Origin of the sequence: Cytophaga aurantiaca DSM 3654 (assembly GCF_000379725.1) — a bacterium.
Classification (GTDB): Bacteria; Bacteroidota; Bacteroidia; order Cytophagales; family Cytophagaceae; genus Cytophaga; species Cytophaga aurantiaca.
This window is the reverse complement of record NZ_KB903620.1, coordinates 173,015-230,685: the sequence shown is the minus strand read 5'-3', so window position 1 is coordinate 230,685 and position 57,671 is coordinate 173,015. Positions and strand designations below refer to the sequence as shown.

Genomic DNA, 57,671 nt, shown 5'->3' with positions numbered 1-57,671 from the left:
ACTTCAGCATCTGTAACAATGAATGTTAGTTCGTCTTTAACAGCATCTGTAAATATTGTTGTTTCTCCAACCAGCAATGCATATGCCGGACAAACGCTTACATTTACAGCAACACCAACGAATGGAGGCACTGCGCCCACCTATCAGTGGAGAAATGGTATTAATGAAATATCCGGAGCAACAAATGCAACCTTCTCATCAAGCACATTAACAAACGGCACTTCAATAAGTGTTATCATGACTTCAAATGCAGGCTGTGTAACAGCGCCTACAGTAAACTCATCAAGCATTACCATTACAGTAAGTCCATATCCAACGTTTGATACAAGTATTACAGGTCCAACAAACGTAACAGCTAATCAAACCAACGTAACATATTCTGTTACAGACCAACCGGGAATGACCTATGTTTGGACTGTTCCTGCGGGTGCAACAATTGTTAGCGGACAAAATACAAATTCTATTGTGGTGAATTTCGGATCATCAAGCGGATCCGTTACTGTGAAAGAAACTAATCCTGCGTCACAGACATCAACGATAACCACAACGGTGGTAGTTGGTCCGGCAACGCCTGTAACACTTCCTTCAACAGAAACAGTAGTTTCCGTTTATCCGATACCATGTAACGGTACAATAACAATTGACATGAATACGTCAGTCACTACAAATGTATCATATATGCTTATTGATGCTACAGGAAATGTTGTACGCAGAGGCATCATTGAATACTCAGGCGCTGCAGTGCAGATTGAAACAGATGTTGCAGCAGGTGTTTACCAATTGATGCTTCAGTGGGATGACAAATCCGCAATGAACAGAATTGTTAAATATTAAATTTAATGACAGATATAAAATCTGTTAGTTCGGTAAGATATAAGCCATATAAACAAAGAGCCTTCCGCTAATTAACGGAAGGCTCTTTGTTTATATGCTATGTAGAAGAAGGATTATTTTTGAATCAATTCTTTTCTGTTTAAAATAGATTCAACAAATTTTAAATCATTATCTGTTGTGAATATTTTATATGGAAGAAGTAAAAACTGACCTCTGCCCATGATAAATAAGAAATCATTCTTTCTCTTATAAACTTTTTTAAACATATCCCACTTCACAGGGCTTCCTTGTTTTTCATTTAGTTTAATAAGTAATTGACGACTATCAATTTCGTAGCTCATTTTCTCAAACATCATTTTGGCCTGCTCCATTTGAGTAGCACCTAAGAATTGGATGTACCAGAATAAGGTATACAATGCCACAGCTAAAATAGCAGGAATAATAAACCACCATTTTTCGTCCGGCAATAAAAAGGCAATACAACCAAATACAAATGGGAATACAACATACCACCATTGCTCTTTGGCAATAGACCATAAGCCTGCTTTAATAAATTCTTTTGGCGTCAGCTGGTATCTTTTTGTTTTAACGATCATGAATACTATATATTAAATGTACTGGATTTACGATTTTGAATTTCGATGCAAGTTAAGCAAAAAAATCATCTTGCTTAACTAAGTCTTATAGAAGGAATGTGCTTTTTAGTAAGCTTTCAGACTCATGTCTTTACTTTTATAACTATGGCTTAATGAACCCACAGAGATAAAATCTACACCGGATTCAGCTACGGCAACAATTGTGTCTTCATTGATCCCTCCGGAAGCCTCTGTTTCTGCCGTGTTATTAATTAGTGTAACCGCCTCCTTCATTAAGGCAGGGCTCATATTGTCAAGCATAATGCGAAATGCACCGCCTTCTTCAAGGGCTTCCTTAACCTCTCTCAGATTTCTTGTTTCAATTTCAATTTTTAAAGGCTTATTCGTTTTGCGGATATATTCTTTACTGTTTTTTAAAGCTTGTTTTATACCACCGGAATAATCCACGTGATTGTCTTTCAACAGGATCATATCAAATAAGCCATAACGGTGATTCACGCCGCCGCCTATTTTAACGGCCCATTTTTCCATCATTCTGAAATTGGGCGTTGTTTTTCGTGTATCCAATAACTTTGCTTTAGTATGTGCGATCAACGATTGCAAGTAGTTTGTATAGCTGGCAATTCCGCTCATACGTTGCATGGTATTTAGCACCAAACGCTCAGCAGCCAATATGGAATGCACAGAACCGTTAACAGTTAAGGCAATTTGGCCCGGAGTAAATCGATCGCCATCTTTCATATTTACAGTTACAGCAAGATTAGGATCTACACGATCAAAAATGCGTTTCGCTATTTCAATACCTGCTAAAATACCCTCGTCTTTCAATATCAACTGAGCTCTGCCCGTTTGCCCCGCAGGGATCGAAGCAAGCGAGGTATGATCTCCATCACCGATATCTTCAGCTAAGGCATTGTCAATGAAAGCATCAATAAGTTCCGGCATTAAATAAGTGTACTGCATCCGGCAAAATTAATGGATAATAACTAAAAAGAATACTGTCGGTAGTTATTCTTTGTGTAGCAACAAAAAGTCCCCCGTCCCATCCCGATAGTTATCGGGATCGGGATCGGGGGACTTTTGCGAAAATATACTATATAAACTAAACTACATGAAATTACTTATGCTCTATTATTATGGAATCGATCAGAAACTTACCATTCACCGGTTTTAACACCATGGTAACCCGCATTGTACCTGCCGCACATACATACTCACCAATGGTGAATTTAAAGTCATCTTTATCAAGTACTTTATGTATATAAGTGAAATTTGTAGGCGGATATTTTTTCATAAAATCACGCATCACAAATTCAGCCTGGGTTTTGCTGTAATTATTTCTGTCTTGATCCGGAAGTTGAATTTCTACCATATCGCTCATAAAAGCAGTTAACTCTTTCGAGTTAGCCATCTTAATGGATATACGAATATTTTCTATAACATCGGGCATAGATTGTGACGTCTGTGCCTGAACCTCATTTACTTGAACCAACAAAACGAACAGTATTGCTGATAATAGAAAACTTATTGTCCGGATTTTATTCATATACTGCTTGTTAGAGCCAAAATAGTGCCAAAAAGAGGTTTTATGAGAGATTATTCTCCTTAAAGGTATAACAGCCATGTTTATAGAGGAATAGATTTGGTAAGAGATTAAACATTTTATTAATGTGTATGAATGCATTCGTAGTATTAATGTGTTTAAATATGAATACGGGATTCAATTGGGATGTGTTATTGTTTAAAGTTTCTACGAATATCAAATTCTCACAGAATTTATTCATAATTTTGAGAGACATATATAAGAACATAAGAACCTGGTATAATGAATAAGAAAGTAATTTTAATGATTCTGGATGGATGGGGTTTAGGAACCAATCCAAAAGTTTCAGCGATAGCTGCAGCTAAAACACCATTTGTAGACTCACTGTTTTTGAAATATCCGCATAGCAAGCTGGAAGCATCGGGATTGGCTGTTGGTTTACCTGTCGGCCAGATGGGTAATTCAGAAGTTGGTCACATGAATATCGGTGCCGGCCGTATTGTATATCAGGATCTGGTTAAAATTAATTTAGCAGTAGAAAATAATACCTTGGCTGATGAACCTGCGATAAAAGATGCTTTCAATTATGCAAAAACGAATAACAAGAAAGTACACTTTATAGGTTTAGTTTCTGATGGCGGCGTGCACTCGCACGTGAATCACGTTAAAGGACTTTGCTCTATTGCACACCAATATGGTTTGAAAGATGTGTTTGTACACGCATTCACAGACGGAAGAGATTGCGATCCTAAGAGTGGTTTGGGTTTTGTAAAAGAACTGCAGGAATCTATGGCAAAATCAACTGGCAAGATCGCTTCGATCATAGGTCGTTATTTTGCAATGGATCGCGACAATCGTTGGGAACGCGTAAAGTTGGCGTATGATGTAATGGTACATGGTGAAGGCGAACATGCCACAGACGCAGTGAAAGCAATCGAAGCTTCTTATGCAGCAGGCGTTACAGATGAATTCATCAAGCCGGTAGTAATTGTAGATGGCAGCGACAAACCTCTTGCTAAGATTGAAAAAGGGGATGTGGTGATCTGCTTTAACTTCCGTACCGATCGTGGACGTGAAATCACAGTGGCGTTGACACAAAAAGATTTTCACGAACAAAACATGTTCAAGCAGGATCTGTATTATGTAACCATGACCAATTATGACGACACATTTAATAATGTTAAAGTCATTTTTGATAAAGATAATTTAAGCAACACACTTGGTGAAGTATTAGAAGCTGCAGGTAAAAAGCAGATTCGTATTGCTGAAACAGAAAAGTATCCGCACGTTACATTCTTCTTTTCAGGTGGAAGAGAAGAACCATTTAAAGGAGAGAAAAGATTGATGGCTGCGTCTCCAAAAGTAGCAACGTATGATCTGGCTCCGGAGATGAGTGCAAATGAAATCAAGGATAAGATCATTGCTGAATTAAAATCGAAGGATCCGGATTTTATTGTATTGAACTTTGCAAACCCGGATATGGTAGGTCATACAGGTGTGTTTGAAGCAGCAGTAAAAGCATGCGAAGTTGTTGATGGGTGTACAGAAGCGGTTGTAACTACTGCTCTTGCAAATGGCTATACAGCTATTGTTATTGCTGACCATGGCAATGCAGATTACATGATCAACGAAGATGGAAGTCCGAATACTGCCCATACAACAAACCTTGTTCCGTGTATTCTAATAGATAATGCCTATAATAAGCCTTTAAAGGATGGTAAATTAGGAGATCTTGCTCCTACTATATTAGAATTGATGGGTGTTACTAAACCTAAAGAAATGACAGGAGAGTCTGTTTTATAAGAATAAACCGAAATTCAGATTAAAATTTAAAGTCCCGCTCTTCAGGCGGGACTTTTTTTGTCTAATCCAGACTGTTTTTCATCGAAAATATATAAAATTCAATTTTTTGGTTTGAATTTTAGCCTAAAAATTAAAAAAAAATGTTTTTTTTAAAAAAAGTGGTTAAAATTTTAACTTATTTTTAAATAAAACATACAAATATGAATAATGTAAGGTCAATATTTAGGTGTCAATACCGGAAAACACGTAGAATCGACTGGAATTACATTTTTTGCCGCTTATTTAAAGGCTTTTTCATGCTCTAAAATTGTACTATTTTAATTTTGTAGCAATTCTGAATATTTTGTTTAATAATTATTCTATTGTATTATTTCAATAATAAAGGCATTTTAAAGCGAAATAGTACACAAATATTAGATTTTAGATAGAATTCAGATTTGCGTGGAATTGTATTTTGCCTTATGTTTACATCATGAACGATATGAATATTCTAACCCGGTATTCAGACAGGACATAAAAAAATTAACCAACCCTTTTATCAAATTATTACCAACTAAACGAATTATTACTATGAAGAAATTTGCACTCGTTACGCTGGCATCTTTACTGTTCTCAGCGTTCACATCTCAGGCAGGGGTAAATGAAGATTCTACAAAAAGTGGAAAATTGACGATCTCCGGTTACGTAGATGTTTACTATCAATATAACTTAAACAATCCAACACCTGATCCAGGTCTTACATTTACTGAAAACCCAGGTCGTATCTTTGATATTAAGAACAACCAGTTCTCTTTAGGTTTAGCACAAACAAAGTTTGCTTACACTACAGATAAATCTGAAGTAGTTGTGGACCTTACCTACGGTCCAAACTCAGTTTTAGGTAACTTCGGTAACGTTTTAGGTGCAAATGATATATCAATCAAGCAAGCATATTTCTCTTATATGTTTACAGATAAATTGAATGTTACAGTTGGTCAGTTTGGTACGCACGTTGGTTATGAATTGATCGATGCTCCTTTAAACTACAACTACTCTCTATCTTACCTATTTGGTAACGGTCCATTCTACCATACTGGTGCTAAAGCTTCGTATGAAATCTCTGAAAGCTTCGGTATTATGGCCGGTATTGTAAACGGTTGGGATGAGATGTATGATTTCAACGGAACAAAATCAGCGATTGCACAAATTTATGTTGCTCCAACAGACGGATTCAACATCTATGTAAACTACATCGGTGGTGATGAAAGAAACGGATGGTCTTTCCCAACAATCTCTAACAAATTCGGAACAACACCTCCAGGCGGAACAAAATGTGTATCTCACTTATTTGACTTAACAACTACTTACCAATTGACTGACGCCTTCAAATTAGGTTTGAACGCAGCATATGGTTTTGGTACTAACTTGAAAATTGATGCTACTCAAGCAGATGGTTATTCTAAAGGAACTTGGGGTGGTGCAGCGTTATATGCTGACTACAGATTCTCTGACTTCTTCGGTTTGGGATTACGTGCTGAACACTTCATCGATAAAGATGGTTTAAGATACATCTCTAGCACATTCGGTCAAGGTTGTACAGTAAGTGAATTCACATTAACTGGTGACTTGAAATTTATGGACGGTCACTTCAACTTAAAGCCTGAATTCAGAATTGATGTTGCAAAAGTAAACGATGAATTTGGTGGTGCATTCAAAGGATATGTTAAAAATCCGGGTTCTTCAGATGCTAAAGCAACAAACATCCAACCAACAATCGGTATGGCTGCGATCTACGCATTCTAATCATAGTCTTCGGACAAAAAATATCTAAAAATACGGTTAATTTTTTAATCTGGTTAGTTAAAAAGCCCAGTCGCCAACACCCTCGGCGCTGGGCTTTTTGTTTTTTTTAAGAGTTGCCAGGCTCTAGTTACTAGGTACCAGACTCCAAGCATATCATATCTCATTTGGAATTTGTTTTTTGTTATTTGGAATTTTCAACCTAATACAACTCAAAACAAACAGTTTTCCGTATCTTTGGAGTTATTCTTAAAGATAAAAATGGAACACTTTTATTCAGACTACAAGATTGGAATGCTGGGTGGCGGTCAGCTCGGAAGAATGTTATTGCAGGCGGCAGTTGATTACAATCTTGAAATCCATGTATTAGATCCGGATGCAGATGCTCCCTGCAAAAACTGGGGTAACAGCTTTACAACCGGTTCACTGACAGATTTTGATACGGTGTATCAGTTTGGCAAGGATATGGATCTGATCACAATAGAAATCGAAAATGTCAATGTTGAAGCATTAAAGAGGCTTCAAAAAGAAGGTACGAAAGTATTTCCGCAGCCTGAAATTATTGAAATGATTCAGGATAAAAGATTGCAAAAAGCGTTTTATCTGAATCACAATATTCCTACAGCTCCATTTGTTCTGACAGATAAAAAAGAAGATATACTAAATCATCTTGATCTTTTGCCTGCAGTACATAAGCTGGGCAAAGAGGGATATGATGGAAAAGGAGTACAGGTAATCGAAACAAAAGCGGATATTCCCAAAGGCTTTGATAAACCCGGCTTACTGGAAAAGAAAATCGATTTTGAAAAAGAATTGAGTGTTATTGTTGCCCGCAATTCAGACGGCGAAATCACCGCATTTCCAACGGTTGAGATGGTTTTCCATCCCGTGCATAATTTAGTTGAATTTTTGTTTGCGCCGGCAGAAATTTCTGAAGACCTTCATAAAAAAGCCGAGAAGATTGCCAAAGGAGTAATCAATGAGATTGGTCTGGTAGGCATACTTGCTGTTGAAATGTTCTTAACCAAAGACGGAGAAATTCTGGTGAATGAAATTGCACCAAGACCTCATAATAGCGGACATCAAACCATACAGGCAAATTACACATCACAATACGAGCAGCATTTGCGCGCAATTTTAAACATGCCGCTTGGCGCAACAAATCAGCACTGCCCTGCAGCCATGGTGAACTTATTGGGTGAACCGGGCTATGTGGGAAATGCCATTTTCGAAGGTCTGGAAGATGCATTAAATATTGAAGGCGTGTATCCGCATTTATATGGAAAAAAAATTACCAAACCTTTCCGGAAAATGGGACACGTTACCATACTGGATCAATCGATCGAGGGGTTAAAAAAGAAATCTGAACAGGTAAAACAACTTATAAAAATTAAAGCATGAGCAAGCCATTAGTAGGTATTATTATGGGCAGCCAATCGGATCTGAAGATCATGTCTGCAGCTGCTGATATCTTAGATAAATTTGGAATACCATTCGAACTGACCATTGTATCTGCCCACAGAACACCGGAGCGTATGGTTGAATATGGACAGTCTGCACTTGCAAAAGGATTGAAATGCATTATTGCCGGTGCCGGCGGTGCAGCTCACTTACCGGGCATGGTTGCGGCCTTGACAACATTGCCGGTAATAGGTGTTCCGGTTAAATCATCCAACTCAATCGATGGTTGGGATTCGGTATTGTCAATTTTACAAATGCCTTCCGGCGTTCCGGTTGCAACGGTTGCCCTGGATGGCGCTGCCAATGCGGGCATAATAGCGGCTCAGATCATAGGAGCGTTTGATGCAGATGTTCAGAAAAAACTGCAGGCATATAAAATTGAACTGAAAACAAAAGTAGAAGAGTCGGTTGCCACGATTGATAAGAACGGCTTCAGATCTTTGTTAAAATAAAACGATGTTTCATGAGATTTTTTTTACTATCATTTTTACTTCTCTCTCAATTTTGCATGGCACAACAAAATGTTCGTTGGGCATGCAAAATTCTTGAAACAAATGAAACGCATAGCGGAAAAGTAAATGCACCGGAAAAGGTACTGGGCGTTCCAGAAGTGTATCCGGCTTATGGAGCCCAGACAAACCCGAACTCCTGGATCGTCGGAGGAAACAATAAAGGATATAAGTCAGATCACATAACGCTTAAAGTCGGCTTCTGTGATCCGATCATTGCAGAGCAAATCGTAATTATAGAATCTTATAATCCGGGCTCTATTTCATCCGTAACTATTTTTGAAAAATCAGGAAAAGCAACAAAAGTCTATTCAGTAAAACCGCAAGGAATATCGGAAAAAGGCAGAGTATTATCCATTCCTATCAAAGCTACATCGTCGCCTGTTGTAGCACTTCTCATTACTGCCTCTAATACACATTCTACGGGGTGGAATTACATAGATGCGATTGGAGTTGCTTCGACAAAAGCACCCATAGATCTGAAAATAAATTTAAATCCGGATGCAACACTAATCGGAAATTCCGAGCCTTTAAGTGATGCCATCAACAGCTCGTCATTAGAGACTTATCCGATCATTTCATCCGATGGAAATATATTATATTTTGCCCGCGTCGGTGATAAAGACAATATTGATGACCCTACAACGACAGATATCTGGTATTCAACAAAACTTCCAAATGGGAATTGGGCAAAAGCTCAAAACATCGGAAAGCCTTTAAATAACAGTGCACACAACTTCGTAAGTTCCATTACTCCGGATGTAAACACCTTGCTGATCGCAAATACATACAAGGCGGATGGAAGTACTGCAGGCAATGGTGTATCCATTTCAGAATATACAATGAATGGATGGGAAGTTCCCAAACGCTTGATTATAGAGGGCTTCGTGAACCTGAATGAATTTTCATTTGTGTCTTATTTTTTGGCTGCTGATGGGAAGACCATGCTGATGTGCACGGAGATGCCGGATTCGTATGGAGATCTGGATATTTATGTAAGCTTCATCAAAGCCGATAAAACGTGGACAAGACCATTAAATATCGGGAAAACGATCAATACGTTTCAGGCAGATGCCACGCCTTATCTGGCCTCAGATGGCAAGACACTTTATTTTGCTTCACAGGGACATTTAGGTTATGGAAGTTATGATATTTTTATGACCAAACGGTTGGATGATACCTGGCTGAACTGGACAACGCCCGTAAATCTTGGTCCGAAAGTAAATACCATGTATGCCGATTTAAGTTTTTCAATTCCGGCTTCGGGAGATGTTGCGTACACGTATGCATTAAGAGACAAAACAAATCTGATGGATATCTATTCCATAGCACTGGCGCCTTCGATTAAGCCGGAGCCTGTAACCATGGTAATTGGACGTGTACTGGATGCGAAAACAGAAAAACCGATAGGTGCGAAGATCGAATATGATATTTTAGCATCGGGTATGAATATCGGTATCGCACATTCAAATGCAGTAACAGGCAGTTATCAGATCGTATTGCCTGGTGGTAATACCTATGCATACAGAGCGCAGGTGCCGGGTTATTTTTCTGTTAATAAAAATATTAAGATCGAAACAAATTCTTTATACAATGAAATACATGTAGATCTATTATTGGTTCCTATTGAAACGGGTCAGAAAATTGAATTGAATAATGTATTTTTTTATCAAAGTGCAGCAAAACTGATCGAAACGTCTTATCCGGAATTGGACCGAATAGTGGAAGAATTAAAAAACAATCCTGCAGTTACCATTGAACTGGATGGGCATACCGATAATCAAGGCGACCCTGCTCTCAATATTGCATTATCGCAGTCGAGGGTTGAAGCGGTAAAAGCATATTTTGTACAAAAAGGCATTGATGCAAAACGCATTACAACAAAAGCTTTTGGAGGCAGTAAGCCGATCGCACCAAACGATACAGAAGAAAACAGGAAAAAGAACAGAAGAGTAGAAATTGTGATTATTTCTGATCATTGATTTCATATTTTTAATCAATCTAGGGATCAATCATTTGAGCATTTCGTTTGTGAAAGAAAAATTCGTATCTTCAATTTCTTAATTAGCTAACCGTATGTTTGATGAGTTTTTGACATTTTATGGTTTGATGAGTTTGCTCACGCTTACGATCATGGAAATTGTCTTGGGTATTGATAATGTAATTTTTATTTCAATCATTTCTGACAAATTGGATGCTAATATTCAAGCTAAAGCCCGGTTCATTGGCTTGTCAGGAGCATTAATAATCAGAATTGTATTGTTATCCTTTGTTTCCTATTTAGTCAAAGCGGATAAGGTAGCGTTATTCCATTTATTCAGTATCGGCTTTAGCTGGAGTGACTTGATACACATAGCCGGCGGTTTATTCCTGGTATATAAAAGCACAAGTGAAATATATGAAAAGGTAGAAGGTTATGGCGAGCATGATGTTGACAACAAAAAGAAATTAAGCCTGGGCAATGCAATTTCTCAAATTGTATTGCTGGATGTTGTATTTTCTTTCGATTCTATTTTAGCAGCAGTAGGTTTGACTGTTCATTTTAAAATCATGGTTGTTGCTGTAGTTATTTCTTTAATAATTATGCTTGTTTTTTCTAAGACCATAAGTGATTTCATCAATAAGCATCCATCTGTTAAAGTCCTGGCATTATCATTCCTTTTAATGATTGGTATGATGTTGATATTAGAAGGGTTTGGCAATGAAATTCCTCATGGATATATTTATTTTGCTATGTTCTTTTCCTTATTGGTTGAAGGTATTAACATGTATTCAAACAAAAGAAATAAGACTCGAGAAAATATAGAAAAGGCAGTTGAGCAGGAAGAGAAAGAACAAGAGCAGGAAGAAGAATTATGATCCAGACATTGGAGAATGCCTTGATGAAAGTTGAAGTTTCAGATCAAGGAGCAGAACTACAAAGCATTTTTAATAAACAGAATCAGATCGAATATCTTTGGCAAGGCGAAGCATCTGTCTGGCCACGCAAAGCCCCGGTATTGTTTCCGATTGTCGGCAAAGTAAAAGATAATACCTACATATTTAATCAGCAGGCATATTCCTTACCGCAGCATGGTTTTGCTCGCGATCGTGCATTTAAGCTGATTGCATCCACCAGCACATCGTGTACATACAGACTGACTTCGTCAGACGAAACAATCTATATATATCCTTTTGCATTTGAATTAGACATCATCTATTCAATTGACGATGCCAGATTAAATGTTGCATACCGCATACATAATCCTTCCGACCAAAAAGAATTGTATTTTTCTATCGGCGCTCATCCGGGCTTCCGTTGCCCATTGGTAGAAGGCGAAAAATTTGAAGATTATTATTTAGAATTTGAAAAAGCTGAAAAGCTGAACCGAATATTATTGGATGGTGGCTTACGCGGAGATGAAACCGAAGCAGTTGCACTAACAAACAATAAATTACCATTAACAGTTGACCTATTTGGTCCGAAAGATGCGATTGTAGTTTCCGGATTAAATTCCGAACGCATCTCTTTAAAATCAACGAAGTCCGCTCACGGCTTACATTTTAATTATAAAAATTATCCGTGGTTTGGCATCTGGTCCAAGCCTGGACCGTTTGTTTGTCTGGAGCCATGGATGGGCGTTGCAGACGATATTCATTCAACGGGAGATTTCACTAAAAAAGAAAGCATCCAAAAATTAAAACCTGAAAGCGAAGTTCAATATTCGTATTCGATGGAGTTGTTTTAATAGATCACCCCATAAATGGGACGGCAATGAAAGCCGAGCATATCGTAATACAATCCTACACACATCTTTCATTGCCGTTTGGTTTTAGCCAACGGTTAAATTAATTATTACTGAATCCAAATCCATTCTCTTCTTCATCCTCATCATCTTCGTTTGTATCGTTGATATCAAACATAGAGCCCACCAGATCTTTAAACTGCATTTCGTTGTCGAGTTTGTTTTTACTCAATTGAGAAAATTCTGCAAGTCCGTTCAACACAAATTCCATTAATAACAATTGCTGTTCGGCGGAAGCTGAAGGAACATGTTTCTCTACCAACCCTTTTAAGCCTGATATTGACAACAATGTTTTCTCATACGCCTCATGTGTCATTTCATTTAAAATATCTACTTTATTTCCTTCGCCAAACCATGCAATAATTGGTGCATAGATATTTTCTTTTTTCTTATCCTTCTTTAGCTTTTCAGGATTCGGGAATAAATGTGTGAACTCTGAACGGATTGCTTTTCCAATTAAGAAATACGCAACGTTTGCAATACCTTCCAATTCTCCTTCGTACACCAATTCTACTTTGCCAGTAATAGATGGAATCACTGCATACAAATCAGATAAACGCGCAAAGGTATCCTTCTCTCCATTGATAAACATTCTGCGTTCGGCATAACTAAAGATGCTCTCCATTGCAGAGATCGTCATACGTGCAGATACACCACTCTTCTGATCTACAAATTCGCTCTGGCGTGCTTGGAAAGCAATCTCTTCAATTAAGACACTTAACAAATCATCGATGTGTACATGCTTGCGTTGATGTGCACTGATGTTTGCTTCCTGCGCAGTGATCTCTTTCGAGATATCAATTGTCTTCGGATAGTGTGTTAATATTTGTGAGTCTATACGATCTTTTAATGGAGTAACAATAGAACCACGGTTTGTATAATCTTCCGGGTTTGCTGTAAACACAAATTGTATATCCAGCGGCAGACGTAATTTAAAACCTCTGATCTGTATATCGCCTTCCTGAAGCATATTGAATAACGCTACCTGTATACGTGCCTGCAGATCGGGCAATTCATTGATCACAAAAATACCTCTGTGCGAACGTGGAATTAATCCGAAGTGAATCACACGCTCATCGGCGTAGGTTAATTTTAAGGAAGCAGCTTTGATCGGATCTACATCACCTATCAGATCTGACACAGAAACATCTGGTGTTGCAAGCTTCTCTGTATAACGTTCGTCCCGGTGAATCCATTGAATAGGGGTGCTGTCGCCATTCTCATCAATTGCATCGATAGCAAAACGCGACAAAGGTTTTAACGGATCATCATTCAATTCGGAGAAAGCGATCACGGGCATGTATTCATCCAACAAATGCGTCATCATACGTGCAATACGCGTTTTTGCCTGTCCGCGCAAACCCAATAAAATAATATTATGTTTTGCAAGAATTGCAGTCTGTAATTGAGGGATAACGGAATCCTCAAAACCTTTAATGCCCACAAACGGATTATGTTTCTTTTTTAATGCATCGATTAAATTATCACGCATCTCTTCTTTTACACTTTTTGATTTATAACCCGCAGCCTTTAACTGGCCTAGTGTGCGGATCTTTTTCATGTCGTACTTCATAGATAGTTGCTAGTCGCTAGTTTCGAGGTACTAGACTTTTTAGTTTAATAATATTGAATGCAATTCTTTTAGTAATTTTGTATTTCTAATTGTAATTCGTCAGACCACAAAAAAGTGGTCTGACGAAAGATGGTACCGGAACCACTTTCTAGTAACTAGTACCTAATAGCTGGAAACTATCTAACATTCTTCTTTCTGTTCTTTATATAATCTTCAAATACAAAATCACCCAAGCCATCAAGACCGCTATAGAATGCTTTGCCGTTATTTGTTTGGGTGAACTCGCGCACAAACTGCTGTAAGTATGGATCACGGGCTATCATAAATGTTGTGATCGGGATTTTTAAGCGGCGGCATTGTGCAGCCATGTTCATGGTTTTTGTGATTACTTTCCGATCGAGACCGAAACTGTTTTTATAATAACGTCCATGTTCTTTGATGCAGGTAGGCTTACCATCTGTGATCATGAAGATTTGCTTGTTCGCTGTTTTTCTTCTGCGTAAAATATCCATTGCCAGCTCTAAACCCGCATAGGTATTGGTGTGGTAAGGCCCTACTTGTAAGAAAGGAAGGTCCTTTAATTCAACCGGCCAGGCATCATCGCCAAAAACAATAATATCTAAAGTGTCTTTGGGATATTTTGTTTTGATCAATTCTGCTAAAGCCATTGCTACCTTTTTTGCAGGGGTGATGCGATCTTCTCCGTATAAAATCATTGAATGGGAGATATCGATCATCAACACCGTAGAGCTCGACGACTTATGTTCGCGCTCACGGATATTCAGATCTTCATCGTATAATTTGAATTCATCAATGCCGTGATTTACTTGAGCATTGTGAATAGAAGATGTCATGTCGATGGAATCCAGTGTATCGCCAAACTGAAAAGGCCTGGAGTCTGAATTAAATTCATCACCTACACCACTTTGCGTGATTTTGTGGTTGCCTACCGAGTTTTTCTTCAGCTTACCGAAAATTTCCTCCAATGCAGATTTGCGGATACTTTGTTCGGTCTTAGAGGTTGGCTGCGGAATATTTCCGCTTCCAGGTACATCTGTGATGAAACCGTTCTCTTTCAGATCGCTTATAAAATCACCCATGCCATAAGCCGGGTCTATAAATTTATACTGCTGATCCAGCTCATTCATCCAGGTCAATGTTTCAGACACATTGCCATTGGTGAGCTGCAGCAGATGCAGGAATATTTTATTGAGCCCGCTGAACCCCTTTTCCTGAGAAGGTGGCGGCACATAAGTTGAGAAACGATTTCCAATCATGGCACTATAACAACAAAAGGAGGAATTAAGTTGAAGGTAGTAAAATTTAAAAATGAAAGACTGAATTTGCCCAATAAATACCTCACCTTTTTCAAATCCTTTATACCAAAGGGACAGAGAAACAATCTTCGAAATATTATAAAACAGCGTAAAAACCTCGATTTCTTGTTAGAAACTATACTTTAAAATTCTTATTGAGATATTTTTTAATTATAATATATTGATTTTAAATAATATATGTATGTTATATATTTTTGGTCAATACCATATGATCTGTCAGAAACCGTAATAATTATGGAATTTAAGAATAAAATTCCTTCTTATTTCGCTATTTTTGTTCATACCGTATTCTTAGTATGACAAAAAGATTATAAATCAACGACGGTTGATTTTATCTGATTAGTTTGAAAGGACTTAATTATCAGATGTTTTTATAGCTTTTTCGTTTTCAGGAATCCGGTTGCTAGCATTAAATACAAATAAATAGTTCGAATTATTATTATGGGAAAGAGAATTTTCGTTTTCGACACAACACTTAGAGATGGTGAACAGGTCCCGGGTTGTCAATTGAACACTGAGGAAAAAATCATCGTTGCGAAAGCGTTGGACGAATTAGGTGTCGACGTGATCGAAGCAGGTTTCCCGGTATCAAGCCCAGGAGACTTTAATTCAGTTGTAGAAATTACTAAAGCAGTTACGCGTCCGACTATTTGCGCACTTACACGTGCCAAAGAAGCGGATATCAATATTGCTGGTGAAGCACTGCGTTTTGCAAAGCGCAGCCGTATTCATACAGGTATTGGCAGTTCTGATATTCATATTGAACATAAACTTCGTTCTACCCGCGAAAATATTCTTGAAATGGCTGTAGCTGCTGTAAAGCAGGCTAAGAAAGTTGTTCATGAAGTAGAATTTTTCTGTGAAGATGCTGGTCGTGCAGACGAAGCATTCCTTGCGCGCATGGTTGAAGCTGTGATTGCTGCTGGAGCAGATGTAGTAAACATTCCGGATACAACAGGATATATGTTGCCTTGGCAGTATGGTGAGCGTATCAAATATTTGATGAACAATGTATCAAATATTGATAAAGCAATCTTAGCAGCGCATTGTCACAACGATTTAGGATTAGCAACCGCAAATTCACTGGCTGCATTAACAAATGGTGCTCGTCAGGTTGAATGTACGATCAACGGTATCGGGGAGCGTGCAGGCAATACAGCTTTAGAAGAAGTAGTAATGGCAATGGAATGCCACAAAGGCACACTAGGTTTTGAAACAGGGATTAATCATAAAAAATTGGTCCCGATCAGTCACCTGGTATCTACGTTGATGCGTATGCAAGTTCAGCCAAACAAAGCAATTGTTGGTAGAAATGCATTTGCGCACTCTTCAGGGATTCACCAGGATGGTTTCTTAAAGCACCGCGAAACATACGAGATCATTGATCCGGCTGCTGTTGGCGCAGATTCTTCTTCGATTATTCTTACGGCACGTAGCGGCCGTGCAGCATTGAACCACCGTTTGGCAACAATCGGTTACATGTTGTCTAAAGAGCAATTGGATCAGGCATATTCTCAATTCTTAGATATGGCAGATCACTTGAGAAAAGTAGAAGACGAGAACTTACACGAATTAATGCGTGGCAAAGTTTACGCAAAGTAATTATTGAAAGAAATTAAGTAATAATAATATACACTAGTATCTGAATATAGAAATGGGAACGACCTTATTCGAAAAAGTTTGGAATGCACACGTAGTAACAGAGGTTAAAGATGGTCCAAGTATCTTGTACATCGACAAACAATTGATTCACGAAGTAACAAGCCCGCAAGCATTTGCAGGTATTGAAAAAAGAGGTATTGGTGTTTTCCGTCCGGAAAGAACATTAGCAACTCCTGATCACAACGTTCCTACAAAAGGACAAAATTTACCGATCGTTGAAGACTTATCTCGTTTTCAGGTTGATAAATTAACAGATAACTGCAACAAATTTGGCGTTACGCTTTATGGTTTAGGTCACGCATCTCAAGGTGTTGTACACGTAGTTGGTCCTGAAACAGGAACGACGCTTCCGGGTATGACAATTGTTTGTGGTGATTCACATACATCTACACACGGTGCATTTGGTTCAATCGCATTTGGTATCGGTACTTCTGAAGTTGAGCAAGTATTAGCTACACAATGTTTGATGCAGACAAAAGCAAAAACATTAAAAATTGAAATCAATGGGAAACTTGCTAAAGGCGTAACAGCGAAAGATGTTATTCTTTATGTAATTGCTCAGATCTCTGCAGCAGGTGGTACAGGTTATTTCGTTGAATACTGTGGTTCTGCAATTACAGCGCTTTCTATGGAAGCACGTATGACGATCTGCAACATGAGTATCGAAATGGGTGCTCGTGGTGGTATGATCGCTCCGGATGAAACAACATTCAACTACATCAAAGGACGTGAGTTCGCTCCTAAAGGTGCTAAATGGGATGAAGCAGTTGCATACTGGAAAACATTGTATACAGATGCAGATGCTGTATTCGATAAAACATTGAAATACGATGCTGCGGATATCGGACCGATGATCACATACGGAACGAATCCGGGTATGGGTATCAGTGTAAATAAAAATATCCCTACTATCGATTCAATCGAAGAAAGTAATAAAGTAACATTCAATAAAGCACTTGACTACATGGGCTTCCATGCAGGTGATTCGTTGATCGGCAAACAAGTAAACTGGGTATTCTTAGGCAGCTGTACAAACGGCCGTATCGAAGATTTAAGACAGTTTGCTGAATTTGTAAAAGGCAAACAAAAGGCTGCAAACATCAATGCATTGATCGTACCGGGTTCTAAGCAAGTTGAAAAACAAGCAATCGCAGAAGGTATTGATAAAGTATTGGCAGAAGCGGGTTTTGAATTAAGAGAACCAGGTTGTTCTGCTTGTCTTGCAATGAATGAAGACAAAGTTCCTAAAGGTGAATATTGTGTATCTACATCAAACCGTAATTTCGAAGGCCGTCAAGGACCTGGAGCACGTACGTTGCTTGTAAGTCCGTTGACTGCAGCAGCAATCGCGGTAAGCGGTAAGATTGTTGATGTACGTGAGATGTTGAACTAATCTTCAACGTTCATTTCATTCATTAAAAGAATTTAAGACTTTAAAATATTCCGAAACAATGGAAAAATTTACAACAATACAATCAACTGTGGTTCCCCTTCCTATTGAAGATGTGGATACAGATCAAATTATACCTGCGCGTTTCTTAAAAGCGACTACAAAATCAGGTTTTGGTAAAAGCCTTTTCTGTGATTGGAGATACAATGAAGATGGTACTCCAAAAGCAGATTTCGTAATGAACAATCCGTTATACAGCGGAAAAATTCTTGTAGCTGGCAGAAACTTCGGTTGCGGTTCTTCCAGAGAGCACGCTGCGTGGGCTATTGATGATGCAGGTTTCAAAGTGGTAGTATCTTCTTTCTTTGCAGATATTTTCCGTGGCAATGCATTAAACAACGGTATTCTTCCTGTACAGGTATCAGACGCTTTCTTAAAAAGCATTTTCGATGCAGTAGCTGCAAATGCAAAACAGGAATTAAATGTTGATTTAGTAAATCAGGTAATTTCCATTACCGGAACAGACTTGAAAGAAAGCTTCGTGATCAACGAATACAAAAAAACATGTTTGATCAACGGCTACGATGATATCGATTATGTATTGAGTATTAAAGATAAGATCGAACAGTACGAGAAGACTTCAAAGTATCTTGATTTACTTAAGGCTTAGTTATTGCTTAATGCTGAAAGCCTAAGGCCTAAAGCTTTTGTTCTAACAACCAATACAGTTAATAGTAAGATTGAATGTTTCTCAATCATTGCTTAAAAAGAAAACATAATTAAAATATTTTGCACCAAACAAGCCTTAGGCTTTTGGCCTTGGGCATTTCGCTTAACATGGAAAAGAAAATTGCAGTATTAAAAGGTGATGGTATCGGTCCGGAAGTTACGGATCAGGCATTAAAAGTTTTGAAAGCAGTAGAAAAAACTTTCGGTCATAAATTTCATTATACAGAAGCACTAGTTGGTGCGGTTGCAATTGATGCAACAGGAAACCCTTTTCCTGAAGAAACATTGAAAGTTTGTCAAAGTTCTGATGCAATCTTATTTGGCGCTATCGGTCACCCGAAATATGACAACGATCCAAAAGCTAAAGTACGTCCTGAGCAAGGTTTACTTGCAATGCGTAAGGCTTTAGGTTTGTTCGCAAACATTCGTCCGGTTAATACTTACAAAATATTAGAGAACGCTTCTCCATTACGTGCAGATCTTGTACAGAATGTTGACTTCGTTGTATTCCGTGAATTGACTGGCGGTATTTACTTCGGTACACGTGGTCGTAGCGAAGATGGTAACATGGCATTCGATACATGTACATACACACGCGATGAAATTCTTCGTATCTCTAAACTGGCTTTTGAATCTGCACGTCAACGTAAAAATCACGTTACGTTAGTAGATAAAGCAAACGTATTGGCTTCGTCTCGTTTATGGAGAGAAGTTGTAAAAGAATATCATGCAGCAAACTTCGCTGATGTTACACTTGATTTCATGTTCGTTGATAACGCAGCAATGAAGATCATTCAGCAACCAGCTTTCTTTGACGTTGTGTTAACAGAAAACATGTTTGGTGATATCATCACAGATGAAGCTTCAGTAATTACTGGTTCTATGGGTATGTTGCCTTCAGCTTCTGTAGGTAGTGTAGTTGGTTTGTATGAGCCAATCCATGGTTCTTACCCTGAAGGTGCAGGTTTAAATATCGCGAACCCGAACGGTGCAATTCTTTCAGCGGCATTGTTGTTAGAGACTTCTTTCGGTATGGTAGCTGAAGCGAAAGCAATTCGTGCAGCAGTTGAAAAAGCAATGGAAGATGGAATTTTAACGATTGATATTCGTCGTGAAAACCCAAACTCTACTACTGAAGTTGGTGACTACGTTGCAAACTTAGTTGCTAAAGGCGCAAGCGTTGTTGCATAATTTTAACATTGATTATTGTGAGTACAGAATTAAATAAAATAAGTAAACGTTTAACCCAAGATCCATCTCAGCCTGCATCTCAGGCCATGATGTATGGAGCAGGTTTTACGGATGAGGATATGAAAAAGCCAATCGTTGGGATTGGCAGTACAGGTTTCGATGGTAACACATGTAACATGCACTTAAATATCCTTGCCGGACAAGTGAAAGGTAGCATCACACGTGGCGGTATGGTTGGACTTGGTTTCAACACAATCGGTGTGAGTGATGGTATTTCAATGGGCACAGAAGGAATGCGTTTCTCTCTTGTTTCTCGTGACGTTATCGCGGATTCAATCGAAACAATTTGCGAGGCTCATTACTACGATGCATTGATAACGGTTGTAGGTTGTGATAAAAATATGCCGGGTGCTGCAATAGCAATGGCTCGTTTGAATCGCCCGTCAATCATGGTATATGGCGGTACAATACACTCCGGTCACTACAAAGGCGAGAAACTAAATATCGTTTCTGCGTTTGAAGCATTGGGTAAAAAAGTAGCCGGCACAATTTCGGAAGAAGATTACCAGGGTGTAATTAAAAATGCTTGTCCGGGCGCAGGTGCTTGCGGTGGTATGTATACTGCAAACACAATGGCATCAGCAATTGAAGCAATGGGATTAACACTTCCATATTCTTCTACTGCTCCTGCAACAAGTGAAAAGAAAAAAGCAGAAACATTGGCGCTTGGTAAAGCAATGATGCTTTTGTTAGAAAGAGATATCAAGCCACGCGATATCATGACGTTTAAAGCATTTGAAAATGCAATACGCGTGATTTTGGTATTGGGTGGTTCTACAAATGCAGTAATGCACTTGATCGCAATGGCTAAAGCTGCAGGTGTTAAATTAACGATCGATGATTTTCAACGCATCGGGAATACAACACCGTTATTGGCAGACTTAAAACCAAGCGGCAAGTATATGATGGAAGACATGGATGCTATTGGTGGAGTGCCTTCTGTAATGCGTTTGTTAGCGAAACATAACTTGCTTCATTTAGATTGCATGACTGTAACAGGTAAAACTGTTGGAGAGAATTTAAAAGAAGCACAAGATCTTCCGAATGATCAGGACTTGATGTATGCTTGGGAAAACCCAATCAAAGCAACTGGTCACTTACAAATTCTTTATGGCAATCTTGCACCCGAAGGTTCTGTTGCAAAAATTACCGGTAAAGAAGGAACATTCTTCGAAGGTCCTGCTCGTGTATACAACTCGGAAGAGGAAGTAAACGCAGGCTTAGAGGCCAATGAAGTAAAAGCCGGTGAGGTAATCGTTATTCGTAACGTAGGTCCTAAAGGCGGTCCGGGTATGCCTGAAATGTTGAAGCCAACAGCTTTATTAATGGGCTTAGGTTTAGGCAATGAATGTGCATTGATCACAGACGGCCGTTTCTCTGGTGGTACGCATGGTTTCGTAGTTGGCCACATCACACCGGAAGCAATAGATGGTGGTACGATTGGCTTGGTACAAAATGGAGACATCATTTTAATTGACGCTGTCAAAAGAATTTTGGAAGTGAAAATTTCTGAAGAAGAAATCGCTAAACGTCGTGCTGTATGGGTAAAACCTGCACCAAGAGCGACGTCTGGCGTGTTGTATAAATATATGAAATTAGTATCTTCTGCATCTGAAGGATGCGTTACCGATAATTAATTAAAAAGCTAGCTTTATGAAGCCTAAGATTAAATTAAGAGGAGCAGAGTACATTGTTCGCATCATCGAATTGTTGGATGCGCGTGATCTTTTTGCCTATCCAGGCGGTGCAATTTTGCCTATCTACGATGCGCTCGCATATAGTAGTTTAAATTGTGTGCTTGTTCGTCACGAACAAGGCGCAGCGTTCATGGCTAATGGCTATGCACGTGTTAGCGGCCGTCCGGGTTTTTGCCTGGCAACATCTGGTCCGGGTGCTACGAACCTTGTGACTGGTATTGCGGATGCGTATGCGGATAGTGTTCCGATGATTGCGATCACAGGACAAGTTGCATTGCACTTAATTGGTTCTGATGCGTTTCAGGAAACGGACATTACAGGTATCTGTATCCCGATCACGAAAAAAACATATTTGATAACAGACCTTAGCAATGCAGCAGACATTTTCAGCGAAGCATACAGAGTTTCTGTTAGTGGCCGTCCAGGTCCGGTATTGATCGACGTTCCAAGAAGCATTCAAGGTGAGTACGTTGAATTGGATGAAGATTGGGAAAGCAAATTTGTAAAACCTGAACGTGAAGTAAAAAATAACTTCTCTGATCAGGATATTGCAGCTGCAGTTGAATTATTCAAAAATGCAGAGCGTCCTTTGATCTTATGTGGCCATGGTATTTTATTATCAAAAGCGTGGGATGAATTGAGAACATTTGTACATCGCGAAAATGTTCCTACGATCTCCACCATCTTAGGTATTGGTGCTATGGAACATGATGATCCGTTGTACTTCCAATGGTTGGGTATGCATGGTATGAAGTATTGCAACGATGCCGTACAGAATGCAGATTTGATCGTTGCATGGGGTATTCGTTTTGATGATCGTATTACTGGTAAGCTTGCAGACTTCGCTCCAAAAGCAAAAGTAATACACGTTGATATTGATAGAAGTGAGTCAAGTAAAAACGTTCCTACAAACGTATTCATTAACGGTGATTTGAAAACCGTTATTGACCGCATGCCGGATACACGTACAGAAAATAACATTCGCGACAGAGCTGCATGGGTAGCAAAGTTGAATGAATGGCGTGAAGAGTATCCATTACAGGAAGCAGATTACAGCAAGTTCACGCAGGTGTCCGCAATACAATTGCTGGATGAAATGCTGGATCGTTCTGCAGTTGTTTCTACAGACGTTGGTCAGCACCAGATGTGGGCTGCACAATATTGTCAGCGTTTGAAACCAAATCACTTCTTAACATCAGGTGGACTAGGTTCTATGGGCTTTGGTTTACCTGCTGCGATGGGTGCACAGGCAGCATTGCCATTCAACGATGTATGGTGTATTACAGGTGATGGTTCGTTCCAAATGAACATGCAGGAAATGGTTACCTGTGTTCAGGAGAAATGGCCGGTGAAGATCTTAATCTTAGATAATAATTATTTAGGAATGGTACGTCAGTGGCAGGAACAATTCTATTCTAAAAACTACAGTGGTGTAAACTTATTGAATCCGGACTTTGTAATGCTTGCAAAAGCGTGCGGCATGGATTCATGTTATGTAGACAATACAGAAGACTTGAAGAAGGCAATTCAAACTGCACACGATCACAAAGGTCCGTATTTGATACACGCATACGTAATGAAAGAAGAAAATGTATTGCCAATGGTTGCGCCAGGCACATCGCTTTCAGAAACGATCTACTATCCTGCAAAGGCACAAGCAGAAAAAGTAACGAAGTAATTATTCGTGAGATATAAAAAGGAAAGACAGCTTGATAAGGCTGTCTTTCTTTATTAAATTAATGAAACTATATTTTCTATTTATTAAAATATTTTTATTCATAAATTTGAACAATGAAAGAAATTGATTTTTGGACTAATTTCCTAGCAAATATATTTACGATTGCTGTATCAATAACAGCACTGTATGTTTTTTTCTTTAATAAAGAAAAAATATCATCAGCTATAAATTTCATTCTGAGTTATTCCAATCAACTTTCTTTGACAGAACTTAAGTTTAAAATTGAACGATTAAATGATTATAACACTGGTGATGTTTCGCAAAAAGCAGAAGTGATAAATATTCTACATGATATTGAAGGGCAAATATTAGGAAATAAAAAATTAAAAAAAGAGTTACATGAGCAACTTGGAAAACTAGCAAATTACACTTCTAATCCTAAAATTTTGACTGAGCCTAAAAAAAGAAGTTTAGTAAGTGAATTAAAAGAAAGTGTAAGAAATATTGATGTTTCAAGTTACAATGAAATTTTTGATACAAAAAAAGAACACAAATCATGAAAATAATTCAAGTAATTAACACAATGATTACTAATCAGTCTAAAATTAGTGATATCATTAGAAAAAATAGGGAATATTTTTTTATTTATGACAAAAAGCATAAATGGTCTATTGCAAAATTAGACGATGAAGAAGAATATTTTCTTCACTTGTATCCTACCGATGAGTTAGATATTAAACAACTTTCAACAAATATGGAATGGGAAGGATTTACTTATGTTACATATTCATCTGAAGATATAAAAACTAAAGAAGGAATAGAATCCTTCAGAGAATTATATCAAATTCTTTCCGATAAGGTTTTGGGAATAGATGATATATTCAATGACATACTAAAAGACGAATTTTAAGTACAACTTTGAACAAAGTTAAATTATAATTTAAGATGATAAGCTTATTGCTCTCGGCGATGCTTGGATATTGCTTAACATTCTCATGAAATACATTCTTATCCTCATCGCAAACGCGCTCTTCATCCTATACAGCATCATGTTCTTTGTAGATCACAAGTTTGTACCGGAAGGAACAGGCGCACGTATCCGTAATATTTTATTGTTATGTGCAGCACTATATGTAAGTTATAATGTAGTCTCTATTTATATACTAAAAAAAGAACAACAGCAAAGCGGACTTATTTATAAAGTTGCATCAAGTGTAAAACATAGTGCAATGAATACCCATGAATTTATTCAGCCTTTTCAGGAAGAATTTATAACATCTTTAATTATTGCTGCAGTTATTATAGGTATAAGTATTTTAATCTTAGGCATGCCCGGTGGGCTTATTGTAGAAGTTGTTCAGAACATTCTTCCGTTGAAAAAAATTGAAGGAGACAACATGTGGCCAGCTGCGTTGTATGTATCTTTCTTTTGGCCATTCTGTTTTCCGATTGCTGTGCTAACAAAAAATTATTTTATTCAGCATGGCTGTACAGGCTACGTAATTGCAGGCTTATCTGTAAGCGGTACTATTTGGGTTGTGGCGGTTGTGTCGAGTTCATTTGTATTGTTTGCAAATAAAAAATAAAAATTATAACAGACAAAACCTATGAAGTTTCTCTAATTTAAAGAAATGATGATTCGATGAGTAAAGGTGATGGATATAAAACCTCATAGGTTTGAGAAACCATAATATAAAATACGAACCATTTTTTTACTGTAGTTATATCATTACAATCAACTTTTACAACATCTCCATGTTGTAAATTTATTTTTCAAAATATTTCATCAATAAAATAATTTAATTGTAAATTAATATAAGGTCTTCTGAATGCGCTTATACAAGGCACTTTCAGGGGTATATAATTTATTACAATTAAAATGACGCAGTTATGGCCTTTTTCCAAAATTTATCAAAAAAGAAAAAAATCGTTACGATTACTCTTTCAGTTATTATTATCGCGTTGATCATTTTTCGCTTATTACTTCCAACCATTGTTAAAAATTATCTAAACAAAACACTAGCTGATATGGGCGAATACAGTGGCCATGTAGAGGACGTCGATATCTGGCTGATACGCGGTGCTTATGTGATCAACGGACTGGAGATTAATAAAACTACTGGCAAAGTTCCTGTACCTTTTTTAATTGCACCCACAATTGATTTGTCTATAGAATGGGCGGCTTTATTTAAAGGCGCTGTTAAAGCAGAAGTTAAATTTGTTGATCCGACGTTAAATTTTGTTGCAGGCCCAACAAAGGAAACATCTCAAACGGGTGCTGGAACTGACTGGACGGAGCCATTGGATAAATTATTGCCTATTGAAATTAACCGCTTTCACATACATAATGGCATAATTAAATACAACGATTTTCATGCAACACCAAAGGTTGATATTTTTATAAACCAACTTGACCTTCATGCAACAAACCTTTCAAATGTTGAAGATAAAGAAAAACCTTTACCTTCAGAATTGACAATAACAGGAAGTTCAATTGGCGGCGGAGCACTTTCTTTGAAGGGACATATGAATGTAATGAAACAAACGCCGGATGCAGATATTAATATGGAGTTTACAAATATTAATCTTAAAGCATTAAATAATTTTGCGAAGGCCTATGGCAAGTTCGATTTTGAAAAGGGAAGATTGTCGATCTACAGTGAAATGTCAGTGAAAGATGCAAATGTAGAAGGTTATGTAAAGCCTGTTCTTGAAGATGTTGATGTACTAGATTGGAATGAAGATGGTCCTACTGTGATGCAAAAATTATGGCAGGCAGCAATCGGTACAACGTTTGCTGTATTTAAAAATCAGCCTAAAGATCGTTTTGCTACCAAAATCCCTATTAAAGGGAAGCTGGATCAGAAAATAGATACGGATATATTCACTACAGTTGTGCGTGTTGTGAAAAATGCCTTTATAGAAGCGTATAAAAAAACAATTGATGATTCGGTTTCTTTCAATAAAAACGGTGAAGAGAACGAGAAGAAGTTTTTGTTTTTTAAAGTGAAAGAGAAGAAAGACGAATGAGAAGGAATAATATTGTTTGGGGAAGTCTAAAAATGACACATTTTGCAAAATGATTCGGAAGCTATAAGATTTAGATCTTCCATTTAACTGCCAAATCAAAAAAATACTTAAATTACCCTTGTATCAGCAACATAATAACTGTTGATACAAGGGTAATTTATTTTAAATAGAATTCTATTGAAAACGCTATCAGTTAATGTTCCTTTTCGCTTTGCCTTTTCACTGCATTGGGAGTTATCTTTTAAGCCGTATTTGAATTTTATTGAAACGCAGATAAAGGAATCAGACAATTTTATTTACAAGTCATATCTTAAATCTATTGCTGAAATATTATATGCAAACCCTGTATTGCTTGAACCAATAAAAAACTGGTCGGTACTTGATCCGTTCACTGACCTGATCAATCTGATTCACATCAATCACATTCCTTCTCAGGGTACAAATCATCTGTATGCAATCGGCACTCCTTCGTCACCGATGAAGTTTTTTTCTTATTCAAAAGAGTTTAAGCAACTCATTTCAGATACCGATGGAAATTTAAAACTGCATTTGCACGATAGTTTCGTAAATGAAGAATATGCAAGACGATTGTATAGAGATATTCTATATAAATGTTATGGGATCAATGATATTGCATTGGATTCATCACAAACGCTGCTGCGTTTAACAGACGATAGTGAAGGGTTTAAGCGTCATTATCATTTTATAACAAACAATCAGTTTGTACAAATTAATTATGCGGGGACACTTCCGGAATTAAATGACGAATGGATCGAATATGCCAAAGGAAATATTCAATCCATTAAAGAAATGAAAGATCAATTACCGCTTGCGGGTTTTGGTTTAGAGGGTTTCATCTTATTTACAATTAAAGATGAAACCCTCTTTGAATCCCTCAATCAATTAAGTGACAATGTAGCTACCATGCATACCCTGTCTCGCAAAGACACCTTCATACAGATCAAGAACAATACACTTTCATTATTACAGAAAAAAGATCTTGAAGTAGGAATTCTTCCGCTCATTGATATCAATAAAAAAATATTTTATCATAAGTCGTTTAATTATTCAAGTATACTATTTAAAATATTACAGAAGCATTTGTCGACTGCCGAATTGAATGAATTTTTAGGACGTTTTATTGACATGTGTATCGAAGCATATGAATTCCCTATTCAGATATTCAAAGAACCATCCAATGAAGTATGTGACGAACTTAAAAATTATTTAAAAGAAGAAGGCGTTAAAAATTTTTCTATTATTCCGGTATTTCACCAACAAGACCTGGTTGGTATCATCGAGTTGGCAAGTTATGAAAATGAACAGGTTACAGCGGAAGATGTACGCAAGATAGAATCTGCTATGCCGATGTTTGCTGAGTTTATTGTTTACCAAACCAATAAACTGCATGAGCAGATGGAATCATTCATCATGCATAATTACACAGCGATTCAGCCGGCAGTAGAATGGAAGTTCAATGAAGTTGCGTGGAACACCATGCAAAAGGCTCCCAATGCAAAGTTGCCGGATATTTCATTTAAAGAACTTACACCTTTTTATGGGGCCATTGATATAAAAAATTCTTCTGTTGCCCGACAAAAGGCTTTAAGAAAGGATTCAAAAGATCATTTAAAGAAAGTTGAAAAAATTCTTTCGAAGTATGGAGATACGAAAACTACTTCTAAGAAAGATCTGAGACAATGGAAAGACACCATTGAAAATCCGCTTGCAGATGAACAGGAATTAAACCTCCGGTTATTTATTGAAAAGGCATCGCAGGATTTGTTGGATAATTATCCGGATGCCGAAATAGAAATGGATTTTTTGCATGAAGAGGAAATCAATTATGAACAAAGCCTTTTCAGTATCAATAATGCTTTGAAAGATGTATTGGATACTCAAGAGCAAAAGCTGAAAAAAAGCATTCCGGTTTACTTTGATAAATTCAGAACAGACGGCTGGGAATATACAATCTATGCAGGCCAATCATTGAGTCCGGATATTGTTGTTACAGACGAAATGATTCTGAAAATAAAAGAATGGGAACTTGATACCATGCTGAACATGGGATTGATTGCTGCGTCGTTACATGATAAACTTCCCTATAAACTAGAGACAACGCAATTGATCCTTGCACATACAAGTCCGCTTGATATTCGTTTCAGGGCAGACGAACATCGGTTTGACGTAGAAGGTTCATACAGCATTCGATATGAAGTTATAAAAAAACGAATTGATAAAGTCAGCGTATTGAATACCAAAGAACGCCTGACGCAGCCGAACAAAATTGCGATTGTATATTTATATGCAAGCGAAATTGATGTGTATGCACAAGCAATTCAAAAGTATATTCAACAAGGGCTTCTTATGCAAGAAGTTGAATATTTAGATCTGGAAGATCTGCAAGGGGTCGTTGGATTAAAAGCCATTCGGGTAACAATGAAAGGAAAAAACATATGATTTTTAGAAAAAAATACATTCAGTTTTTTTGTTCGATTGTTTTGTTAGCTGCCTGCGCTGCAGATAAAAATGCTCCCATCAATATTAAAGGATATGATTATGCTCAAATGAAGCAAGTGGAGTTGGAGCATCCCTTAAAAGAGATTTCCGGCATAGCATATTGGGCAGATTCAAATTCATTTGTAGCAGTTAACGATGAAAAAGGCATTATGTATTTGTTAGATCCTCAAAACTTCCGCATTACAAATAAATTTGATTTTGAAGATGCAGGAGACTACGAAGAAATCCAAGTGTATGAAAAGACGATCTATATTTTGCGCAGTGATGGTAAAATCTATAAACTGAACTTTGACGGCACACTGGAAATACTTTCCTATACAGGTCCTAAAGCCGAGTATGAATCATTTTATGTCGATGTTGTATCAAACACAGTAGTATTGATTCCGAAACATTCGAAAACGGGTGCGAAAGAAAAGCAGACGGTTACCTATACTATAAATGCGTCGGATGGAACATATGCCAATAAAAAAGAACACGTGTTATCCTGGAGCGATTTAAAAAGTACCGCACTGCTTCACCCATCCGCAGTTGCTATTCATCCTGTTTCAAAAGATATTTATTTATTGGCTTCCATTGAAAAACGATTGATCGTATTAAATTCAGACTGGAAACTGCTTGCAGAATATGAATTGGATCGAACGTATTTTCTACAACCCGAAGGGATAACATTCGACCCAACAGGAAATCTGTACATCACAAATGAAGGCGGAGGTGGATCGCCTACACTTATTCAAATACCTATTTTATCTAATTGATATGCTTTTACTGAAGCAACATGTGCGTATACTGAAATTTATTTTTTTATCGGGGATATTATTCCTTTCTGCATCTGTATGTGCTCAGACAGATACGTCAGGCATTGTTCATCGATTCATATTGATCGGTGATGCAGGCAGACTGTTGAATGGAAAGAGCATTGTTTCAGATGCTGTAGCAAATCATGTAAACAGATCAGATAGCACAACAACGATCTTATTTCTCGGCGACAATATTTATGAAAAGGGATTGCCTGATAAAGAAGATAATAATTATGCAGAATATGTAGAAGTATTATCAAAGCAATTATTACCTTTTGAGTCTTATGCTGCAAAAGTATATATGATCCCCGGCAACCACGACTGGCAGAAAAGCGGTCCGGAAGGCTGGGAACGGATTAAGCGTGAAGCAGCGTGGATAGATAGTTTACATCAAGACAATATATTTTTTCTTCCCAAAGAAGGTTGTCCCGGTCCGGAAGAGATCCACATCAATGATAGTCTGGTGTTCGTGATACTGGATACACAGTGGTGGCTGCATCCGTTTGAAAAACCGGGCATTGATAATGGTTGCAATTGCAAAACCGAAGACGATGTAATTAATGCGTTAAAAGACATTGCCTATCGCAATAGAAACAAACGGATTGTTTTCACATCGCATCAGCCCATGCGTAGTTATGGTATTCATGGTGGCTACTACACCTGGAAGCAGCATATTTTTCCTTTTACAGAAATGTCAAAGAATGCCTACATTCCTTTACCTGTTTTAGGTTCACTGTATCCATTGGTACGCGGCACGTTTGGTAACATTCAGGATCTGAAACACCCGGAATACAGAAACATGGTGAAGCGTATTGAAGACGCCATGTCTATTGCTCCGGATGTAATCTATGCAGGTGGTCACGATCATTCCTTACAGCATATTCAGGAAGGCAAACAAAATTATATTGTCAGTGGATCGGGCATTAACAGAGAACGGGTTAAGAAAGGAAAGAACGCTGCCTACGTAACGGATCAAAGAGGTTTTGTTGAAGTTGTATACAGAACAGATGGCAGCGAGCAGATCATAATGTATGCAGTAGATGAACAATCGAATTATAAGATTGTTTACGACACGATTTTACCAATCGTACAATTACCTAAAACGGCTTCTCTTGAAAATATAGCCTGTATTCAGCAAGATAGCATCACAGTTGCTATTGCTCCGGAATACAATGAGGTTAACAACGCACATCGATTTTGGTTTGGCGATAATTATCGTACGTCATGGGCTACACCTGTAACACTTAAAGTCTTTTATATTCAAAAAGAAGGATTGGAAATTTTGCAACAGGGAGGAGGACAGCAAACGAAATCGTTGCGCCTGGTTGATTCTACAGGTAAAGAATGGGTGTTGAGGACGGTTCAAAAAGATCCTGCAAAAGCATTGCCGGACAATTTGCGCGGAACAGTAGCTAAAACAATTGTACAGGATCAGATCTCTGCAGCACAGCCTTATGCACCGTTGACAGTTCCTATTCTTGCTGAAGAGTTAAATGTACCACATGCGAATCCTCAAATTGTATTTGTTCCGAATGATCCTGCTTTAGGAATTTATCGAACCGAGTTTGCCAATACCGTATGTGTATTTGAAGAACGTGAACCGGCATCAGATGATGGAGCAAAAACATATAACACGGCTAAAGTATTAGAAAAGCTTCAGGAAGACAACGACAATCTCATTGATGAAAAGGCAGTGCTCACAGCGCGTATGCTGGATCTGCTTATTGGCGATTGGGATCGGCATGAAGACCAATGGCGATGGGAGAAAAGAGTCGATGGCAAAAAAAATATTTACTCGCCAATTCCAAGAGATCGGGATCAAACGTATTTTATAAATTCCGGACTACTTCCATACATTGCTGCACGTAAATGGATCATGCCAAAGATTCAGGGATTTGATGCCAAGATCAGAGATGTGAACGGCTTTATGTTTAATGCAAAATATTTCGACCGTTTCTTTTTGAATGAATTAAGTGAAGCCGAATGGATCGTTGTATTGAAGCATGTACAGCAAACCTTAACAGATTCGATCTTAGCAGCTGCAGTAAATCAATTGCCGGATACCGTATATGCACAATATGGCGAACAGATACGCGCGAATTTAATTGCACGAAGAAATGCTTTATTAAAAGAAGGATTGAAGTATTATGCTTTTTTAGCACATACCGTCGAAATTCCAGGTTCAGATAAAGACGATTATTTTGAAGTGAATTATCAGAATCATGGAGATATCGTTCTAAAGGTTTATAAAATCAAAAAAGACGGAAGTAAAGGGAATATTTTTTATGAACGCACATTCAATAAAAAAGTAACCAAAGAAATTCGTTTGTATGGAAGAGATGGCGATGATGTGTTTGATGTAACAGGCAAAGGTCGATCATCCATTAAAGTGCGTATGATCGGAGGAGCGGAAAAAGATTCATTCAATATTTCAAAATCCATACATAGCAGAACAAACATTGTTGTGTATGATCGTTCCGATAAAAACAATGCATTTCCAAAATGGTCAAAGGCAGTTGTTCATAAAAGTACAGATCCTTCTATTAATGAGTATAACGGCCGCACATTTAAATATAATCAATTGCTTCCACAGGCAAGCGGTGGATACAATGTAGATGACGGAATATGGTTAGGCGCGGGTTTGCAGTACACCAAATATGGTTTTAGGAAAGAGCCGTATGCACAGAGACACCGCTTGTTACTTGGTCATGCATTGGCTACTAAAGCTACCAATGTTAAATACTATGGACACTTTGTAAATGTGATAGGTAAAAATGATTTGAAAATTAATTTTGATGCACGGGCACCGGATAACGTTTCCAACTTTTTTGGTGTAGGGAACGAAACGCAGTATATAAAAATGGGTGAGCAACCGATTACCTATTACCGTACACGTTACAATTTGATTACGGCTCAAATAAAACTTGAACATACTTTTGCGCGTACGTTTAAAGTGTATGGCGGCTTGATCGGACAATACTATGCAACCGATTCGATGGAGAATGTTGGAAGGTATATCAATGTGTATGATGCCGCCAATCCGGATGAAAATGTATTTACAAAAAAAATATTTGCCGGATTGATCGGCGGATTTCAATTGGACACGCGGAATTCAGAATTCATGCCCATTCGCGGAGTATACTGGAATACGTTTCTTACAGGCATGCAGCAACTGGACGAACACAATCAACGTTTCGGTCGTTTTGAAACCGATATGACTGTGTATACAAGCTTTCATAAAGATCCACGTTTTGTGCTTATCAATCATTTTGGCGGCGGCATTAATGTGGGAGATCCGTACTATTTTCAAATGTGTTATTTAGGAGGAAGTACAAATTTGAGAGGATATAGAAATTATCGTTTTGCCGGAAACAGCAAATTCTTTTACAACATCGAAATGCGTTTAAAATTATTTGATTTTACATCGTATCTTTTCCCCGGCTCTATTGGCTTAATTGCTTTTAATGATCTTGGAAGAGTATGGGCACACGGAGAAGAATCTGGTCAATGGCATGATGGCTATGGAGGAGGTTTTTATATCGCTCCAGCAAAAATGCTGGTTGTAAATCTGACACTTGGATGTTCAAAAGAAGGCGTATTGCCGTATATTTCATTAGGCGTTAAATTGTAATTTTTATGCATGAAGAATCATTGATACACAAAGCAGAAAAGTATGTTCGCAAACTTTATGCGGATACGGATAAAGAGCTTTATTATCATAATCTGGAACATACAGAACATGCGGTGAAAGCAGCAGCAGAAATTGCTGCACACTATAAACTACATGGAGAGGATCTTGCCGTAGTGCTTGTTGCGGCATGGCTGCATGATGTGGGTTATCTTATTTCCGGAAGAGAAAATCATGAAGAAGCTTCAATAAAAATTGCAAAAGAATTTTTATCAAAAGAACAGGCAAGCGCAGAATTTATTTCAAAAATTGAAGGCTGTATACAGGCAACAAAAATGCCGCAGAACCCTACTAATTTATTGGAAGAAATTATTTGCGACGCCGATCTGTATGATCTGGGAACGGATCATTTTAAAAACAACAATAAAAAAGTTCGCAAAGAAGTTGAGATCTTATTGAATAAAGAGCTTAGCGGTTCGGAGTGGCGAACCTTTTCGTTGATCTTTCTAAAGAAGCAAACATACAAGACAGATTATTGTAAAAAAATCCTTCAGCCGGGATTAGAAAAAAACATTCAGGCAATAGTAGAAAAACAAGCAGAAAAAGATATGGAAGATTCAAAGAAAGAAACGGGCAAAGAAGATAAAGATAAAAACAAAGATAAGGAGAAAGTGAATAGAGGTGTGGAGACGATGTTCCGCACGACTTCAACCAATCACCTGCGCTTAAGTGAGATGGCGGACAACAAAGCCAACATCATGATCACAGTAAATTCCATCATCATATCTGTATTGTTAACAGTGTTGTTTAGAAAGCTGGATACCGACCCGCGGTTTTTGATTCCTACCATGTTGCTGTTGTTTACATCGCTTACAACAATTGTATTTTCAATTTTTGTTACCCGTCCGAATGTAACAAGCGGTGTATTCAGCAAAGAAGATATTGAGAAGAAACGTGCGAACTTATTATTCTTCGGAAATTTTTATAAAATGAAATTGGAAGATTATGAATGGGGTATTAAGCAGGTAATGAATGATAATGATTTTTTATACGGAAGTATGACCCGTGATATATATCATTTAGGTGTGGTGCTTGGCAAAAAATATAAGATGCTCCGTATCGCTTACAGTTTTTTTATGTTCGGATTTATTATTTCTGTATTGTCGTTTGTATTTGTAGTGATACCGTTGTAACGCATAAAGAGTTTAGCTAGCATAAAAAAAGGAGTTCCACCATTTGGCGGAACTCCTTTTTTTATGTCTTGACTGACAATTGACCACTGTCTTCTGATCACTAACTTCTACCAATCCGATTTGTTTGCCGGATCGTTTTGGAATTCTTTTACAACACGTTTCAAATCATCTGTTAAAGCTACCAGGTTTGAATTTGTTTTGTTCTTAATCAATACCCACGACTTACTTGTCATTTTTGTAGCACCACAGTCAGGCGTTACATTTTCAAGTTTACCACCAGCAGCTTTAGTTTTAATATCACCTGCGTGAACAAAGTCTGTTGCTATGTAACGGTACTTACCATCTTTAATGAAAACAGAAAGCGTGAATGTAACAGCACTCTTTTCTGTAGCAGAGCCATTGATATTTGGATAATCAACTGTTGTAGAAGCATTGTATACGAGCTTGTCGGCTGTCTCTTCTTTAAGTGTAAAACCTTGCTTGGTTGCCCAGTCTTTTACAACTTTTAAAAGATCTGCAGGTTTAACTCCGGCAGCATCGACTACTTGTAAGTAAGTAATTTTACCTGTACCTGCATCTACAGGAAGATTTTGAGCGAATACATTTAAACTCAGTCCAAATGCAATAAGTAAAGTAAGTATACTGTTTTTCATATGTGATTATTTTAATACTTAATGATACTTAAATTATTTTTCAAATAAAAATCAAATCTTCGTATTGTGGTCTTTTGTACAAATAATTTAGGATCAAAGACACGAATAGTAAAAGTGTGTCAACTTGTAGAGGAAACATCCGTATTTGATTGTTATGAAAAATACCGTTTTTTTAATCGGCAACGATATTAATAATGCAACGGCAAGTTATAGCTGGGAAAATCTGCTGAAAGATCTGACGAAGTTTACCGGATTAAAAGCATTGCCCAATATGCTGAACAAACCATTTCCGCTGGTGTACGAGGAAATTATCTTAAAAACATTGGCAGAGGGAAAGGTTCAGGAAAACGACTTGAAAAAATTTATTGCTTCAAAGATTGCCTTATTAAAGCCGAATAGCATTCATCATGCAATTGCTTCTATGGGTGTTCAGCATATTTTCACGACAAATTATGATTCTACACTGGAAGAAGCAGTTAACGGTTCGGTAAAAAAAATACACAATATCGGTAGTGTAAAAGAAGTGTTGTTCAGTTTGTTTCGGAAAAATCAAATCGGTAAAACAAACTTCTGGCACATCCATGGATGTGCTGCTCAACCCCAATCGATTACGTTGGGCTTCGAACATTATGGCGGTTATCTGCAACACATGCGCAATTATGTTGTTGCCGGAACGAAAGATACGTATAAAGATGTTCGATTTTCACCTTTAGAACTTCGGATTAAGAAGAATAAAATTACGCATGTTAGTTGGGTAGATTTTTTCTTCACACACGATATTGAAATTTTTGGATTGAATCTGGATGTTGTTGAAGTGCACCTCTGGTGGCTGCTTACCTATCGGGCACGCATGAAGGCGACGAATAAATTAACAATTACAAACCGGATTCGTTATTACTATCCAAAAAAATATGAACTGTCAAGTAAGCACAAATTAGAATTATTAAAGGCCTGCGGAGTTGAAGTTGTCGGTCTGCCGATGAATGACGGCAATCGCATCGGTTATTATGAAAAAGTATTGAAGAAGATTCGTTCTTAAAATAAAAAGCGGAAGGCTGTTATACCTTCCGCTTTTTATTTATGAAATTATTTTATCTAAACTTGTAATTACTGCAGCTAGACGAATTGCGTCCCACACACGTTCTTCTGTTGCTCCCAGCTCTCTAACAGATTGTTCATGGGCATTCACACACATTTCACATCCATTAACCGCGCTGATCGCAAGACTCATTAACTCAAAGAATTCTTTTCCAAGTACAGGCTTCATCATAATGTTCATTTTGATTTTGGCCTGCATCGTATTGTATGATTCCTTTTGCTGAAAATGCCTGAACCGGTAGAACACATTGTTGCCTGCAAGAAGACTTGCACACGAGATCGCTTCGTTTTGTTCTTCTACAGAAGCTTCTTTTTCTGTTGCTAATTTTTGAAAGCCTGCAATCAAAATATTATTTTTCTGATTGGCCGAAATAGATAATGCAAGCAAGGCACTTTCTTTTTCAGTAAGATGAGTTGTTACCAATACATTTCCAACATTTACTTTGAGATCACGAATGTAACGTGCGTCAGACTCATTGAGTATTTGCAAGACATTTGGAGTAACACCATCCTGTATATTCAGTAGCTGCAATAATTCAGCTGTTGTTTCATTTACCTGTACCATAATTTTCTTGTTTAGATTCAGCGCATAGAGTCCAATAAATCTATGCGCTGAAATTATCTATGCGTGAATTGTTTCCTGACCCTTTTCCCAGTTACATGGGCATAGCTCATCTGTTTGTAGGGCATCCAATACACGGATCACTTCTTTTACATTTCTACCTACATTTAAATCATTTACGCTAACCCAACGGATAATGCCTTGTGGATCTATAATGAATGTAGCACGTAAGGCAACTTTTTCATTCGGTTCAAGAATTCCTAACTCTTCTGCCAATGATTTAGAAGTATCTGCCAACATTGGGAATTTTAATCCGCGCAGATCTTCGTGATCTCTTCTCCATGCCGCGTGCACAAATTCAGAGTCTGTTGAAGCGCCTATAAGTGTAGTATCTCTGTCTCTGAAGTCTCCGAATGCGTTGTTGAATTCTGCAATTTCGGTAGGACAAACGAACGTAAAGTCTTTTGGCCACCAGAACATAACGGCCCATTGATTGTTTTCATTTACCAGATTGTCGGAAGTGATCTCGGCAAATTCTTTTCCTTTTTCTATAGATACTACGGCTGTTTTTTTGAATGCAGGGAATGTACTTCCCACGCTTAAGATTCTATTTTGCATAATGATGAATGTTTTTGTGTAATTGATTGATACAAATTTGGGTTATGTTGAACTATAATTCAAATCGATTGTTTTTATGATAGTATAGATTTTAACTATATTGAATTATGATGAACATTACACTTACACAACTGGAATATATAATTGCGGTAGATACCTACAGGCATTTTGTTACGGCATCGGAAAAATGTTTTGTCACACAGCCTACGCTTAGTATGCAGATAAAAAAGCTGGAAGACGACTTAGGTGTTATCATCTTCGATCGGACGAAGCAACCTATTGTGCCCACAGAAGTCGGTGAAAAAATTATTGCTCAGGCGCGCATAACCCTTGCAGAAAGTAAAAAGATACTGGAACTGATAAAAGAAAACAGTAATGATGTTTCCGGAGAACTAAGCATTGGTATTATCCCATCGTTGGCGCCTTATCTGTTGCCGCTTTTCATAGGTGCGTTTACCCAGAAGTACCCATTGGTGAAAGTTAAAATTGTCGAACTGATGACGGAAGAAATTATTCAGCAATTGAAGAAGGACATCTTGGATGTTGGGATTCTGGTAACTCCTTTAAATGAAAGCGGCGTGATAGAGCGGCCGTTGTTTTATGAAAAGGTGGTTCTGTATATTCATAAAGATCATGCATTGGCTAAGAAAAAAACATTGAAGACAACCGATATCGCAAGTCCGGATCTGTGGCTTCTTAGCAAAGGCCATTGCTTTCGTTCACAGGTGATGAACTTGTGTTCGTATCAACTCTCCAAACGAAGTGAATTGCCATTTGAGTATGAAAGTGGTTCGTTGGAAACACTCAAAAAGTTTGTTGAAAAGGAGGGTGGGTTTACCTTATTACCCGAATTGGCCGTAGATACTTTAAGCAAAGATGTCACAACAAAAGTCAAACAATTTGAAACGGTTCCCTTGCGTGAAGTCAGCTTTGCCTACACCCGCAATTATTCTAAAAAACGTTTATTGGTACTTTTAGAAGAAGAAATAAAAAAATCTATCCCTAAAGCACTGTTAACCAAAGATAGAGGCAATGTTGTAGATTGGAGATAAGAGAATTCAAAGATTCATGCTTTCATAGCACGGTTCTTGTACTTGATAACTTAACCAAAAGGAATTCGTACCTTTACAGTAGAAACAAAACATTGTTTTTGAGTTGCGAGATCATCCGTCGTTCAAGAATCCCGCACTATGAAACCTCCTAAATTTCTTATTCCAACTACACCGTTTTTCTCTGAAATGAGAAAACGTATCAATACGCACTTTATTGATGTAGAATCTAAGCCAACCGGCGGAACTCAGTTATATATAAAAGCGGTATTAATATCAACATGCTTTATTGCAATGTATATTCATGTAGTATTTTTTACTGCCCCATATATCCTTATCAGTTTAGTAGAATGCATTTTACTTGGCATCGCAACAGCTGCAATAGGCTTTAATATTATGCACGATGGAGCGCATGGAAGTTTCAGTAAAAAGGCATGGATAAATGAATTGGCCGGACTTTCTTTAAATGTGTTTGGCGCAAACGTATTTATGTGGAAGTCGAAACATAATGTTATACATCATACATTTACAAATATTGAAGGGTTGGATGATGATATAGATGCAAAGCCTTTTTTGCGTTTATGTGACAATCAAAAAAAATATCAGATCCATCGCTTTCAACATTTATATTTTTGGCTTGTATATGCTTTCTTATATATGTATTGGATCTTCTTCACGGATTATAAAAAATACTTTACAGGAAAAGTCGGTGAATTAAAAATAAAAAAAATGATCATCCTGGATCACATAACTTTTTGGGGATTCAAATTGGCGCACGTGTTTTTCTTTATTGCATTGCCGATTTATTTTGTAGGCTTTTTACCTTGGCTGATCGGTTTTCTAACATATGCATTGTGTACAGGATTTATCATGAGCATTGTGTTTCAATTGGCACATACAGTAGAGGATGCCCACTTCCCAATGGTAGATGTTTCTACAGGAGTTCTGGAAGATGAATGGGCATTACATCAATTGAAGACAACAACAAATTTTGCCACAAAGAACAGAATTGTTTCCTGGTTATCCGGAGGTTTAAATTTTCAAATAGAACATCATTTATTTCCGCACATTTCGCATATACATTATCCTGCAATCAGTAAGATTGTTAAGCAGGTTTGTGAAGAATATAACATTACATATAACGAGTACTCCCATGTACGTTTTGCTATAGCTTCGCATATAGTACATTTAAAACAAATGGGGAATCGTTAAAGCAATAAAAAAAAGGGAATGAACAGACTTTTAAACTGTTCATTCCCTTTTTATACGATTCATCGAAAAGAATTTTTATTATCTAGCCAACGCTTAGATTATTTGCTTTAGGTGCTAATACATCCGTAATTGATTTTCGTGCTTTTATTCTGCTTAAGGATACATTTGTTATACCTAAGTAGGTTGCTATGTGACGTTGAGCTGCACGCATAAAAATATATGGTCGCTTTTCTATTAAATTATTGAAACGTTCTTCAGGACTTTCTGAAATAAAATTATTTAAATGATTCGCATAATAAACCAATCGGGACATTAAGATACTTTGTGTAAGGTGAGCCATTTCAGGAACTTTTTCATCCATTGCATCTAAATTTTCTTTTGTCAGATAATAAATGGTGCAATGTTCGATCGTTTCAATGAAGTAGTTGCTTGGACTTTCACAAAACAAACTTTCAACTGCAGTGACCATTTCATTCTCAAAGAAAAATTGTAGAGTGAAGTCCTTTTGGTTTTTTTCAAAGCCCATGCGCACACCACCCTTTTCAACAATAAAAAGTTTGTCAGCAACCTCACCTTGAAGCAGCAATTTTGTTTTAGGCTCAACGTCAATTCTAGTCAGGAATTGAGCATAATTTTTCCAATTAATGTTTAAGTCAGAAAGATAGCCGGGCGCTTGTTTTCTCATGTGTGTATTTAGCTAGAAGGGGTTGAATAGAAGCGATAAAAAATCAGAAAAAATAAATATTAAATTCTGTATTTGTTTTTTCTAACTGAAGATCACATATCGAAGATACATATAAAATTTTAATTTTATATGTAATATTTTAATTGTATTAAATGTTTTAACATATATTTATATTGAAATAATGTTAAATATTATATTCAAAATGCTATTAAATAGCTATTTATATTATTTTAATGTAAATAAAGTTGATGTAATTTGTATCGTATTTTTTAATACTTACTTTTGATTCATTACTTGTTATAATATTCATTTAATTGAAAACTTTTAAAACTACCCCTAATGAAAAACCTCAACAAAATCAGTAATACGATGCAATATGTGTTGCGAGTCGTAATTTTCAGTGTGTTCTTTTTAGCGTTAAGTAACATTTCCGAAGCCACGCACTTTAGATATGGCACTATGTCATGGGAAAAAGTATCTGGCGTATCTAGTAATACCTACAGAATTACTGTTTCTCAAGCCTGGAGAAAATCGTTTTTTCCGGGAGTCGTTCTGGGTGGGACAGTAAATACAGGTACATTGGAGTTAGGTGATGGTACAACAACTGCAGTACAATTAAATGTAACTTCGATAAACCCCACAGATGATTGGTTTTATGGACAATTCGTCTATATAAAAACCTATCCACCTATACCAACCGTTAGGGATTACACTCTAAGATTTGCAGGTTGTTGTCGGATAAGCACGTTAAAAAATGCAGCAGATGGAGACTATTTAAGTACATCTGTGATCAATGTTGGTACAACAAACAACTCTCCCGTTATAACAGTAAATCCAATTAAAACTGCACAAATCAATACAATTACAACTATTCCAGTTGGATATTCTGAACCAGATGGAGATCCAGTAACGTATCGATTAGCAACAGCAGCTGAAATGGGTGCTGCCAATTATGTGCTACCTGCAGGAACCACAATAAATGCTACTTCAGGTATAGTTACGTTTAACGGAAACGGCAAACTTTTGAACGAACAATATGCTTTAGGTATAATAGTAAGCGATGGCAAAACGTCTGTACTGGCCGATCTTATAGTTAGTATGGTTGCTCAATCTACTCCTCCTAAATTTGATTATGGTGTAACACCAGTGGATGGAAACGTTTTCCAAATAGCACCAGGCCAAAATTTGTCTTTTGGTGTTAAGGCATTTGACACGGATCCTGGAAGTACTGTTTTTTTAACTGCAGTTGGTTTGCCAATCGGTTCTAGTTTTCCTTTTGTAAATCCTGCCAATCCTGTTGCCACAACTTTTTCATGGACTCCTGCAGCAACTCAATTTGGAACTTTTGTAATTAATTTTACTGCAACAGATAATGTAAATGTTCAGACACCATCTTTTGTAACAATTGTTGTTAGTTTAAAACCAGTATTTAATGTTCCGCCAACACCGGCTTATGGTATTGAGTTAGGTGCTGAACCTGGCACACCATTTCAATTCCCGGTTCAGGCATCCGACCCTGATCCGTTAGACAGTGTAAGGCTTACAAATGTTATTAATAAACCAGCAACAGCTACATTAACACCTCTACCCTCGGTTGCTGCTAATCCTACAACAGCTAATTTCTTTTGGAATCCAACTGTAGCGGATTGGGGTGAAAGAGAAATTCAATTTGAAGCAACAGATAGTTATGGTGATAAAGCGTATCACAAAATTAGTTTGATTGTAAATACACCACCAATATTTACTTCAACACCACCTGTTGCAAGTGTAATTGTAAATCAACCGTATTCATATTTAATTACAGGCTTAGATCCGGACATTCCTTACGGTGATGAACTGGAAGTTATTGGCAGCGGAGTTCCTTCCTGGTTAACATTCGTTGATAACGGTGACGGAACGGGCTCTTTAACAGGTACGCCATCTATAGCAGATGCAGGAACACATACAATTACGTTATATCTGGAAGATATATATCACCACTCCGGTAATCATGGAGTACCTTCTCAAATTGTAACCATAACTGTTATCCCGTGTACAATCGCATTGGTTTCAACCGTTGTAAATAATGTGACATGTAATGGTAGTGCAAATGGGGCAGCAGAAGTACTCTTCACAGGTGGTTTTGGTCCGTTTACATTTGCCTGGTCGAATGGTTCAACGGATGCACAGTTAACAGATGCAGCACCTGGTACATATACGGTTTCTATTACGGATGCATATAATTGTTCGATCTATGATACATTGGTTATTACTGAACCAACTTTGTTTACAGCAGTTTCAACTCATTCCGATTACAACGGATTCGGTGTAACATGTAATGGTGCTTCAGATGGTTCAGCAAGTATTGTTGCAGCCGGCGGTGTTCCATCGTACGACATCGTGTGGTCAACTGGTTCAACAGATGATTCGCTTACAGGATTGGCAGCAGGCACCTATTATGTAACTGCAAGAGATGCTCACGACTGTATTGTCAATGATTCAATAATCATTACAGAGCCAGCTAAAGTAGCAGTTGTTTCAAGTCATTCGGATTATAATGGTTATGGTGTAACGTGTAAAGGTGCCTCAAATGGTTCAGCAAGTGTTGTTGCAGCAGGCGGTGTTCCAGCGTATACCATAAACTGGTCAAATGGATCTACAGCAAATGCAGTTACAGGATTGGCAGCAGGTATCTATTATGTAGGTGTAACCGATGCAAATAACTGTGCTGTTCTGGATACAGTAATCATTACAGAACCGACATTAGTAACAGTTGTTTCAAGTCATTCGGATTATAATGGATTTGGTGTAACGTGTAAAGGTGCTTCAGATGGTTCAGCAGCTGTTGTTGCAGCAGGNGGTGTTCCTGCGTATACCGTAAACTGGTCAAATGGATCTACAGCAAATGCAGTTACAGGATTGGCAGCAGGTATCTATTATGTAGGTGTAACCGATGCAAATAACTGTGCTGTTCTGGATACAGTAATCATTACAGAACCGACATTAGTAACAGTTGTTTCAAGTCATTCGGATTATAATGGATTTGGTGTAACATGTAAAGGTGCATCAACTGGTTCAGCAAGTGTTGTTGCGGCGGGCGGTGTTCCAGCGTACAATGTGTTATGGTCAACTGGTTCAACAAGTCCTTCGCTTACAGGATTAATTGCAGGTACTTATTCTGCAGTAGCAACAGATGCAAATGGTTGTACTGCAACAGCATCAGTAGTGCTTACCGAACCAACATTAGTAACAGTTGTATCGAGTCATTCAGATTATAACGGATTTGGTGTAACATGTAAAGGTGCATCAACTGGTTCAGCAAGCGTTGTTGTAACAGGCGGTGTTCCAGTATACAATGTGTTATGGTCAACTGGTTCAACAAATTCTTCGCTTACAGGATTGACTGCAGGTACTTATTCTGCAGTAGCAACAGATGCCAACGGATGTACAGCTGCTGCATCAGTAGTACTTACAGAGCCAACTATTTTAACAAATGCTATTTCGAATCTGAGTAATTATTCCGGATTTAATGTTTCATGTTTTGGCGGTACAAATGGTTCTGCAACATCTACGGTTGCAGGTGGTGTTGGTCCGTACAACTATCTTTGGTCGAACGGAGGAACAACAAAAACAGTTTCGGGTTTGAGTGCAGTATCCTATTCTGTAATTGCAACAGATAAAAATGGTTGTACAGCAAATGCTTCTGTTTTGTTAACACAGCCAACAAAAATTGTTGCTTCAATAACAAGTCCAACAGTGATCGGTTCATACAATACAAGCTGTTCATTGGATGGCGATGGTATCGCATTGATTGCGGGAACAGGCGGAGTATTGCCATATACAACATCATGGAGCACAGGTGCAACATCTACTTCCATTGCAGGTTTATTAGCAGGTACATATAGCGCAACACTTACGGATAAAAATGGTTGTGCTGTTACTTCATCAATTTTATTAACAAGACCTGAAAATTGCAATTGCATTATATCACCTATTACATCAACTGCTTCCTATGCAGCATATACAAAGGTATTGGATGGCTTGTCGAATGCAGATATAAATGCGGGTGAAAATGCTAAAATTGTGAATGCATTTACAGGCAACATTAATATGAATGGCGGGAATCTTGTAATTATTGGTAATGCGAATTTGCAATGGCTGAATATACCGAACAACAGCAAAGTGACAATTTTAGGGACAGTTACGTTGAATGGTATAAACTTTAACGGTGCAAATGCAGTTCTTGAAAATTACGGAACAGTGATAATTAATTACGGATTAAATGTTGCCGGTAAATTGACAAACAACAAAACCATAACGGCTAAGCAGGGCGTTAATTTTAATTCCGGAAGTTATGTGGTTAATAACGGCACCTTAAATGTAACAGGTGACTTGAACAACAACAGTTACTTTGCCAACAATGGATTGTTGAATGTTTCAAACACCATTTACAATAATTCAAATAGTACCATGCTGAACAACTGTACTACAAAAGCGAAATCGTATTTTGTAAACAGTAATGTTGTATTTACGAACAACGGTACGTTAGATGTATCTAACGACACTCGTTTCAATAGTGCAACAGGTACAATTGCAGCGGGTTCAATAGTAAAAACGAAAGATATATATCTAAATGGAACAACGTTGAGCGGCGCAACAACTTCATGTGCGTTGATCAGTTCTGCTAATTATACACAGATCAATCAGGCATCTTTAAATGGAAAAATTTCATTATGTGACGCAAACGGATTTGAGATCAAAAATAACTTGACCTTGTTATCCGGAGCAAATACAAATTGCACAACATGCAATTATACAGGCGCTCCTGCAGCATCAACTTTAAGAGATGCAGATGCGGACGATCTATCTTCAGTTCAAACAGTGGATGCACTAGCAATTTATCCAAACCCGGTATCAAATGGTACTGAAGTAACAATCTCAAGTTCGGTTGAAATTGTTTCTGTGAATGTGTTTGATAATTTTGGCAGAATTGTTTTGACGGATTCAGATGCTGTATTTAATGTTGCAGATCTAAGCGCAGGTATTTATTTAGTAAAAATTCAGGATGTTTCAGGAAATTTAACAACTACAAAATTGGTTGTTAAATAAACAAAACATGCATTGTATGCATTTAAAAGGACTAGCTGTAAGGCTAGTCCTTTTGTGCATTCAATATATTTGACTATGCGACAGAAAATTTCTTTATTGACAAATAATTTTTTCTGTTTTTTACTATTCGGTGCTATTCATTTGACTAACTATTAAACTAATTTTCTTATGAAACATTCATACGTTAAAAAAATTTTAATTTTAAGTAGCTTATTTATTTTTATAACTACTTCTAAATTACATGCTGCAAACTTTATGATTGCAAATGGAGATGTAATTGCATTGGCTAATGCAATTACAATCTCCAACACAAATAGTCAGCCGGATACAATTAATCTGGCAGCATTTGGCACCTATACATTAACAACAGAAGCATATACAGGTGTATTTGGATCTTCTGGCTTGCCAATAATCTGGGAGGATGGAACACCTCTGAATGAATTACATATATTCGGAAATGGAGCAACAATTACCAGAGATATTACGGCCCCCAAGTTTAGACTAATGAATTGTATACAAGGGACAGTTTATATTAATGATGTAATTTTTTCAAATGGATATATACAATCAAGCTCAGATTCCGGAGGAGGATTAATTGTGAATGGCGGAACATATTATATTTCAAATTGTACATTTTTAAATAACAAGAGCGGATTTCAAGGCGGCGCACTTTTTGTATGGACGTCTTCAACTGCAACAGTTTCGAATTGCACATTTACAGGCAATACTGCTCCAATGTGTTCAGCAATCTGCAATTGGGATGCGACCGCTGTGTATGTATATAATTCAACAATTGTAGGAAACTTTACAACAGGTGCAACAGGTTTTGGAACAGTTGATAATGTAGGTAATAATTATACGTACATAAGAAATTCAATTATTGCTAATAATTCAATAACCTCTGGTAGTGCTGAAGTGAATGGAACTACAATTTCACAGGGAGGAAATATTATAGGGTCAGAAAATTCTACACTTCTTTCTTCCGGCAATCCCAGTCCGTCTGGGGATAATATTGGAACCACTGCAAGCCCGGCTGATGCAAAGGTAAATGCTATAGCAGATAATGGAGGCTTTACACCAACTATGTCGTTACAATCAAATAGCCCTGCTATTAATAAAGGAAATGTTGTTTATAATGTTGCTCAAGACCAGCGTACGTATACACGTCAAGGTGTGATGGATATTGGTGCATTTGAATACGGAGGAACGAAGTCCGCTCCGGCAATTGCTACTTCTGGTTTAAGTGTTACTGTGGGTCCGGCTGGGACTCTTTTAACGCTATCCGGAATTAACATGACCTCAATAACAGAAATTAAATTTCAGGGAGCAGCAGCTGTTACAACAGGGTTTACAAACAATACCGATCATTCTGTTACTGTTGCAGTGCCTGCGGGAGCAACAAGCGGAAAAATTACCGTAACTACAGCATTGGGAACTTCGGCATTGAGTGCACAAGCATTTACGGTTGGATCAGCTACACCTGCAATTGCAACTACGGGTTTAAGTGCTACGAGTGGTCCGGTTGGTTCATTACTAACTATCACAGGTACGAACCTGGCAGGCATTACAGAAATTAAATTTCAAGGTGCAGCAGCTGTTACAACAGGATTTATAAATAACTCTGCAACTTCCGTTACGGTAACCGTACCAATAGGCGCAACAACAGGTACAATATCAGTAACTACAGCCGCTGGAGGTTTATCTGCACAAAGCACACAAACCTTTACCATAACGAACCCCTTACCTGCTATAGCAAGCACAGGATTAAGTGTTACAAGCGGTCCGATAGGCACTTTATTGACTATTACGGGAACGAACTTATCAGGTATTACTCAGATCAAATTTCAAACTGCCGCAGCTGTTACTACAGGCTTCACAAATAATACTGCAACTTCTGTTACTGTAGAAGTACCAGCAGGTGCTACAAGCGGGAAGATAACAGTTACAAATGCAGGAGGGACATCCGCATTAAGTACACAAACATTCACGGTGATAATTCCAGTTCCAACAATTGAAAGTTTAACTCCTACAAGTGGTTCAGTGGGATCTTCATTAACCATTTTGGGTACAAGCATGTCTGGCATTACAAAAATTAAATTTCAAGGTGCAGCCGCTGTCACAACTGGCTTCACAAATAATACCGAATCGTCTGTTACGGTAACAGTACCAGTAGGAGCTACCACAGGAAAAATAACAGTTACTACTGCGGGCGGAACTTCTGAATTAAGCACACAAACGTTTACGATTACCACTACTACGGCTACAATAAATGCAACGTTAAAAAATGTAGAGCTGTATCCGAATCCGTTTGAAGAAACATTTACAATTGATTTGAATGGAGCAGCATCAACTACAGATGTCAGAATACTTTCGTTAACAGGCGAAGTTGTAAAACAAGTACAGCTTAACAACTATTCAACATTGATCGATACACAATCCTTAGATGCAGGGATATACATTGTACATGTATTTAACGATGCAGGAGAACAGATGACGTACAGGATGGTTAAAAAATAATTCTAACAAAAATATTTTATAAATAAAAAAGTCCCGCTCATTGGCGGGACTTTTTTATTTCAATTTTATAAATGTTTTAAGCAGCTTCTAAGCTGTATTTTTTTAATACCTGATAGTGTGAGTGCAGTGCAGTAAAGAATGTGTCATTATATAAATAAGGCACGTTCATTGATTCTGCAGTTTCTTTAACAATCTTAGAAATTGCTGGATAGTGTATGTGACAAACTTTAGGGAACAAATGATGTTCAACCTGGAAGTTCAAACCACCGCAGATGAAACTTGTTACAAAAGAATCCATACCGAAGTTCGCAGTCGTACACATTTGATGTACAGCCCATGCTTCTTCAATATTGCCAGCTTCGTTTGTTGCCGGGAAAGAAGTTTCTTCAACAACGTGTGCCAATTGGAATACAAGTCCCAATGTAAAGCCCATTGCAAAATGCATTGCAACAAAACCGATTAAGAATTGCCACCAGGTAATATCTAACACTACCAATGGAATAACAATGAAGATTGTGTAGTTGATTGCTTTGTAAACAAACAATTCAACATAATCTCTGGTTGTATAATGATTTGTTACATGCTGACCGATCTTATCCTGAAACATCTTCATGTAATCTTTACGAAGTACCCATGAAAGACTTGCAAAGCCATACAAGAAGAACGCATATAAATGCTGGAAGCGTTGAATTTTAGATTTTTTATCTCCAGCTGTTAAACGAATCAAACCCGGAGCAACAATCAAATCTTCGTCATGATCTTCGATGTTTGTGAATGTATGGTGAACGATGTTGTGGCTTACAACCCAAACAGAAATGTTCGCACCAAGAATATTGAACGTATAAGCTAACAGATTATTTACCCATTCTTTTGAAGAGTAGGAGCCATGCATGGCATCATGAGAAATGTTGAAAGCAGATGCTGCTTTGAATACGCCCATTGCCATTGCTAAAAATAGCATTGCCAGTAATGAATAATGTTGAGATAAAATTAATCCATAAAATACCCATACTCCGCCAAAGAAAAAGATACTCTTAAATATCATTAACGCATTTGCGTTTTTTGAAATATTATTTTCTTTAAAGTATTGGTCGACATTACGTTTCACTGTTGCAAAGAACTGTGAATTTTGTGTGTCGATGAATTTTAAACGAGTAGTCGCTGACATAATTTAAGGTCTTGGTTAAAATCAAGAATTCTGGGTTGCAATTTACGATAAAAGGATGAATGAATTCAGATTATGTAAGTATTAATGTCGGTAAAACAATCAAAATGCCTTGTATGTTCCAGATTCAGAATCTTTTATTTTACATTAATGATTTGTATCATCCGCTCAAAAAATGCAATTTTTAATTCAATAGCAGACGTAAAATGCAGGTATACTGGGTATATTTGCATTAAAATGGAACATTAAAAATTGGCAAAACTCATTTAAAATGGACAAACGAATTGTTATGCTTTTGGCTTCAGAAAAATTTAGAGATTGCGAATTCATCGTTCCTAAAGCATTTTTTGAACAATCCGGAATAAAAGTACGTGTTGCCTCAACGAAATTAACAGCAACAGGGCGTTTTGGATTTTCTGTTTCTTCGGATGTGTTAATTGAATATCTGAATCCTGCTGATTACGATGGGATCTTTTTTGTAGGCGGGGCCGGCTCAATAGAATACATAGATAATATAAAAGCGAAAGCTGTATTTGAAAAGTTTTTGGAATTAAAGAAACCCATTGCTGCCATTTGTGCTGCGCCACGCAATTTTTTAAAATGGGGATTATTGAAAGGGAAAAAATGTACCGGTTTTAATAAAGATGGTGTATTCAGTTCTATGGCAAAAGAATACGGAGCTATTGGCTTGCCCGAAGAAGAGGTGGTTGAAGATGGACTAATCTTAACAGCAAACGGACCGGAAGCTTCAGAAGCATGTGCAATTGCATTTATACATTTACTGAATAAATAAATCAGCCTTACGAAGCATGTCAATTATTATTAATGTTCCCGATTATATTTTGTTTGAAGACAATGACATTCTTCTTATTAATAAACCATGCAGCTTGATGGTGGAGCCGGATCGGAACGGGCATCCGAATTTATTACAACAGGTGCAGAAATATGTAAAGAAGAGTTTGCATCCGAACAAAGAAGTGTATGCACAACACATACATCGTTTGGATCGGCCGGTGAGCGGAGTTGTACTTTTTGCTAAAAAGAAATCGATGCTGAAAGATCTTAGTGAACAGTTTGCTCAGCGTTCAGTTAAAAAGTATTATAAGGCATTAACAAATAACAAACCTTTGTCAGAAAAAACAACGCTGGAAAACTGGTTGTTTAAAGACACGAAAAATAAAAAAGCAATTATTTATCCAAACGAACAGGCTAATACCGACAAAGTATTGCTAAGTTATACAACCACTCCTTATAAAAATTACACGCTTTGGGACATTGCGCTGCATACCGGCAAATACCATCAGATACGAGCGCAGCTGGCATATGCAGGCGCACCAATTCTGGGCGATATATTGTATGGTTCAGATATGGAGTATGCACCAAATTCAATTGCATTACATGCGTATGCATTGGAGTTTACACATCCAAAAACAAATGAAGCTATGCGTATTGAAGCTGAACCTAATTGGCTGGTTTAATTTATAGTTCCTTGTATTGCGATAACTGTATCGGCAATTGTTTTAACAGATCTTCCCAATCTGCATTTTTCAAAAAATTATATTCAGCTTTGCGCTGTAAGTACGAAGTAGATCTGTTTTCAAAACCCGGGTGGCACATCCATTCTATTGTATGATGACTGGAGGATGCAATGCTTTTTAAAATTTCCGGAACCCGATCTTGAAAGGAAATAGTTGTATTCGTAAAATCTGTAATGAGTACGTCCGGATGTTTGAATGCATCAATGTTTTTAGCTGTCAGCAAACAAAATGTTTTAATGATTACTCTGCGCAGATCGTAAACAGAATACGGATTGCAATTTCGGATTCTGGCAATCCCTACTTCAGCTAGTGCTTTTGTAATAAGGTTGCCCAGGAATGGATATTGATGAATATGCTGATGACTATCTGCATGCGTAACAGCAATGCCATGTTCGAGCAAAAAATTATGTTGCAATTTTATTTCATGTAAAACATCTTCGTATAAAATTTCTTTACGAAGACATTTTATAAAGAGATCTTTTGAAGAATAAAAATTGCAATGTTCATCAGTTAAAGAAGAAGGTGTACTACGCAAGGACTTTCCTTCGTTAAGGCATGTGTGTAATCCAATAGAAATAGATGCTCCAGTATTTTTCAAACGTATCAGATCAACTGATTGTACATGATTTGCCAATACCGTTGTATTATGAATTTTGCCCAACCCAACCAATTCAATGATTGCATTTGTTGCATCGTTGTCCCAACCGAAGTCGTCTGCATTAAGAATGAGTTTCTTTGGCATGATTGGGTTTTTTAATAATTGTTCGGATCGTATACGGCGATTTTCTTTTTTGTCCATAATAATTATATACGCCAATCTCAGCAAGTACTCCAATGCTGAGGAACAACAGGCCCATAACAATTAAGAAAGCACTGCTGAAAAATTCTACAAGATATTCTTCTTTGACATTTAAACTGAAAAAGAAATTTCCTATTGAAATGGAAACAACGCCAGCTAAGCCAACAAATGAAAATAAAAAACCGATGCTTCCGAACAATCGGAATGGTTTGTTTAAGTATGAAATGAAAAATTTTAAAAAGATCAGATCTAATAAAACTTTCCAGACCTTATTCATTTTGTAGTTGCTTGTACCATGGGCGCGCTCATGTATGGTGATTGGAATCTCCGTATAACGTATACCTTTACGTGCAACAATAGCACCCATAAACCGATGACTGTCGCCCAATAAATTTGTTTGCGTTAATAAATAAGAACGATATGCTTTATAGGTTGCGCCGAAATAACTCATGTCAACCTGCGCTAATTTGCTGATAACTTTATGCGCTAAAGAAGAGAGTTTTGATTTGAACCATCCATCGGGTCTGGTTTCTTTTGCACCACCAACCAGATCATATCCCTCCTCAATTTTTTGCATGAATCGTGCGATGTCCTTCGGATCGTGCTGTAAGTCACTGTCCATCGCGATAATCACATCGCCTTTCGCTGATTCAAATCCTGCACGTAATGCAAGCGTTTGTCCGTAGTTACCCGCCAGATCTATTCCTTTAACTTCGGGATAGAGCAGCGCCATTTCATAAATTTTTTGATGTGAAAGATCCGCGCTTCCATCATTTATCAATATAATTTCAAATTCATAAGGTAGATTGGATAAAACCTGATGCAGCTGTTTACATAATTCAGGAATATTTTTTTCCTCATTATACACAGGCGCAACTACAGATATTTTTTGTATCACGGGCATGGAGTTAAACATACGTTTTTATTGGATATATCGGCTTGAAAATAAAGTACGAACCGAAAAGTGATACAACTAGTGAAAGGATATAAAATAGCAATCCAATCGCAATAGCTTTTTCTGTATGCAAGTGAAAGTATGTTGATGCAATCATAAAGGTATATTCTCTGGCACCGACTCCACCAATGCTTAATGGAAATAACGAAGCAATAGAAGAGATCAGAAAGACAATGATGTATATCAGTTCGTTGTTCGCAATATCAAGCGCTTTAAGGATGCAATAGGCACATATGCATTGAGACAATTGAACAAATAAGGAGAGCAATTCTGTTTTTAACGAAATAAGCCGATTTGAAATAAATTTTCGAACTAAAAAATGATACAGTACATTTCCGACCAGAACAAGGGCTAACAGCATAACGCTTTGAACCAAACTCAAATAATAAAATGAAAAAACAACAGCAATGTTAACCAATGCAGCCAAGCCGCTTATGCGATCAAGCAAAATGGTAGACGCAATGTTTTTAAGTGGATAGGAATAATCGTTGTGAATTTTAACTGCCTTATATGCATCTCCGCCTATACCGGTAGGAAGGAAAAAATTATAAAACATACCTAATAGATACAGTTTCATATTGTATGCTGTATCTACTTCTGTATGTGCATTTTTTAAAAAATCGTTAAGTCGAACAGATGAAAAATATTTCGAAAGAATAAAAAAAACGATTGCAATGAGAAGCCAAATAAGGTTTGTATGAAAAATGGTATGAATTACTTCATTAAAAGGAACAGTTTTAAATACAATTGCGAGTAGCACAATTGTAAACAAAAGTTTTATAGAAAATTTTACATACGGATTTTTTAAGTACTTCATTTTTTAGCGAGCGCCAATGTTAAACCTTGATGCGTAACTTCAAACAGGAAAATCGTTTTCAATTCATATCGTACTGCATCCAACTGAGTGCAAATATAATACCCCTTCGGCACGTTTTTTCTTTCTCGTATTTTTTCCAGGCGATTTTTTTTCTGATAATATTCAAACGTTGAATCATTTACAACCAAGGTGTCGTTTAAACGTCTTATGATGCCTTCTCTGGGAACAGAATCTATGGAGATAGGCAGGATCTTCTTTTTAAATTTTAGATATTTTTGCGGTGCTATGGCCTTGTAGTTTTGTTCGACTAATGCATGACGTTCTTTGGTCATATAATAAAGCTGATCGTGATTAACGGGAGCGCGATTTAATATAATCAAACGGTCGTTTTTTGTAAGCTCACCAATTTTTTTACCAATCAATCTATTCTTTGACTCCGGAGCTTCTTTTTCCCGCAATGGAAGTATGTAAAAATTAAATGTGATTCGGACAAGTATCAATGCAATCACAATTGATAAAATTCCGGGGAATGAATAGCGGTAGTTAAAGAAAAGATAAATACCAATGAGAGTAATCAGTCCTACGGTTATAAATTCTTTGTGTTCGATAAAAGAAAAACGTTCTATAAAATTTAACGCGATTAACATTACAACAAGTAGGATACCAATAAGCAATGCAATTGCTTTTATTATTTTTTCAGAAAGAGTTGAACGGTATTTTTCATACATATAAAATGCTATCGTAAAAAACATAGGAAGAAACATGAATAAATAGCGTGCACGTGTTTCGGATGAGATCCAGTAGAGCCAGATATTTGAGACAATGAACACAAGACTCAGCAAAACAAATTCATTTTCTTTTAAAATGCTCCAAGTATTTTTTCTGAAGACAAATACTATTAAAAAGCTCAGAGGTGCAAAATCTAAAATGAATTGAACCGGAAACTGCACTAAATGAATCAATGAATCAGATATCTCTGTAGCAAGCGGTGTGCGCTGAGAAGACTGACTTACAATATTGGTGAAGAGGGTTGATGTGTTAGCATAAGTGCCATATTCGTAATAATAAATTGCTGTAAATAAAAAGAAGACTGCAATGCCTGTCAAATGATTAAGAGATAGTAGCGATTTAATTTTATTTCGATAAAGGCATACTGCAAGCAGGGTACACCCCTGAAAGCTTAATGCGGGCAATCCTTTTAAAAAGAATGCCAAGAGACAAAGCAAATATGATACAATAAAAAAGTATAACGATAAAGGTTTCCTTGATTGAATGAACATCCAATAGGTATTCAGCACAATAAATAACGAGAACAACGGATCAATGTAAGCCATCATCGAATCGTAAAATAAGATTCTGCCGCAGGTTAAAAATGCAAGGCTACTCCATAAAGCAACTTTTTTATTTATTTCTTTTGAGATGATTACGTAATGGGTAATGGCAATTATAAAGAGAGGGATTATAGAGATGAGTCGCAGATGCCATTCTTTATAGTCTTTGATCAGATACATAGCACCTGCCAGGATCCAATTGAAGAGCGGAGGTTTATTCAGGTAGGCTTCATTGCCAAGAGTCGGAAAAATATAATTGTTTCGCAGCAGCATTTCCAGAGAAACCAACGCTCTTGTTGGCTCATCTGCTAAAAGCGGCATTAGTCCCAAATTTTGATTAAATACAATAAAAAGTACTGAAAGTGTGAGAACAAATATATTATCTTCTTGAGATTTTAACGCTTGCATAGATTCAAAGGTAGATATATTTGCATGGATGTTCCCTTCTATAATATTACTAATTTTTAACCAAATTTTTATGATTTGATTATGAACGGTATTTATTTGATTCTTCGTAAATTGTATTGCATTAGATAATAGTTATGACTGAAAAGCGCATCGAAGATTTTTTCTTAAAAACAATTCTCAGAATTTCTTTTGTGGGAGTTTTACTTATTGTAGCTGTAGACTTATTGTTTATGAGTTCAGATGATTTTTTAGGTTTTGGAGGTTTAGTAGACATAGGTATTTTAACAAGTATTGCCATTGGAATGGTTTTACACAAATGGGGCTATTATTTTTTAGCACTTATTATCCCCCTTTCATTTTCAGCATTAGCATTGCTGGGTATTAGCATTGCGTATTCTCAAAGTATTACTACAGCTATGATTGCATTAGTGGTAGTTGGCTTTTCAATTTCAATTTTATTAAAGAGCGCAATTAAAAATTGGATACATGCTTTTATTTATACAGGCATGTTTATTGTATCCATATATCATATTTCGAATATTTCATTTTATAAATATGATAATGTAAACCAGGTTATCATAAATTTCACAGCATACTTTATGGTATACTTGATCATAACCTGTTCGGCAGGTACATTAAAAAATAAGTATGATTCGATTACATTAGAACTAAAAGAAAAAAATATCAAATTATTGGAACAGACTGTTCTGATGGTGCACCAGAATAATGAATTGGTTGAAAGCAGAAATGAATTAAATGAAATCAATCAAAATCTTGAAAGTATTGTTGAGCAACGAACCAATAACGTAAAACAGAAAAACGAATATCTGATTAAGTATGCATACACCAACGCACATCACGTGAGAGGACCGTTAGCAAGAATTTTGGGTCTCTTGCAATTGGCTAAACTGGATGGAGAAACAGATTATCTTTTTTTGTTTGATAAGATTGATTACGAAGCAAAAGAAATTGATGTTGTTCTTAAGACCATCAATAAAGAGCTGGAAGAAGGACAGGATGTTTTCTTTTGAACATGATATATATATTAAGAAATAAATTAAATGCACTGATAGATTCAGTTCATCCTAAGACCTCATCCCCAGCCCTTCTCCTTCAGGAGAAGGGCGCTTTTTTATTGTATCAATACAAAAGCACCCCAATAATACGGATCCTTGTATAACGCTTTAAGTTCGGCCTGCGCTGCCTTGAATGCTTTTTGTTTATTGTTTAACAATAAATAATTCTTGTAGAAGCTTGTCATTAATTTTTGAGTTGCTTCATCATTCACTTTCCATAAACTCATTATCAGTGCATCTGCGCCTGCAACAAGGAATGCGCGCTGCAGACCGTAAACACCTTCACCGTTCTTAACGTCTCCCAAACCTGTTTCGCAGGCACTTATAATTGCAATTTCAGTCTTGTCTAAATTCAGGTTCATTACTTCATAGGCGGTAAGAATTCCAAATTCAGATGTTCCATCCATTGCAGCTTCTGCATTCGACATTAACAAACCTGAACGCAGCATCGGATTGAGTGCAGAACGTTCGGTTTCAATGCCCATTGTTTTTTCTTCGCCCCCTGCTTCTGCTATGAAAAAACCATGCGTAGCGATATGAAGAATTTTAGGATTGGAAACTTTCCGTATGTTTTGTTCGCTGGCTTCAGCCTGTACAAAACTCGTTACTTTATATCCTTTTACCGTTAAGGCTGTTTTTATTGTTTCGAGTTCAAGTTTTGTTCCCGGCAGAGGTGCCACACTTCCGGATGTTCCAAATAAAGGATTCCCTATTAACGTTGCTGTCAGAGCAGCCTGACTTGGTGTTTCAGACTTTAATTTTATAATGTCTTTTGAATTTGACACCAATAAAAAATTCTTCTTATCAAATAAATAACTTCCATCACTCATGCGCAGTGTACTGATATTGATCTGGCTGTAGATCCCATCCATAGAAACATAGATGGATTTTTTAGCACCTAAAGATTTATCAATTTCCTGCCAGTATTGAGCATAGGAATATTCATCTGCAGTTTTACTTTTTATTGAATTTCGATAATAAGCGAGGTAGCGTTTCTCTAACTGATTACCGTTTTTTAAAACGACAAATTGCGGTGTGATAGATTCTTTGGTCAATACAAGTGCACCATAATAAATGGTATCCGTAACTTCTTTATTAAATTTTGTAATGTGAATCAATTCCACGACTGCATCTTCTGTACTTAAAACAGCTTGTACATCTTTCCATGTGATGGTCTTCGTTGTATAACCTGATCGGAAGATACTTGACTTTGCTGATAGGTTTTTCTCTTTTGTATTTGTTGAATTTTCAATCGAATCCAGATTAATCTTTTGTTCTGCCAGATCAGATTTTGACATTCCATAC

At 37.2% G+C, this 57,671-nt stretch carries 45 protein-coding genes (2 of these 45 running past the window's edge); 30 read left to right on the top strand and 15 right to left on the bottom strand.

Annotation, left to right across the window (positions count from 1 at the left end):
• Nucleotides 1-834 carry the end of a glycosyl hydrolase family 8 gene (locus A3EE_RS21100; protein WP_018341567.1) on the top strand. It extends 4,452 nt beyond the left edge of the window, so the window shows 834 of its 5,286 coding nt (coding positions 4,453-5,286); its start codon lies off the left edge, out of view; its stop codon occupies nt 832-834.
• 113 nt (nt 835-947) lie between these two features.
• On the opposite strand, the gene A3EE_RS0101060 is transcribed toward A3EE_RS21100, so the two are convergent.
• The 3 genes from A3EE_RS0101060 to A3EE_RS0101050 all read right to left on the bottom strand — a co-directional run bounded on the left by A3EE_RS0101060 (nt 948) and on the right by A3EE_RS0101050 (nt 2,976).
• Nucleotides 948-1,430, bottom strand: coding sequence for a YcxB family protein (locus tag A3EE_RS0101060; protein WP_018341566.1), 483 nt, complete (start codon nt 1,428-1,430; stop codon nt 948-950).
• Between the two features lie 105 nt (nt 1,431-1,535).
• On the bottom strand, nt 1,536-2,393 hold the full coding sequence (nadC, locus tag A3EE_RS0101055) for a carboxylating nicotinate-nucleotide diphosphorylase (protein ID WP_018341565.1): 858 nt from the start codon (nt 2,391-2,393) through the stop codon (nt 1,536-1,538).
• A 154-nt stretch (nt 2,394-2,547) separates the two neighbouring features.
• Complete coding sequence (locus A3EE_RS0101050; protein ID WP_245553787.1) at nt 2,548-2,976, bottom strand: DUF4783 domain-containing protein; 429 nt, start codon at nt 2,974-2,976, stop codon at nt 2,548-2,550.
• Between the two features lie 279 nt (nt 2,977-3,255).
• Between A3EE_RS0101050 and gpmI the strand changes: the two genes are divergently transcribed.
• From gpmI to A3EE_RS0101010, 7 genes are all read left to right on the top strand, one after another.
• Nucleotides 3,256-4,776, top strand: coding sequence for a 2,3-bisphosphoglycerate-independent phosphoglycerate mutase (gpmI, locus tag A3EE_RS0101040; RefSeq protein ID WP_018341562.1), 1,521 nt, complete (start codon nt 3,256-3,258; stop codon nt 4,774-4,776).
• A 570-nt stretch (nt 4,777-5,346) separates the two neighbouring features.
• Nucleotides 5,347-6,558, top strand: coding sequence for a porin (locus A3EE_RS0101035; RefSeq protein ID WP_026209525.1), 1,212 nt, complete (start codon nt 5,347-5,349; stop codon nt 6,556-6,558).
• A 258-nt stretch (nt 6,559-6,816) separates the two neighbouring features.
• Nucleotides 6,817-7,956 carry a 5-(carboxyamino)imidazole ribonucleotide synthase gene (locus tag A3EE_RS0101030; RefSeq protein WP_018341560.1) on the top strand — a complete coding sequence of 380 codons (1,140 nt, stop codon included), beginning with the start codon at nt 6,817-6,819 and terminating at the stop codon, nt 7,954-7,956.
• Entirely contained in the window at nt 7,953-8,468 is a 516-nt protein-coding gene (gene purE, locus A3EE_RS0101025) for a 5-(carboxyamino)imidazole ribonucleotide mutase (protein ID WP_018341559.1), read from the top strand. Before A3EE_RS0101030 ends, purE begins: the two co-directional genes overlap by 4 nt.
• Nucleotides 8,469-8,524: 56 nt before the next feature.
• On the top strand, nt 8,525-10,507 hold the full coding sequence (locus tag A3EE_RS0101020; protein WP_018341558.1) for an OmpA family protein: 1,983 nt from the start codon (nt 8,525-8,527) through the stop codon (nt 10,505-10,507).
• Between the two features lie 94 nt (nt 10,508-10,601).
• Complete coding sequence (locus tag A3EE_RS0101015) at nt 10,602-11,384, top strand: TerC family protein (RefSeq protein WP_026209524.1); 783 nt, start codon at nt 10,602-10,604, stop codon at nt 11,382-11,384.
• Nucleotides 11,381-12,253, top strand: a complete 873-nt coding sequence (locus tag A3EE_RS0101010) for an aldose 1-epimerase family protein (protein ID WP_026209523.1) — start codon at nt 11,381-11,383, stop codon at nt 12,251-12,253. Before A3EE_RS0101015 ends, A3EE_RS0101010 begins: the two co-directional genes overlap by 4 nt.
• Before the next feature lie 100 nt (nt 12,254-12,353).
• Here the strand turns inward: A3EE_RS0101010 and A3EE_RS0101005 are convergent, their stop codons facing one another.
• Both A3EE_RS0101005 and A3EE_RS0101000 read right to left on the bottom strand, forming a co-directional pair.
• Entirely contained in the window at nt 12,354-13,883 is a 1,530-nt protein-coding gene (locus A3EE_RS0101005) for a P-loop NTPase family protein (RefSeq protein WP_018341555.1), read from the bottom strand.
• 176 nt (nt 13,884-14,059) lie between these two features.
• Nucleotides 14,060-15,160 carry a vWA domain-containing protein gene (locus A3EE_RS0101000; RefSeq protein ID WP_018341554.1) on the bottom strand — a complete coding sequence of 367 codons (1,101 nt, stop codon included), beginning with the start codon at nt 15,158-15,160 and terminating at the stop codon, nt 14,060-14,062.
• A gap of 501 nt (nt 15,161-15,661) precedes the next feature.
• On the opposite strand from A3EE_RS0101000, the gene A3EE_RS19825 reads away from it, so the two are divergent.
• The 14 genes from A3EE_RS19825 (at nt 15,662) to A3EE_RS0100930 (ending at nt 34,795) form a co-directional block, all read left to right on the top strand.
• Entirely contained in the window at nt 15,662-16,822 is a 1,161-nt protein-coding gene (locus A3EE_RS19825; protein WP_018341553.1) for a 2-isopropylmalate synthase, read from the top strand.
• A 52-nt stretch (nt 16,823-16,874) separates the two neighbouring features.
• On the top strand, nt 16,875-18,275 hold the full coding sequence (leuC, locus tag A3EE_RS0100990) for a 3-isopropylmalate dehydratase large subunit (protein WP_018341552.1): 1,401 nt from the start codon (nt 16,875-16,877) through the stop codon (nt 18,273-18,275).
• A gap of 58 nt (nt 18,276-18,333) precedes the next feature.
• A complete protein-coding gene (leuD, locus tag A3EE_RS0100985; protein WP_018341551.1) occupies nt 18,334-18,942 on the top strand; it encodes a 3-isopropylmalate dehydratase small subunit in 609 nt (202 codons plus the stop codon).
• Nucleotides 18,943-19,109: 167 nt separating this feature from the next.
• Nucleotides 19,110-20,192, top strand: coding sequence for a 3-isopropylmalate dehydrogenase (gene leuB / locus A3EE_RS0100980; protein ID WP_033417390.1), 1,083 nt, complete (start codon nt 19,110-19,112; stop codon nt 20,190-20,192).
• An 8-nt stretch (nt 20,193-20,200) separates the two neighbouring features.
• Nucleotides 20,201-21,889, top strand: coding sequence for a dihydroxy-acid dehydratase (ilvD, locus tag A3EE_RS0100975; protein WP_018341549.1), 1,689 nt, complete (start codon nt 20,201-20,203; stop codon nt 21,887-21,889).
• A gap of 16 nt (nt 21,890-21,905) precedes the next feature.
• Nucleotides 21,906-23,627, top strand: coding sequence for a biosynthetic-type acetolactate synthase large subunit (gene ilvB, locus A3EE_RS0100970; RefSeq protein WP_018341548.1), 1,722 nt, complete (start codon nt 21,906-21,908; stop codon nt 23,625-23,627).
• Between the two features lie 113 nt (nt 23,628-23,740).
• Entirely contained in the window at nt 23,741-24,187 is a 447-nt protein-coding gene (locus tag A3EE_RS0100965) for a hypothetical protein (RefSeq protein ID WP_018341547.1), read from the top strand.
• Nucleotides 24,184-24,537, top strand: coding sequence for a hypothetical protein (locus tag A3EE_RS0100960; RefSeq protein WP_018341546.1), 354 nt, complete (start codon nt 24,184-24,186; stop codon nt 24,535-24,537). Before A3EE_RS0100965 ends, A3EE_RS0100960 begins: the two co-directional genes overlap by 4 nt.
• A gap of 85 nt (nt 24,538-24,622) precedes the next feature.
• The gene (locus tag A3EE_RS0100955; RefSeq protein ID WP_018341545.1) at nt 24,623-25,213 is read left to right on the top strand and encodes a hypothetical protein; all 591 of its coding nucleotides are present in this window, start codon (nt 24,623-24,625) and stop codon (nt 25,211-25,213) included.
• 304 nt (nt 25,214-25,517) lie between these two features.
• Nucleotides 25,518-26,657 carry a DUF748 domain-containing protein gene (locus A3EE_RS0100950; protein ID WP_018341544.1) on the top strand — a complete coding sequence of 380 codons (1,140 nt, stop codon included), beginning with the start codon at nt 25,518-25,520 and terminating at the stop codon, nt 26,655-26,657.
• A gap of 177 nt (nt 26,658-26,834) precedes the next feature.
• Nucleotides 26,835-29,117, top strand: a complete 2,283-nt coding sequence (locus A3EE_RS0100945) for a hypothetical protein (protein WP_018341543.1) — start codon at nt 26,835-26,837, stop codon at nt 29,115-29,117.
• Complete coding sequence (locus tag A3EE_RS0100940; RefSeq protein ID WP_018341542.1) at nt 29,114-29,932, top strand: SdiA-regulated domain-containing protein; 819 nt, start codon at nt 29,114-29,116, stop codon at nt 29,930-29,932. The genes A3EE_RS0100945 and A3EE_RS0100940 overlap by 4 nt, the downstream gene beginning before the upstream one ends.
• A gap of 1 nt (nt 29,933) precedes the next feature.
• Nucleotides 29,934-33,605 (top strand): BamA/TamA family outer membrane protein, encoded by a 3,672-nt coding sequence (locus A3EE_RS0100935; protein ID WP_018341541.1) that lies wholly within the window; start codon nt 29,934-29,936, stop codon nt 33,603-33,605.
• Between the two features lie 5 nt (nt 33,606-33,610).
• Nucleotides 33,611-34,795, top strand: coding sequence for a Pycsar system effector family protein (locus A3EE_RS0100930; protein ID WP_018341540.1), 1,185 nt, complete (start codon nt 33,611-33,613; stop codon nt 34,793-34,795).
• 107 nt (nt 34,796-34,902) lie between these two features.
• Here the strand turns inward: A3EE_RS0100930 and A3EE_RS0100925 are convergent, their stop codons facing one another.
• Nucleotides 34,903-35,448, bottom strand: a complete 546-nt coding sequence (locus A3EE_RS0100925; protein WP_018341539.1) for a DUF4468 domain-containing protein — start codon at nt 35,446-35,448, stop codon at nt 34,903-34,905.
• Between the two features lie 154 nt (nt 35,449-35,602).
• On the opposite strand from A3EE_RS0100925, the gene A3EE_RS0100920 reads away from it, so the two are divergent.
• Complete coding sequence (locus tag A3EE_RS0100920; protein ID WP_018341538.1) at nt 35,603-36,487, top strand: SIR2 family protein; 885 nt, start codon at nt 35,603-35,605, stop codon at nt 36,485-36,487.
• A 39-nt stretch (nt 36,488-36,526) separates the two neighbouring features.
• Here the strand turns inward: A3EE_RS0100920 and A3EE_RS0100915 are convergent, their stop codons facing one another.
• Nucleotides 36,527-37,111, bottom strand: a complete 585-nt coding sequence (locus A3EE_RS0100915) for a carboxymuconolactone decarboxylase family protein (RefSeq protein WP_018341537.1) — start codon at nt 37,109-37,111, stop codon at nt 36,527-36,529.
• 57 nt (nt 37,112-37,168) lie between these two features.
• Entirely contained in the window at nt 37,169-37,726 is a 558-nt protein-coding gene (locus tag A3EE_RS0100910; RefSeq protein WP_018341536.1) for a peroxiredoxin, read from the bottom strand.
• A gap of 107 nt (nt 37,727-37,833) precedes the next feature.
• Here A3EE_RS0100910 and A3EE_RS0100905 point away from each other — a divergent pair, with 107 nt between their 5' ends.
• Nucleotides 37,834-38,778: a hydrogen peroxide-inducible genes activator gene (locus A3EE_RS0100905; protein ID WP_018341535.1), complete on the top strand. Its 945-nt coding sequence runs from the start codon at nt 37,834-37,836 to the stop codon at nt 38,776-38,778.
• A 138-nt stretch (nt 38,779-38,916) separates the two neighbouring features.
• The gene (locus tag A3EE_RS0100900) at nt 38,917-39,987 is read left to right on the top strand and encodes a fatty acid desaturase family protein (protein WP_018341534.1); all 1,071 of its coding nucleotides are present in this window, start codon (nt 38,917-38,919) and stop codon (nt 39,985-39,987) included.
• 82 nt (nt 39,988-40,069) lie between these two features.
• Here the strand turns inward: A3EE_RS0100900 and A3EE_RS0100895 are convergent, their stop codons facing one another.
• Nucleotides 40,070-40,672, bottom strand: coding sequence for a Crp/Fnr family transcriptional regulator (locus A3EE_RS0100895; protein WP_018341533.1), 603 nt, complete (start codon nt 40,670-40,672; stop codon nt 40,070-40,072).
• 339 nt (nt 40,673-41,011) lie between these two features.
• Between A3EE_RS0100895 and A3EE_RS21095 the strand changes: the two genes are divergently transcribed.
• A complete protein-coding gene (locus A3EE_RS21095) occupies nt 41,012-45,760 on the top strand; it encodes a beta strand repeat-containing protein (RefSeq protein WP_083921231.1) in 4,749 nt (1,582 codons plus the stop codon).
• Nucleotides 45,761-45,928: 168 nt separating this feature from the next.
• Nucleotides 45,929-48,277 carry a choice-of-anchor Q domain-containing protein gene (locus A3EE_RS19815; RefSeq protein WP_083921230.1) on the top strand — a complete coding sequence of 783 codons (2,349 nt, stop codon included), beginning with the start codon at nt 45,929-45,931 and terminating at the stop codon, nt 48,275-48,277.
• Nucleotides 48,278-48,353: 76 nt separating this feature from the next.
• Here A3EE_RS19815 and A3EE_RS0100880 read toward each other — a convergent pair whose 3' ends face one another.
• Complete coding sequence (locus tag A3EE_RS0100880; RefSeq protein ID WP_018341530.1) at nt 48,354-49,445, bottom strand: fatty acid desaturase family protein; 1,092 nt, start codon at nt 49,443-49,445, stop codon at nt 48,354-48,356.
• Between the two features lie 268 nt (nt 49,446-49,713).
• Here A3EE_RS0100880 and A3EE_RS0100875 point away from each other — a divergent pair, with 268 nt between their 5' ends.
• Both A3EE_RS0100875 and A3EE_RS0100870 read left to right on the top strand, forming a co-directional pair.
• Nucleotides 49,714-50,235: a DJ-1/PfpI family protein gene (locus A3EE_RS0100875; RefSeq protein ID WP_018341529.1), complete on the top strand. Its 522-nt coding sequence runs from the start codon at nt 49,714-49,716 to the stop codon at nt 50,233-50,235.
• A 16-nt stretch (nt 50,236-50,251) separates the two neighbouring features.
• Nucleotides 50,252-50,920: an RluA family pseudouridine synthase gene (locus A3EE_RS0100870; RefSeq protein WP_018341528.1), complete on the top strand. Its 669-nt coding sequence runs from the start codon at nt 50,252-50,254 to the stop codon at nt 50,918-50,920.
• A 1-nt stretch (nt 50,921) separates the two neighbouring features.
• Here A3EE_RS0100870 and A3EE_RS0100865 read toward each other — a convergent pair whose 3' ends face one another.
• From A3EE_RS0100865 to A3EE_RS0100850, 4 genes are read right to left on the bottom strand one after another with little or no spacing between them, the layout of a single operon-like run.
• On the bottom strand, nt 50,922-51,722 hold the full coding sequence (locus tag A3EE_RS0100865) for a carbohydrate deacetylase (RefSeq protein WP_018341527.1): 801 nt from the start codon (nt 51,720-51,722) through the stop codon (nt 50,922-50,924).
• On the bottom strand, nt 51,700-52,683 hold the full coding sequence (locus A3EE_RS0100860) for a glycosyltransferase family 2 protein (RefSeq protein ID WP_033417399.1): 984 nt from the start codon (nt 52,681-52,683) through the stop codon (nt 51,700-51,702). Before A3EE_RS0100860 ends, A3EE_RS0100865 begins: the two co-directional genes overlap by 23 nt.
• Nucleotides 52,684-52,687: 4 nt before the next feature.
• Nucleotides 52,688-53,551, bottom strand: a complete 864-nt coding sequence (locus A3EE_RS19810) for a lysylphosphatidylglycerol synthase transmembrane domain-containing protein (RefSeq protein ID WP_018341525.1) — start codon at nt 53,549-53,551, stop codon at nt 52,688-52,690.
• On the bottom strand, nt 53,548-55,203 hold the full coding sequence (locus A3EE_RS0100850) for an ArnT family glycosyltransferase (RefSeq protein WP_157446820.1): 1,656 nt from the start codon (nt 55,201-55,203) through the stop codon (nt 53,548-53,550). Before A3EE_RS0100850 ends, A3EE_RS19810 begins: the two co-directional genes overlap by 4 nt.
• Before the next feature lie 221 nt (nt 55,204-55,424).
• Here A3EE_RS0100850 and A3EE_RS0100845 point away from each other — a divergent pair, with 221 nt between their 5' ends.
• Nucleotides 55,425-56,321, top strand: coding sequence for a HAMP domain-containing histidine kinase (locus A3EE_RS0100845; protein ID WP_018341523.1), 897 nt, complete (start codon nt 55,425-55,427; stop codon nt 56,319-56,321).
• A 101-nt stretch (nt 56,322-56,422) separates the two neighbouring features.
• On the opposite strand, the gene A3EE_RS0100840 is transcribed toward A3EE_RS0100845, so the two are convergent.
• Nucleotides 56,423-57,671: the 3' end of a CHAT domain-containing protein gene (locus A3EE_RS0100840; RefSeq protein ID WP_018341522.1), read on the bottom strand. The gene runs 1,565 nt beyond the window's last position; 1,249 of the gene's 2,814 nt are visible here — the last part of the coding sequence; the start codon falls outside the window, past its right edge; its stop codon occupies nt 56,423-56,425.

What these genes read in the sequence shown, in the direction of transcription:
- A3EE_RS0101060 (WP_018341566.1), bottom strand. Translation starts at nt 1,430, where the DNA reads ATGATCGTTAAAACAAAAAGATACCAGCTGACGCCAAAAGAATTTATT.
- nadC (WP_018341565.1), bottom strand. Translation starts at nt 2,393, where the DNA reads ATGCAGTACACTTATTTAATGCCGGAACTTATTGATGCTTTCATTGAC.
- A3EE_RS0101050 (WP_245553787.1), bottom strand. Translation starts at nt 2,976, where the DNA reads ATGAATAAAATCCGGACAATAAGTTTTCTATTATCAGCAATACTGTTC.
- gpmI (WP_018341562.1), top strand. Translation starts at nt 3,256, where the DNA reads ATGAATAAGAAAGTAATTTTAATGATTCTGGATGGATGGGGTTTAGGA.
- A3EE_RS0101035 (WP_026209525.1), top strand. Translation starts at nt 5,347, where the DNA reads ATGAAGAAATTTGCACTCGTTACGCTGGCATCTTTACTGTTCTCAGCG.
- A3EE_RS0101030 (WP_018341560.1), top strand. Translation starts at nt 6,817, where the DNA reads ATGGAACACTTTTATTCAGACTACAAGATTGGAATGCTGGGTGGCGGT.
- purE (WP_018341559.1), top strand. Translation starts at nt 7,953, where the DNA reads ATGAGCAAGCCATTAGTAGGTATTATTATGGGCAGCCAATCGGATCTG.
- A3EE_RS0101020 (WP_018341558.1), top strand. Translation starts at nt 8,525, where the DNA reads ATGGCACAACAAAATGTTCGTTGGGCATGCAAAATTCTTGAAACAAAT.
- A3EE_RS0101015 (WP_026209524.1), top strand. Translation starts at nt 10,602, where the DNA reads ATGTTTGATGAGTTTTTGACATTTTATGGTTTGATGAGTTTGCTCACG.
- A3EE_RS0101010 (WP_026209523.1), top strand. Translation starts at nt 11,381, where the DNA reads ATGATCCAGACATTGGAGAATGCCTTGATGAAAGTTGAAGTTTCAGAT.
- A3EE_RS0101005 (WP_018341555.1), bottom strand. Translation starts at nt 13,883, where the DNA reads ATGAAGTACGACATGAAAAAGATCCGCACACTAGGCCAGTTAAAGGCT.
- A3EE_RS0101000 (WP_018341554.1), bottom strand. Translation starts at nt 15,160, where the DNA reads ATGATTGGAAATCGTTTCTCAACTTATGTGCCGCCACCTTCTCAGGAA.
- A3EE_RS19825 (WP_018341553.1), top strand. Translation starts at nt 15,662, where the DNA reads ATGGGAAAGAGAATTTTCGTTTTCGACACAACACTTAGAGATGGTGAA.
- leuC (WP_018341552.1), top strand. Translation starts at nt 16,875, where the DNA reads ATGGGAACGACCTTATTCGAAAAAGTTTGGAATGCACACGTAGTAACA.
- leuD (WP_018341551.1), top strand. Translation starts at nt 18,334, where the DNA reads ATGGAAAAATTTACAACAATACAATCAACTGTGGTTCCCCTTCCTATT.
- leuB (WP_033417390.1), top strand. Translation starts at nt 19,110, where the DNA reads ATGGAAAAGAAAATTGCAGTATTAAAAGGTGATGGTATCGGTCCGGAA.
- ilvB (WP_018341548.1), top strand. Translation starts at nt 21,906, where the DNA reads ATGAAGCCTAAGATTAAATTAAGAGGAGCAGAGTACATTGTTCGCATC.
- A3EE_RS0100965 (WP_018341547.1), top strand. Translation starts at nt 23,741, where the DNA reads ATGAAAGAAATTGATTTTTGGACTAATTTCCTAGCAAATATATTTACG.
- A3EE_RS0100960 (WP_018341546.1), top strand. Translation starts at nt 24,184, where the DNA reads ATGAAAATAATTCAAGTAATTAACACAATGATTACTAATCAGTCTAAA.
- A3EE_RS0100955 (WP_018341545.1), top strand. Translation starts at nt 24,623, where the DNA reads ATGAAATACATTCTTATCCTCATCGCAAACGCGCTCTTCATCCTATAC.
- A3EE_RS0100950 (WP_018341544.1), top strand. Translation starts at nt 25,518, where the DNA reads ATGGCCTTTTTCCAAAATTTATCAAAAAAGAAAAAAATCGTTACGATT.
- A3EE_RS0100940 (WP_018341542.1), top strand. Translation starts at nt 29,114, where the DNA reads ATGATTTTTAGAAAAAAATACATTCAGTTTTTTTGTTCGATTGTTTTG.
- A3EE_RS0100935 (WP_018341541.1), top strand. Translation starts at nt 29,934, where the DNA reads ATGCTTTTACTGAAGCAACATGTGCGTATACTGAAATTTATTTTTTTA.
- A3EE_RS0100930 (WP_018341540.1), top strand. Translation starts at nt 33,611, where the DNA reads ATGCATGAAGAATCATTGATACACAAAGCAGAAAAGTATGTTCGCAAA.
- A3EE_RS0100925 (WP_018341539.1), bottom strand. Translation starts at nt 35,448, where the DNA reads ATGAAAAACAGTATACTTACTTTACTTATTGCATTTGGACTGAGTTTA.
- A3EE_RS0100920 (WP_018341538.1), top strand. Translation starts at nt 35,603, where the DNA reads ATGAAAAATACCGTTTTTTTAATCGGCAACGATATTAATAATGCAACG.
- A3EE_RS0100915 (WP_018341537.1), bottom strand. Translation starts at nt 37,111, where the DNA reads ATGGTACAGGTAAATGAAACAACAGCTGAATTATTGCAGCTACTGAAT.
- A3EE_RS0100910 (WP_018341536.1), bottom strand. Translation starts at nt 37,726, where the DNA reads ATGCAAAATAGAATCTTAAGCGTGGGAAGTACATTCCCTGCATTCAAA.
- A3EE_RS0100905 (WP_018341535.1), top strand. Translation starts at nt 37,834, where the DNA reads ATGATGAACATTACACTTACACAACTGGAATATATAATTGCGGTAGAT.
- A3EE_RS0100900 (WP_018341534.1), top strand. Translation starts at nt 38,917, where the DNA reads ATGAAACCTCCTAAATTTCTTATTCCAACTACACCGTTTTTCTCTGAA.
- A3EE_RS0100895 (WP_018341533.1), bottom strand. Translation starts at nt 40,672, where the DNA reads ATGAGAAAACAAGCGCCCGGCTATCTTTCTGACTTAAACATTAATTGG.
- A3EE_RS19815 (WP_083921230.1), top strand. Translation starts at nt 45,929, where the DNA reads ATGAAACATTCATACGTTAAAAAAATTTTAATTTTAAGTAGCTTATTT.
- A3EE_RS0100880 (WP_018341530.1), bottom strand. Translation starts at nt 49,445, where the DNA reads ATGTCAGCGACTACTCGTTTAAAATTCATCGACACACAAAATTCACAG.
- A3EE_RS0100875 (WP_018341529.1), top strand. Translation starts at nt 49,714, where the DNA reads ATGGACAAACGAATTGTTATGCTTTTGGCTTCAGAAAAATTTAGAGAT.
- A3EE_RS0100870 (WP_018341528.1), top strand. Translation starts at nt 50,252, where the DNA reads ATGTCAATTATTATTAATGTTCCCGATTATATTTTGTTTGAAGACAAT.
- A3EE_RS0100865 (WP_018341527.1), bottom strand. Translation starts at nt 51,722, where the DNA reads ATGCCAAAGAAACTCATTCTTAATGCAGACGACTTCGGTTGGGACAAC.
- A3EE_RS0100860 (WP_033417399.1), bottom strand. Translation starts at nt 52,683, where the DNA reads ATGCCCGTGATACAAAAAATATCTGTAGTTGCGCCTGTGTATAATGAG.
- A3EE_RS19810 (WP_018341525.1), bottom strand. Translation starts at nt 53,551, where the DNA reads ATGAAGTACTTAAAAAATCCGTATGTAAAATTTTCTATAAAACTTTTG.
- A3EE_RS0100850 (WP_157446820.1), bottom strand. Translation starts at nt 55,203, where the DNA reads ATGCCGCTTTTAGCAGATGAGCCAACAAGAGCGTTGGTTTCTCTGGAA.
- A3EE_RS0100845 (WP_018341523.1), top strand. Translation starts at nt 55,425, where the DNA reads ATGACTGAAAAGCGCATCGAAGATTTTTTCTTAAAAACAATTCTCAGA.